This is a genomic window from Microbacterium sp. B19(2022) (assembly GCF_012030385.1).
GTDB classification, from domain to species: domain Bacteria; phylum Actinomycetota; class Actinomycetes; order Actinomycetales; family Microbacteriaceae; genus Microbacterium; species Microbacterium oxydans_B.
In genome coordinates, this window is sequence record NZ_JAAUVO010000010.1 from 1 (window position 1) to 56645 (window position 56645).

At 68.9% G+C, this 56645-nt stretch carries 54 protein-coding genes and 1 tRNA gene (1 of these 55 running past the window's edge); 16 read left to right on the forward strand and 39 right to left on the reverse strand.

Annotated features, from left to right (window positions below):
• Window positions 1-41: 41 nt before the first annotated feature.
• On the forward strand, window positions 42-725 hold the full coding sequence (locus HCX50_RS10605) for a YqaJ viral recombinase family protein (RefSeq protein ID WP_091027449.1): 684 nt from the start codon (window positions 42-44) through the stop codon (window positions 723-725).
• Window positions 726-740: 15 nt separating this feature from the next.
• Here the strand turns inward: HCX50_RS10605 and HCX50_RS10610 are convergent, their stop codons facing one another.
• The 5 genes from HCX50_RS10610 to HCX50_RS10630 all read right to left on the reverse strand — a co-directional run bounded on the left by HCX50_RS10610 (window position 741) and on the right by HCX50_RS10630 (window position 3745).
• Window positions 741-1283 carry a hypothetical protein gene (locus HCX50_RS10610; protein WP_167634312.1) on the reverse strand — a complete coding sequence of 181 codons (543 nt, stop codon included), beginning with the start codon at window positions 1281-1283 and terminating at the stop codon, window positions 741-743.
• Window positions 1280-1927 carry an LPXTG cell wall anchor domain-containing protein gene (locus HCX50_RS10615; protein WP_167634314.1) on the reverse strand — a complete coding sequence of 216 codons (648 nt, stop codon included), beginning with the start codon at window positions 1925-1927 and terminating at the stop codon, window positions 1280-1282. The genes HCX50_RS10610 and HCX50_RS10615 overlap by 4 nt, the downstream gene beginning before the upstream one ends.
• Window positions 1924-2547 carry a signal peptidase I gene (locus tag HCX50_RS10620; RefSeq protein ID WP_167634316.1) on the reverse strand — a complete coding sequence of 208 codons (624 nt, stop codon included), beginning with the start codon at window positions 2545-2547 and terminating at the stop codon, window positions 1924-1926. The genes HCX50_RS10615 and HCX50_RS10620 overlap by 4 nt, the downstream gene beginning before the upstream one ends.
• Before the next feature lie 8 nt (window positions 2548-2555).
• Window positions 2556-3125: a SipW-dependent-type signal peptide-containing protein gene (locus HCX50_RS10625; RefSeq protein WP_337749484.1), complete on the reverse strand. Its 570-nt coding sequence runs from the start codon at window positions 3123-3125 to the stop codon at window positions 2556-2558.
• Window positions 3126-3187: 62 nt separating this feature from the next.
• A complete protein-coding gene (locus HCX50_RS10630; RefSeq protein WP_091027460.1) occupies window positions 3188-3745 on the reverse strand; it encodes a SipW-dependent-type signal peptide-containing protein in 558 nt (185 codons plus the stop codon).
• A 272-nt stretch (window positions 3746-4017) separates the two neighbouring features.
• Here HCX50_RS10630 and HCX50_RS10635 point away from each other — a divergent pair, with 272 nt between their 5' ends.
• Window positions 4018-5754, forward strand: a complete 1737-nt coding sequence (locus HCX50_RS10635) for an MDR family MFS transporter (RefSeq protein ID WP_167634319.1) — start codon at window positions 4018-4020, stop codon at window positions 5752-5754.
• A complete protein-coding gene (locus tag HCX50_RS10640; RefSeq protein WP_167634321.1) occupies window positions 5741-6229 on the forward strand; it encodes a MarR family winged helix-turn-helix transcriptional regulator in 489 nt (162 codons plus the stop codon). The genes HCX50_RS10635 and HCX50_RS10640 overlap by 14 nt, the downstream gene beginning before the upstream one ends.
• Here HCX50_RS10640 and HCX50_RS10645 read toward each other — a convergent pair.
• A complete protein-coding gene (locus HCX50_RS10645; protein ID WP_337749486.1) occupies window positions 6168-7112 on the reverse strand; it encodes a LysR family transcriptional regulator ArgP in 945 nt (314 codons plus the stop codon). The genes HCX50_RS10640 and HCX50_RS10645 overlap by 62 nt on opposite strands.
• A 70-nt stretch (window positions 7113-7182) precedes the next feature.
• On the opposite strand from HCX50_RS10645, the gene HCX50_RS10650 reads away from it, so the two are divergent.
• The gene (locus tag HCX50_RS10650; protein ID WP_167634325.1) at window positions 7183-7845 is read left to right on the forward strand and encodes a LysE/ArgO family amino acid transporter; all 663 of its coding nucleotides are present in this window, start codon (window positions 7183-7185) and stop codon (window positions 7843-7845) included.
• A 4-nt stretch (window positions 7846-7849) separates the two neighbouring features.
• On the opposite strand, the gene HCX50_RS10655 is transcribed toward HCX50_RS10650, so the two are convergent.
• The 6 genes from HCX50_RS10655 to HCX50_RS10680 form a co-directional block, all read right to left on the reverse strand.
• Window positions 7850-8206 carry an iron chaperone gene (locus tag HCX50_RS10655; protein ID WP_091027466.1) on the reverse strand — a complete coding sequence of 119 codons (357 nt, stop codon included), beginning with the start codon at window positions 8204-8206 and terminating at the stop codon, window positions 7850-7852.
• A gap of 86 nt (window positions 8207-8292) precedes the next feature.
• Window positions 8293-8982, reverse strand: a complete 690-nt coding sequence (rplA, locus tag HCX50_RS10660) for a 50S ribosomal protein L1 (protein ID WP_017829144.1) — start codon at window positions 8980-8982, stop codon at window positions 8293-8295.
• Between the two features lie 11 nt (window positions 8983-8993).
• Window positions 8994-9425, reverse strand: a complete 432-nt coding sequence (rplK, locus tag HCX50_RS10665; RefSeq protein WP_091027467.1) for a 50S ribosomal protein L11 — start codon at window positions 9423-9425, stop codon at window positions 8994-8996.
• A 282-nt stretch (window positions 9426-9707) separates the two neighbouring features.
• Window positions 9708-10748, reverse strand: coding sequence for a transcription termination/antitermination protein NusG (nusG, locus tag HCX50_RS10670; protein ID WP_167634326.1), 1041 nt, complete (start codon window positions 10746-10748; stop codon window positions 9708-9710).
• 42 nt (window positions 10749-10790) lie between these two features.
• Complete coding sequence (gene secE / locus HCX50_RS10675) at window positions 10791-11063, reverse strand: preprotein translocase subunit SecE (protein ID WP_029260992.1); 273 nt, start codon at window positions 11061-11063, stop codon at window positions 10791-10793.
• A gap of 40 nt (window positions 11064-11103) precedes the next feature.
• Window positions 11104-11176: transfer RNA gene (locus HCX50_RS10680), tRNA-Trp, on the reverse strand.
• 195 nt (window positions 11177-11371) lie between these two features.
• On the opposite strand from HCX50_RS10680, the gene HCX50_RS10685 reads away from it, so the two are divergent.
• Both HCX50_RS10685 and HCX50_RS10690 read left to right on the forward strand, forming a co-directional pair.
• Window positions 11372-13195 (forward strand): HSP90 family protein, encoded by a 1824-nt coding sequence (locus HCX50_RS10685; protein WP_167634328.1) that lies wholly within the window; start codon window positions 11372-11374, stop codon window positions 13193-13195.
• A gap of 24 nt (window positions 13196-13219) precedes the next feature.
• Complete coding sequence (locus HCX50_RS10690) at window positions 13220-16018, forward strand: tetratricopeptide repeat protein (RefSeq protein WP_167634330.1); 2799 nt, start codon at window positions 13220-13222, stop codon at window positions 16016-16018.
• Window positions 16019-16026: 8 nt separating this feature from the next.
• Here HCX50_RS10690 and poxB read toward each other — a convergent pair whose 3' ends face one another.
• The 8 genes from poxB to gabT all read right to left on the reverse strand — a co-directional run bounded on the left by poxB (window position 16027) and on the right by gabT (window position 27059).
• Window positions 16027-17751 carry a ubiquinone-dependent pyruvate dehydrogenase gene (gene poxB / locus HCX50_RS10695; RefSeq protein WP_167634332.1) on the reverse strand — a complete coding sequence of 575 codons (1725 nt, stop codon included), beginning with the start codon at window positions 17749-17751 and terminating at the stop codon, window positions 16027-16029.
• A 111-nt stretch (window positions 17752-17862) separates the two neighbouring features.
• Window positions 17863-18738 (reverse strand): endonuclease domain-containing protein, encoded by an 876-nt coding sequence (locus HCX50_RS10700; RefSeq protein ID WP_167381500.1) that lies wholly within the window; start codon window positions 18736-18738, stop codon window positions 17863-17865.
• A gap of 187 nt (window positions 18739-18925) precedes the next feature.
• Window positions 18926-20290, reverse strand: coding sequence for an NAD-dependent succinate-semialdehyde dehydrogenase (locus HCX50_RS10705; RefSeq protein WP_167634334.1), 1365 nt, complete (start codon window positions 20288-20290; stop codon window positions 18926-18928).
• 25 nt (window positions 20291-20315) lie between these two features.
• Window positions 20316-21782 (reverse strand): NAD-dependent succinate-semialdehyde dehydrogenase, encoded by a 1467-nt coding sequence (locus HCX50_RS10710; protein WP_091027477.1) that lies wholly within the window; start codon window positions 21780-21782, stop codon window positions 20316-20318.
• Window positions 21783-21804: 22 nt separating this feature from the next.
• On the reverse strand, window positions 21805-23352 hold the full coding sequence (locus HCX50_RS10715) for an APC family permease (protein WP_091027478.1): 1548 nt from the start codon (window positions 23350-23352) through the stop codon (window positions 21805-21807).
• Window positions 23352-24236, reverse strand: a complete 885-nt coding sequence (locus HCX50_RS10720) for a universal stress protein (RefSeq protein ID WP_167634336.1) — start codon at window positions 24234-24236, stop codon at window positions 23352-23354. Before HCX50_RS10720 ends, HCX50_RS10715 begins: the two co-directional genes overlap by 1 nt.
• On the reverse strand, window positions 24236-25618 hold the full coding sequence (locus HCX50_RS10725; RefSeq protein ID WP_167634338.1) for a flavin monoamine oxidase family protein: 1383 nt from the start codon (window positions 25616-25618) through the stop codon (window positions 24236-24238). Before HCX50_RS10725 ends, HCX50_RS10720 begins: the two co-directional genes overlap by 1 nt.
• 79 nt (window positions 25619-25697) lie before the next feature.
• Window positions 25698-27059, reverse strand: a complete 1362-nt coding sequence (gene gabT, locus HCX50_RS10730) for a 4-aminobutyrate--2-oxoglutarate transaminase (protein WP_091027486.1) — start codon at window positions 27057-27059, stop codon at window positions 25698-25700.
• A 97-nt stretch (window positions 27060-27156) separates the two neighbouring features.
• Between gabT and HCX50_RS10735 the strand changes: the two genes are divergently transcribed.
• On the forward strand, window positions 27157-28671 hold the full coding sequence (locus HCX50_RS10735) for a PucR family transcriptional regulator (protein ID WP_167634340.1): 1515 nt from the start codon (window positions 27157-27159) through the stop codon (window positions 28669-28671).
• Window positions 28672-29151: 480 nt separating this feature from the next.
• Here the strand turns inward: HCX50_RS10735 and HCX50_RS10740 are convergent, their stop codons facing one another.
• Window positions 29152-29796 (reverse strand): response regulator, encoded by a 645-nt coding sequence (locus HCX50_RS10740; protein WP_167634342.1) that lies wholly within the window; start codon window positions 29794-29796, stop codon window positions 29152-29154.
• Between the two features lie 209 nt (window positions 29797-30005).
• On the opposite strand from HCX50_RS10740, the gene HCX50_RS10745 reads away from it, so the two are divergent.
• On the forward strand, window positions 30006-31790 hold the full coding sequence (locus HCX50_RS10745; protein WP_167634344.1) for a sensor histidine kinase: 1785 nt from the start codon (window positions 30006-30008) through the stop codon (window positions 31788-31790).
• 27 nt (window positions 31791-31817) lie between these two features.
• Here HCX50_RS10745 and HCX50_RS10750 read toward each other — a convergent pair whose 3' ends face one another.
• The 3 genes from HCX50_RS10750 to HCX50_RS10760 all read right to left on the reverse strand — a co-directional run bounded on the left by HCX50_RS10750 (window position 31818) and on the right by HCX50_RS10760 (window position 33296).
• Entirely contained in the window at window positions 31818-32291 is a 474-nt protein-coding gene (locus tag HCX50_RS10750) for a hypothetical protein (RefSeq protein ID WP_091029685.1), read from the reverse strand.
• Between the two features lie 88 nt (window positions 32292-32379).
• Window positions 32380-32790: a riboflavin kinase gene (locus HCX50_RS10755; protein WP_091029681.1), complete on the reverse strand. Its 411-nt coding sequence runs from the start codon at window positions 32788-32790 to the stop codon at window positions 32380-32382.
• Entirely contained in the window at window positions 32787-33296 is a 510-nt protein-coding gene (locus HCX50_RS10760) for a flavin reductase family protein (protein WP_091029677.1), read from the reverse strand. The genes HCX50_RS10755 and HCX50_RS10760 overlap by 4 nt, the downstream gene beginning before the upstream one ends.
• A gap of 103 nt (window positions 33297-33399) precedes the next feature.
• On the opposite strand from HCX50_RS10760, the gene HCX50_RS10765 reads away from it, so the two are divergent.
• Window positions 33400-33999 (forward strand): PadR family transcriptional regulator, encoded by a 600-nt coding sequence (locus tag HCX50_RS10765; RefSeq protein WP_091029674.1) that lies wholly within the window; start codon window positions 33400-33402, stop codon window positions 33997-33999.
• Between the two features lie 4 nt (window positions 34000-34003).
• Here HCX50_RS10765 and HCX50_RS10770 read toward each other — a convergent pair whose 3' ends face one another.
• From HCX50_RS10770 to HCX50_RS10795, 6 genes are all read right to left on the reverse strand, one after another.
• Window positions 34004-34888 (reverse strand): PfkB family carbohydrate kinase, encoded by an 885-nt coding sequence (locus HCX50_RS10770; protein ID WP_167634346.1) that lies wholly within the window; start codon window positions 34886-34888, stop codon window positions 34004-34006.
• Window positions 34881-36260: an NtaA/DmoA family FMN-dependent monooxygenase gene (locus HCX50_RS10775; protein ID WP_029260974.1), complete on the reverse strand. Its 1380-nt coding sequence runs from the start codon at window positions 36258-36260 to the stop codon at window positions 34881-34883. Before HCX50_RS10775 ends, HCX50_RS10770 begins: the two co-directional genes overlap by 8 nt.
• Before the next feature lie 109 nt (window positions 36261-36369).
• Window positions 36370-37218, reverse strand: a complete 849-nt coding sequence (locus HCX50_RS10780; protein WP_167634348.1) for an ABC transporter permease — start codon at window positions 37216-37218, stop codon at window positions 36370-36372.
• Complete coding sequence (locus tag HCX50_RS10785; RefSeq protein WP_167634350.1) at window positions 37211-38008, reverse strand: ABC transporter ATP-binding protein; 798 nt, start codon at window positions 38006-38008, stop codon at window positions 37211-37213. Before HCX50_RS10785 ends, HCX50_RS10780 begins: the two co-directional genes overlap by 8 nt.
• On the reverse strand, window positions 38008-39111 hold the full coding sequence (locus HCX50_RS10790) for an ABC transporter substrate-binding protein (RefSeq protein ID WP_237682449.1): 1104 nt from the start codon (window positions 39109-39111) through the stop codon (window positions 38008-38010). Before HCX50_RS10790 ends, HCX50_RS10785 begins: the two co-directional genes overlap by 1 nt.
• Window positions 39112-39243: 132 nt before the next feature.
• Window positions 39244-40695 carry a helix-turn-helix domain-containing protein gene (locus tag HCX50_RS10795; protein WP_091029647.1) on the reverse strand — a complete coding sequence of 484 codons (1452 nt, stop codon included), beginning with the start codon at window positions 40693-40695 and terminating at the stop codon, window positions 39244-39246.
• A 133-nt stretch (window positions 40696-40828) separates the two neighbouring features.
• Here HCX50_RS10795 and aceA point away from each other — a divergent pair, with 133 nt between their 5' ends.
• The 3 genes from aceA to HCX50_RS10810 all read left to right on the forward strand — a co-directional run bounded on the left by aceA (window position 40829) and on the right by HCX50_RS10810 (window position 44392).
• Complete coding sequence (gene aceA / locus HCX50_RS10800) at window positions 40829-42154, forward strand: isocitrate lyase (RefSeq protein ID WP_167634354.1); 1326 nt, start codon at window positions 40829-40831, stop codon at window positions 42152-42154.
• Window positions 42155-42208: 54 nt separating this feature from the next.
• Window positions 42209-43864, forward strand: a complete 1656-nt coding sequence (gene aceB, locus HCX50_RS10805; RefSeq protein WP_167634356.1) for a malate synthase A — start codon at window positions 42209-42211, stop codon at window positions 43862-43864.
• A gap of 96 nt (window positions 43865-43960) precedes the next feature.
• Window positions 43961-44392 carry a hypothetical protein gene (locus HCX50_RS10810; protein WP_167634358.1) on the forward strand — a complete coding sequence of 144 codons (432 nt, stop codon included), beginning with the start codon at window positions 43961-43963 and terminating at the stop codon, window positions 44390-44392.
• A 13-nt stretch (window positions 44393-44405) separates the two neighbouring features.
• On the opposite strand, the gene HCX50_RS10815 is transcribed toward HCX50_RS10810, so the two are convergent.
• Entirely contained in the window at window positions 44406-44924 is a 519-nt protein-coding gene (locus tag HCX50_RS10815; RefSeq protein ID WP_029260964.1) for an Lrp/AsnC family transcriptional regulator, read from the reverse strand.
• A 102-nt stretch (window positions 44925-45026) separates the two neighbouring features.
• Between HCX50_RS10815 and ald the strand changes: the two genes are divergently transcribed.
• A complete protein-coding gene (gene ald / locus HCX50_RS10820; protein ID WP_167634360.1) occupies window positions 45027-46121 on the forward strand; it encodes an alanine dehydrogenase in 1095 nt (364 codons plus the stop codon).
• Window positions 46122-46202: 81 nt separating this feature from the next.
• Entirely contained in the window at window positions 46203-47402 is a 1200-nt protein-coding gene (locus tag HCX50_RS10825; RefSeq protein ID WP_167634362.1) for an aminotransferase class I/II-fold pyridoxal phosphate-dependent enzyme, read from the forward strand.
• Window positions 47403-47464: 62 nt separating this feature from the next.
• Here HCX50_RS10825 and HCX50_RS10830 read toward each other — a convergent pair whose 3' ends face one another.
• From HCX50_RS10830 to HCX50_RS10865, 8 genes are read right to left on the reverse strand one after another with little or no spacing between them, the layout of a single operon-like run.
• Entirely contained in the window at window positions 47465-47866 is a 402-nt protein-coding gene (locus HCX50_RS10830; RefSeq protein ID WP_167634364.1) for a VOC family protein, read from the reverse strand.
• 45 nt (window positions 47867-47911) lie between these two features.
• On the reverse strand, window positions 47912-49045 hold the full coding sequence (locus HCX50_RS10835; RefSeq protein ID WP_091029625.1) for a UDP-N-acetylmuramate dehydrogenase: 1134 nt from the start codon (window positions 49043-49045) through the stop codon (window positions 47912-47914).
• Window positions 49046-49058: 13 nt separating this feature from the next.
• Complete coding sequence (locus HCX50_RS10840) at window positions 49059-49457, reverse strand: MaoC/PaaZ C-terminal domain-containing protein (RefSeq protein WP_091029622.1); 399 nt, start codon at window positions 49455-49457, stop codon at window positions 49059-49061.
• Complete coding sequence (locus tag HCX50_RS10845) at window positions 49457-49924, reverse strand: FAS1-like dehydratase domain-containing protein (protein ID WP_029260958.1); 468 nt, start codon at window positions 49922-49924, stop codon at window positions 49457-49459. Before HCX50_RS10845 ends, HCX50_RS10840 begins: the two co-directional genes overlap by 1 nt.
• Before the next feature lie 30 nt (window positions 49925-49954).
• Window positions 49955-50752, reverse strand: coding sequence for a TSUP family transporter (locus HCX50_RS10850; RefSeq protein ID WP_167634366.1), 798 nt, complete (start codon window positions 50750-50752; stop codon window positions 49955-49957).
• Window positions 50753-50803: 51 nt separating this feature from the next.
• Window positions 50804-52351: a tripartite tricarboxylate transporter permease gene (locus HCX50_RS10855; RefSeq protein WP_167634367.1), complete on the reverse strand. Its 1548-nt coding sequence runs from the start codon at window positions 52349-52351 to the stop codon at window positions 50804-50806.
• Window positions 52351-52920, reverse strand: a complete 570-nt coding sequence (locus HCX50_RS10860; RefSeq protein ID WP_205829021.1) for a tripartite tricarboxylate transporter TctB family protein — start codon at window positions 52918-52920, stop codon at window positions 52351-52353. The genes HCX50_RS10855 and HCX50_RS10860 overlap by 1 nt, the downstream gene beginning before the upstream one ends.
• 1 nt (window position 52921) lies before the next feature.
• Complete coding sequence (locus HCX50_RS10865) at window positions 52922-53941, reverse strand: Bug family tripartite tricarboxylate transporter substrate binding protein (protein ID WP_167634369.1); 1020 nt, start codon at window positions 53939-53941, stop codon at window positions 52922-52924.
• 164 nt (window positions 53942-54105) lie between these two features.
• Between HCX50_RS10865 and HCX50_RS10870 the strand changes: the two genes are divergently transcribed.
• Both HCX50_RS10870 and HCX50_RS10875 read left to right on the forward strand, forming a co-directional pair.
• On the forward strand, window positions 54106-55326 hold the full coding sequence (locus HCX50_RS10870) for a PAS domain-containing protein (protein WP_167634371.1): 1221 nt from the start codon (window positions 54106-54108) through the stop codon (window positions 55324-55326).
• A 92-nt stretch (window positions 55327-55418) separates the two neighbouring features.
• Window positions 55419-56645, forward strand: the 5' portion of a protein-coding gene (locus HCX50_RS10875) for an AMP-binding protein (protein WP_167634373.1). It continues 348 nt past the right edge of the window; only the first 1227 of its 1575 coding nucleotides appear in the window; the start codon lies at window positions 55419-55421; its stop codon lies off the right edge, out of view.

Sequence of the window (56645 nt, forward strand, 5' to 3'; positions counted from 1 at the left end):
GTGTGAGAGGGAGGGTCGGCGAGCCGGGTTAGGGTCGAAGGGTGACCCCGGAACTCGCTGCACGCATCGTCGCGGACTCTCGCGACCGCGTGGCGTGGATGCGAGCACGTTCCCGCGGCATCACCGCCACCGACGTCGCCGGGCTCACTTCCGAGAAGTCGATCGCTCGCGCGGCGGACTCCAAGCTCGGCGGAGGCCCCCGCTTCGGCGGCAACGCCTACACCGATCACGGCCGGCGGCGCGAGCCCGAGATCGCCGCCTGGGTCGCCGCGACCCACGGCATCCTCCCCTCGTCCGCCCTGTTCCGCGCCGAGGTCGAGCATCGCCACCTGGCCACGCCCGACGGCATCGCGGTCGACGCCGACGGGCGCGTGAAGCTCGCCGAGATCAAGACGACCAACAAGGCGTTCCGCGGCATCCCGCGCACCTACCTCCGCCAGATCTGGTGGCAGCAGCACGTTCTCGGCGCCGAGCGGACGCTGTTCGTCTGGGAGGAGCACGTCGACTTCTCCCCGATCCACGACGAACCGCGCTGCGTGTGGATCGACCGCGACGACCGCGAGATCGCCAAGCTGGTCGGCCTCGCCACCAACCTCATCGACGAGCTCTACCGGCGCACCACCGGCCGGCAGGTCCCGAGCAGCACGCCGGACGATGCCGCAGCCAGCCGCCGCGAGCAGCTCCGCGAACGCGATGCGTTCCGCGCACTGGCACTCGCCGACTGAGCCTTCGGATTCCGCCTAGTAGCTGGCGGTGGTGCCCATCGTGCACTGCGGGTTCGCTCCGAGCAGCCCCATCGTGGCATTCGCCACGAGCCAGTCCGACTTCCACCCGCCCGGCCCGGTGAAGCGGATACCGAAAGTCTTCGTCGCCCCGAGAAGTCCCGTGAGCAGGCCGCCGTCGATGACGGTGACATAAGCGGCCGCACTCCCCGTCGTCTTGACGTTCCCGAGGAGGTCGCTCAGGATCGGCTCGAGGAGCCCCTGATTGACGATCTGCCCGAACTCCGCCTTCGTCAAGTCGTATCCCGTCGCGGCGGCGGGCGCCCGCCACGAGATGGTCACCTTCGGATTGGCGCCCAGCAGCCCGCTGCTCGCCACACAGCCCGGAGAACCCGTGGCGATGGGCTCCGGAACGTTGATCGAAGTCCCGGTCGCGGTCGCCCGCTCGGCATCGAGCCACGCCGCCTCGGTCGACGGGACGGTCGGGACGAGGCCGACACCGATGAGCACCGAGATTCCGAGCACGGCACCCGCCGACCGCAGACGCTTCGCGGGACTCACCGGTCACCGCCGGGTTCCCACGGCTCGACGCCGATCGCCACGGCACGACGCCGCCGAGCCGCGAGCAACAGACCGACGACGACCAGCGCCGCCCCTCCGGCGAGCGCCCAGGGCGGCAGCGGAGAAGGACCGGTCGCTGCCAGGCCGCCACCGGGACCGACGATCACGTCCTCGCCGACGCCGCTGGCATGGAGCCGGAGACTCGTCGAGCCTGCCGCCGCCTCCTCACCGAGCCCGATGGAGAGCCGCACGTGCGCGACGTCGGTGTCGGCGACCTCGCCGAGTTGCACCTCACCGCCGTCGCGCGGAACCTGCCAAGCCGAGCGCACGATCACGGCGCCACCGGGGCATGCGCTCCCCTGCCAGGCGCGCAGGCAGATCGACACGTCGAGGACCAGCGGCGCTTCACCGGTGGCGCTCAGCGCGATCGTCACGATCCCCGGATCCGGGGCCTCTGCGCTGACGGCGACATCCCATCGCACCTGCTGCCCGGGGAGCAGGGATCCCGCGGCTTCCCAGTCCGCAACCGAGACGAGCCGCAGGATGCGTCCCTGGATGACCTCCGTGGTCGGCGACGCCCATGCGGGGGCCGCCGAGCCGAGCAGCACGAAGAGCACGATGACTCCGGCGCCCAGGCGTCTCATGAGCGCCGATCCCTCCGCCGCTCCCCCGCCACGACCAGCGCTTCCGGAGCCGCGGGCTCTTCGGCAGCCGCGAGCCCCCCGACGTCTCCTGAGGGTTCCTCCGCCGCCGCACGCTCTCGCCGCGGCCAGAACGCCCACACCACCAGCAGCGATGCACCGAGCGTGACCCCACCGAGCACCCACGGGCTGCCGAACCAGACGATCACGTTCGCAAGGGCGGGCACCGAGCCACGGACGATGCGGACGTCGGACACGGTGTACGGCGCCGGATCCTCGACGTCGTTCGCGTCACCCTTCATCGTGATGACCCGCTGTTCGCCCTGATCCGCCTGCTCGACGCCGGTGACGCGGTGCGTGATCGGCAGGGCCGCATCCCGATCCACCGTCACGACGTCACCGACCGCGATGTCGGCGGCGGGAATCTTCTGCACGAGCGCGACGGATCCTGCCGGGATGGTCGGCGTCATCGACCCGGTCTTGAACATGATGAGCGAATAGCCACCGGTGAAGGCCAAGATCACGAGCAGTATGCAGATCACGCCGCCGACGGCTGCCAGGGTGAGCAGCACCTCCCGCAGTCCCCGTGCCACGGCGCGGGCGCCGCGTGTGATGGTGGCCATGTCGTCGCTCAGCTCGTGCTTCCGGTGAAGGTCCAGGTCGGTTTCACGGTGCCGCCCTGTGCTGTTCCGGTCGTGTCTGCCGGCAGCTCGAGCACGACGCAGTAGGTGATCGTGTTGAGCGGGCTCACGGTCAGGGTCTGCGCGGGGAGCGCGGGAACCGCGGTCAGCGCGGCCGTCGCGGTCGCACTCGTCGTGCAGTTGGCGGGAGCCGCGACCACGGCGATGTTCACCCTGATCGCGTTCTGCAGCGCGAGGTCCGCTCCGGTCGGCGCCGTGCCCGCATTGTTCGTCACGGCCACGGCGGTGAGGTTGACGGTGCCGCCCAGGGTGCCCGACGCCTGCACCTGCACATACGCCGCCTTCTTCACCCCGGGATAGAGGCCCGACGCGTCGAGAGGTACGGTGAGCACGGTCTCGGTCGGTCCGTGCGACGCGAATGCCCCCTGATCGGACCGTGACGCGATCGAGAAGCTCCCCGCACTGACTGTGCTCGTCGCAAGCTCCTGGTCGGTCCACGCCGCGATCGTCATCGTCGCGCCGACGCCGAGAACCAGCCCACCGGCGAGCAGCGCCCGCACGCGCCGAAACGTGCGCGAGGGCCGCCGCGGGAGAGTTGCACGCAACGAGCGGCGAGTGGGCGCTACGGCTGCACCGAGGTCGCGTTCCACTGCCATGTGACGGTTCCCGTGTCGCCCTGCTCGATCCCGCCCGCACCGGAGGCGGCTGTGACCTGGATGCACAGGTTGACGTCGGTACCCGGCGTCATCGTCGCGGGTACCGCGGTTCCCGCGGCGAACGCGGTCTCGTCGCAACCGAACGTCGCCCCCGTCGACACGACGTCGTAGGTCAGCTTGCTGCCGGTGGCGAAGTCGCCTGCGCCGACGGGAGCGACGGCATCGAGCGTGGCGTCATAGGTGCCGCCGAGCCGCAGGGCGTAGGGCGCGTACACCACGTCGCCCGGGCTGAGGTTCGTCGGGTTGAGCTCGAAGGTCAGCGAGGCTGCCGCGTCGTCGGTCGCGTGCTCGCTGAACGTCGTTCCGTCAGTGGAGCCCGTGAACGTGAAGGAGCCGGCGGTGAAGGTCCCGTTCGCGAACTCGGAGTCGTTCCAGGCGGCGAGTGTGACCGCCACCCCCACCCCGAGAACGAGCCCGCCCGCCAGAACGGCGAGAACCTTGCGCTGCGTGTCTTTGGTTGCCATCGGAGTCCCCCTCAGGAATCAGGCGATCGCGTGGATGCCTGAGAACGACCGCCTCGCAGAGGCCCACATCCCCGCCGTGCCCTCATCCTCACCGACCCCTTCCCGCAGAACAAGGCGATTTCGCGCACGTCCGAGGCACATCGCGCGCACCGCGCGTCGCCTCGCAATGGTTGACGTAGATCAACGATTCACATATAGTTGACGCAGTTCAACCATCTTGTGCGCGCCAGAGCTGTCGCAGCATCCGTCCTTCCGACCGCGAAAGGTCTCGCATGACCACGGACTCCCCCGTCAAGATGACGCATCGCCAGGTTCTCGAAGCCCTCACCGGGCTCCTCCTCGGCATGTTCGTCTCGATGATCGCCACCACGGTGGTCTCCACCTCGATGCCCGTCATCGTGCACGACCTCGGCGGCGACCAGGCCGCGTACACCTGGGTCATCACCGCGACCCTCCTGACGACCGCGATCTCCACCCCGATCTGGGGCAAACTCGCCGACCTCTTCAACCGCAAGCTCCTGATCCAGATCGCGATCGTCATCTTCGTCGGAGCGACCGCCGCGGCCGGCTTCGCCCAGGACACGAACACCCTCATCGCCTTCCGCGCCATCCAGGGGATCGGCGGCGGCGGGCTCGCCGCCCTCAGCCAGGTCATCATGGCCGACATCATCAGCCCTCGCGAGCGCGGCCGGTACATGGGGCTGTTCGGCGCCGTGATGGCCGTCGCCACCGTCGGCGGCCCGCTCCTCGGCGGTTGGATCACCGATGTCGCGAACTGGCGCTGGAACTTCTTCGTCGCGCTCCCCTTCGCCGTGGCCGCGCTGATCATCCTGCAGAAGACGCTGCACATCAGCACCGAGCGCACCCGCAAGGTGTCGATCGACTACGTCGGCATCGTGCTGCTCTCGGCCGCCGTGTCGCTGATCCTCATCTGGATCACGAACGCCGGCTCGACGTTCGACTGGTGGAGCACCGAGACCGTGCTCATGGTCGGCGGCGCCGTCGCCTCGGCCATCGCCTTCATCATCGTCGAGCTCAAGGTGCGCGAGCCCCTCATCCCTCTCACGCTGTTCCGCGGTCGCACGTTCACCCTGTCGGTGCTGGCGTCGATCTCGATCGGTGTCGCGATGTTCGGCACCTCGGTGTACCTCGCGCAGTACATGCAGCTCTCCCGTGGCGCAACGCCCACCGAGGCCGGGCTCATGACTCTGCCGATGATGGCGGGGCTCCTGATCTCGTCGATGGTCATCGGCCAACTCGTGACCCGCTTCGGCAAGTGGAAGGGCTACCTGATCCTCGGATCCGTGCTGCTGATCGCCGGTTCCGTGATGCTGTCGACGCTGCACTACGACACGAACTTCATCCTCGTCTCGATCTACATGTTCGTGATGGGCGCCGGCGTCGGCATGACCATGCAGAACCTCGTCCTCATCGTGCAGAACGTCGCGAAGCCGAGCGAGATGGGCGTCGCGAGCTCGGGCGTGACGTTCTTCCGCAGCCTCGGCGGCACGGTCGGCGTCTCGGTCATGGGCGCCGTACTGGCGAACAGCCTCACCAGTCTGTTCAGCGACGGCAAGGAGCGCATCGGCGCGGCGATCGCGCAGCTCGGCGACAAGGGCGCCGACGTCGCCGCACAGCTCTCCAGCGGGACGCTGCCCGAGGTCCGGCTGCTTCCGGAGCCGGTGCGTTCGATCATCGAGGACTTCTACGCGCAGGCCATCTCGCATGCGTTCCTGATCGGCATCCCGCTCGCGGTGATCAGCCTCATCGCGATCCTGTTCCTGCCGAACCGTCCGCTCACCACGATGACGACGAGCGAGCGGGCGCAGGCGGATGCGGCGAAGGCGGACTCGGCCGCAGACGACGATGCCACCCCGGTCGACGACGCGGCAGAAGTCGCGATCGCCGATGCCACGGCGCTCTCCGGTGCACCGACGACCGGAACCGTCACCGTGGTCGGCCGCACACGCGACACCCACGGTGATGCGGCCTCCGATGCCGGACGCTGATCCCCTCTCCGACACCCCCGAGGCGCGGGCCGCTGCGGTCCGCGCCCTCGAGGCGGAGTTCGGCGAGCTGATCACGCATTTCCGTCGGGTGATCTCGGAGAACGCGAACCGCGTGAGCCCCGGCCTGCTGCCGGGCGCCTACAAGATCTTCACCACGATCGCCCGCTGCGAGACCGTCACGGTGTCATCGCTGTCCGAGCGGATGCTGCTGGACAAGGGGCAAGTCAGCCGGATGGTGCGCGAGCTCGAGGAGCTCGATCTCGTCGAGCGTTCGGCCGATCCCGCCGATGGGCGCTCCTTCCTGCTGCAGCTCACACCCCTGGGTGAAGAGCGCCTCGCGGTCGCGCGGCTCCCTCAGGAAGGCCGGCTGCTCCGCACGCTCGAAGACTGGAGCCTCGCCGATATCGGGAGCCTCACCCGCCTGCTGCACGCGCTGGCTTCAGGCGCGAGCCCGGACGCGATCGCGTCTGAGTGACGGGCGTCGCACCGAGCACCCGCCGCGCCTCGACGGCGATCTCGGCAGCAATGTTGTCGAGCAGGTCGGAGCGCAGGTTCCACTGCTGCCAGTAGAGCGGGACGCGAAGGGTCGGGCCGCCCAGCGGGACGAGTCCGGATGACTCCTGCAGGAGCGGGACCATCCCCCACCCCAGCCCGAGCCCGACAGCGAGCGCATAGTCGTGAGATGCCGGAACGTAGTGTCGTGGCACGCCTGCCTCGCTGACGCCCATCGCTCGGAGCCACTCATGCTGCAGCGTGTCCCGCCGGTCGAAGTCGACGAACGGTGCGGCCGTCAGGGTATCCGCCGTGACCCCGTCAGCGAACCAGCGCGATGCGAACCCCGGTTCCGCCATCGCCCGATATTCGAGCACGCCGAGCGGCGACACCGAGCATCCGGCGACCGGCGCGGCCTCGCTCGTGACCGCGGCCATGACGGTGCCGGATTCCAGGAGCCGCGCGGTGAAGTTCTGGTCGTCGCGATGCAGGTCGAAGTCGATGTCGTGGCCGGCCGCGAGTCGGGAGAGGGGCGCGAGGAACCACGTCGCCATCGAATCGGCGTTCACCGCGAGCGGGATGCTGATCCGCCGGCTCTCCGCGTCCTCATCGATGCCCACCCCGATGAGCGCATCGTGTTCGAGCAGCGCGATCTGGCGCGCCAAGCGGACGACGGCCTCACCCGCCTCGGTCAGCTTCGCGGGCTTCGTCCGCACGACCAGGATCCGACCGAGTTGCTGTTCCAGGGTCTTCAGCCGCTGACTCACCGCCGACGGGGTGATCTGCAGTCGCCTGGACGCGGCGTCGAGGGTGCCCTCGTCGACGATCGCGGCGAGAGTGGCGGCCAGTTCCGGGTCGATCCTCACATAAGTGATGCTAATGGTTCGGTAGGAATCTTCGCTTCTCTTCATGGGTCGTGATTCCTAGGCTGGACCCATGCTCACCGTTCTCGCCGGCCTCGGACTCGGCCTCTCCCTCATCGTCGCCATCGGCGCGCAGAACGTCTTCGTGCTGCGCCAGGGAATCCGCCACGAGCACGTGTGGGCTGTCGTGATCATCTGCGCCCTGTCGGATGCCGCACTCATCGCTGCCGGCGTCGCGGGACTCGGATTCGTGCTGTCGGCCGCTCCGTGGCTCGTCGTCGTGGCCCGCTGGGCGGGGGCGCTGTTCCTGCTGAGCTACGGCATCCTGGCTGCTCGTCGGGCCTGGCGCGGCGGCGAAGAGCTGCGGGTGGACGGAGCGGATGCCGCCGGCTCGGGGGCGACGACTCCGAGCGGCCCCACGGCGACCCTCACCCGCACACGGCTGGCACCCGTGATCCTGACCACGCTCGCCCTCACGTGGCTCAACCCGCACGTCTACCTCGACACGGTACTGATGCTCGGCTCGATCGCGGCCACGCACGGCCACGAACGCTGGCTGTTCGCCGGCGGCGCCATGGCCGCCAGCATCCTGTGGTTCACGGCGCTGGGATTCGGTGCGCGGTATCTGGGACGCTGGCTGCGCACGCCGCGCTCCTGGCGCATCCTGGATGCGGTGATCGCCGTGGTCATGATCGCCATCGCGATCAGCCTGGTGCTGCCGGTGCTGGCCGGCTGACGGATCAGCTGCCGTCGATCTGCGACAGTCGGGCCCGGACCAGGTGCTCCAGCACCTCGTCGGGGATCGGATGCTCGGGCTGGAACCGGATGGTGCCCTTGTCGACGCTGACGCTCGGATGCCCCTCCAGCGCTCCCGCCACCGTCGCGACGGCATCGGGGCTGAACGGATAGATGCCGATGTGCTTTTTGGCGCGCATCACCGACAGGAGGGGTTTGCCTCCATACACGAGCGCCGGCATGCCGTAGCCCTTCCCCTGCTCGGCCTCGGGCGCCTCCCGACGTGCGACCGCGTAGACCCGGTCGATCGCGTCACGATCCGTGGGGGTGAGTTCTTCGAGGTAGTCATCGACGGTGCCCATCACGGCATCCTGCCACCCCCGCCCCTCCGCGACAACGCAGAAACGCCCCCGGGCGGACCCGGGGGCGTTTCAGAAGAAAGTCAGACTCAGATGGAGTTGACGTCCAGCGGGATGCCGGGGCCGAACGTGGTCGACACCGCACCCTTCTGGATGTAACGGCCCTTCGAGCTCGACGGCTTGAGGCGGACGATCTCCTCGAGCGCTGCGCCGATGTTCTCGTTCAGCTGCTCTGCGGTGAAGGACGCCTTGCCGACGACGAAGTGCACGTTGGCGTGCTTGTCGACGCGGAACTCGATCTTTCCGCCCTTGATCTCCTCGACGGCCTTGGCCGGGTTCGGGGTCACGGTGCCGGTCTTCGGGTTCGGCATCAGACCACGCGGTCCGAGCACCTTTCCGAGACGACCGACCTGGCCCATGAGCTCCGGCGTGGAGACCGCGGCGTCGAAGTTGGTCCAGCCATCGGCGACCTTCTGGATGAGCTCGGCGCCGCCGACCTCATCCGCACCTGCGGCGATCGCTGCCTCGGCCGCGGGGCCGGTGGCGAAGACGATGACGCGGGCGGTCTTACCGGTGCCGTGGGGCAGGATGACGGTGCCGCGCACCATCTGGTCTGCCTTGCGGGGGTCGACGGCGAGCTTCAGCGCGACCTCGACGGTCGAGTCGAACTTCGACGAGCCGGTCTCCTTCGCGAGGGCGACTGCCTCGGTCGGAGTGTAGAAACGGTCTGCCTCGATCTTCTCGGCGGCAGCCTTGTAAGCCTTGGACTTGGTAGCCATGATTATTCTCCTCAGCCCTCGACCGTGATGCCCATGGAACGGGCGGTGCCGGCGATGATCTTCGAGGCGGCCTCGATGTCGTTCGCGTTCAGGTCGGCCTGCTTGGTCTCGGCGATCTGACGGACCTGGTCCTTGGTGATCTTCGCGACCTTGACGGTGTGCGGGGTCGCGGAGCCCTTGGGGACGCCCGCGGCCTTCTTGATGAGCTCCGCCGCCGGCGGGGTCTTCAGGACGAAGGTGAAGCTGCGGTCCTCGTAGACGGTGATCTCGACGGGGATGACGTTGCCGCGCTGCGACTCGGTCGCGGCGTTGTACGCCTTGCAGAACTCCATGATGTTGACGCCATGCTGACCGAGCGCGGGGCCGATCGGCGGCGCCGGGTTGGCTGCACCGGCGTTGATCTGAAGCTTGATCAGGCCGGTCACCTTCTTCTTCGGTGCCATTCTCTTTCCTTTCATCGAATCGGATGCCGGAGCATCCGCTTCTCCCACAGATCCGGCGTTTCCGGATCGTGGTCGTCTCTGCGCACGCCGAAGCGGCACACAAACCACACAAGTCTACCTGATCCTGCCGCACAGCACGAACGCCGCATCGCCCCGAGCTGAGGAGCCAAGACACGCCACAATCGCCCGACGTGCTGCGGCGTGTTCTGACCCCTCGAGAGAAGGGAGCGAACGCGAGAACGGCCGCCCCGAAAGGGACGGCCGCTCTCTTGAGGACTGGTGTCAGACCATCTTGGTGACCTGGTCGAACGAAAGCTCGACCGGGGTCTCGCGCTCGAAGAGCGAGACGAGGACCGTGAGCTTGCCGCTCTCGGGCTTGATCTCGCTGATCGAACCGGGAAGACCCGCGAACGAGCCCTCCTTGATCGTGATGGTCTCGCCGACCTCGAAGTCGACCTCGGCCGGCAGCGGACGAGCGACCGCGAGGCCGCCCTTCGACGCGATGTTCTTGGCCGTGGGGGCATCCTTGACCTCGACGAGCGACTTCAGCATGTTGAAGGCCTCTTCGAAGCGCAGCGGGGTCGGGTTGTGGGCGTTGCCCACGAAGCCGGTGACACCCGGGGTGTGACGCACGACCGACCAGGTGTCTTCCGTGAGCTCCATGCGCACCAGCACGTAGCCGGGGATGCGCACGCGGGTGACCATCTTGCGCTGGCCGTTCTTGATCTCGACCACGTCTTCCATCGGGACCTCGATCTGGTAGATCTCGTCCTCGACCTCGAGCGTCGACTTGCGCTGCTCGATGTTGGCCTTCACCTTGCGCTCGAAACCGGCGTAGGAGTGGATGACGTACCACTTGCCCGGGAGCATGCGGAGGTCCATGCGGAAGGCCTCGTACGGGTCTTCCTCGGCGTCCTCGTCGTCTTCGTCGGAGGATTCCTCGTCGCTCTGCTCTTCATCAGCGCCGAGGTCGGGGCCGTCGTACGGGGTGACCTCGTCGGCCGCAGCCGCGTCGAGGTCGGCGGCCTCTTCGGCCACAGATTCGTTGAGGACCTCAGCGGCAGCCTCAGACTCAGCCGCTTCGTCCAGGTTCAGAGCGTCGTTCACGATCGCGTCCGCCTCCGGGTCGTCGATGTCGATGTCGATGTCAGCCGTGTCATCCTCTTCGCCGTCCTCGTCTTCGACGTGGACCGCGACGTGCTCGGCCGAAGTGACTGAGAGCTCTTCCTCAGCGAGGACGTTGCCCTCCTGGGCTTCGTCTTCCTCGCTGGACTGCTCTGCGGCGGTCGCCCAGTCGGCGTCGTCGGAATATCGTTCAGACACGTTGTTTCTTCTCCATAGCTGCGGCGCGAGCCGCGGGGGTCATCAGCCAGGGATTCCGAACACCCAGTGCGTCAAGAACGCGAACAGCGTGTCCAAGCCGTAGACGATGCCCATGACGATCAGAACGAAGACGAGCACCACCAGGGTGAACTTGAACAGCTCCTTGCGAGTCGGCGTGACGACCTTGCGGAGCTCGGCGATGACCTGGCGGATGAACAGGGCGATACCCCCGAAGAACCGTGAGAAGGGGTTGCCCTTCTTCTCGCGGGTGGCGCCGGCCGCGACGACCTCGCCGCGCGGTTCGTCCTGATCCATCCTGAATGTACCTTTCGTGTGTCAGCGTTGCGCTGACGCGCAGGGCGGACAGGAATCGAACCTGCAACCTGCGGTTTTGGAGACCGCTGCTCTGCCAATTGAGCTACCGCCCTAGAGACCGGGAGGTCTCGGGGTTCTCTCTCCACTCTGCCACCGTGACTGCGATCGGGAGACCCCAGGCATGGCGAAAGAATGCAGAGAACAACTGCCCCACAAGCATACGGCATCGATCCGGTGGCGCCGAACCGGGATCGCGAGGGCGTGTTCTTGTTAGGCTCAGCGAGCGTATGCAGGAGGAGGGAGCGCCGGTGAGCGCTGAGGTGCAGCAGTTCCAGGTGGATCTGCGCGGTGTGGTCGATCTGCTCAGCAGACACATCTACTCCAGTCCACGGGTGTACCTGCGGGAACTCCTGCAGAACGCCCGCGACGCGATCACCGCACGTCGCGAGGTCGACGGCGGCGGCGGCCGCATCCGGATCACTCCGCTCACCGCGGAGAACGGCGAGTTCGTCCTGCGCGACGACGGCGTGGGGCTCACCGCGACGGAGGTGGCGGATCTGCTGGCCACCGTCGGGCGCAGCTCCAAGCGCGACATCTTCGACCTTCCGCGCAGCGACTACCTCGGGCAGTTCGGCATCGGTCTGCTCAGCTGCTTCATGGTGGCGGACACCATCGTCATCCGCTCCCGCAGTGCCCGCGGCGGCGCGTCCGTGGAGTGGACGGGAAGCTCCGACGGCACGTTCCAGGTGGCCGAGATCGACGAGGAGCTCCCCATCGGCACCAGCGTGCACCTGGTGCCGCGCTTCGACGCCGACGAGCTGCTGCGCCCCGCCACCGTGCACGAGCTCGCGACGACATTCGGCGAATTCCTGCCCGTGCGGGTCACGATCGACGGCCCCGGCGGCGACATCGGCATCACCAGGGACGCGCCGTTCCTCGACGCCGCCCACGATCCCGATGCCGCCGTGCAGTACGGACGCGACCTGCTCGGCGCGAGTCCCCTCGACGTGATCGAGCTGAGCGAGCCCGCCACCGGCACCCGCGGCCTCGCCTACGTGCTGCCGTTCGCCCCGCCGCCGGGTGCACGTCAGGCGACGCGCATGTACCTGGGACGGATGCTGCTCTCCGAGCGCGTCGACGACGTGCTTCCCGAGTGGGCGTTCTTCGTCCGCGCCGTGATCGACTCCACCGGGCTCGCTCCGACCGCGAGCAGGGAGTCGCTCGTCGACGACGCGGCGCTCGAGCGCGTCCGGGAACAGCTCGGCGCCGGCATCCGCCGCTGGGTGCTGGAACTGGGACTGAGCGAGCCTCATCGCCTCGCGCAGTTCGTCGCCGTGCACGAGGTCGGACTCAAATCCCTCGTGCGTCACGACGAGGAACTGGCCCATTTCATCTCCCGCTGGCTGACCGTCGAGACCACGCACGGCACGGTGCGGATCGGCGACCTCGTCGAGCGCTACCCGCACGTGAGGTACGCGCAGAGCGTCGACGAGTTCCGCCAGGTGGCCGGCATCTCACCTGCCGACGAGGTGCTCGTCAACGGCGGATACCTCTACGACGCCGACCTGATCCGGATGCTGCCCGAGCTCTACCCGCACGTCACCGTCGAGCAGGTCGACGTCACCGGAGAGCTCGACCGCCTCGATCCTCCCCCACTCGACGACCGCGACGCCGCCGTGGCCCTGGAGACGCGCGCGGGTGCCGTGCTCGCCGCATCCGACTGCTCGGTGGTCGTGCGCTCGATCGACCGGCCCGACCTCGCCGGGCTCTACGTCGCCGACCCGGAGGTGCTGCGCGCGATCGACCGCGGCCGCACCAAGGGTGTCACCGGCGCACTGTGGGGCGGCGTGCTGGACCGCATCGACAAGACCCTGTCTGCGGCCCGCGAAGACGACCTCCGCGCCCGCCTGTGCCTGAACTGGTCGAACCGGGTGGTCCGCGCCCTGGTGCGCGTGCAGGACGACGCCGTCTTCGCCCGCACCGTGCAGCTCCTGTACATCCAGGCGCTGCTCGCCGGGCACCATCCGCTCGCCGACGCCGACCGTGCGCTGATGACCAGCGCGCTCGCCGACCTCGTCTCCCTCTCGGCCGGCATCGAAGGGGATCAGATCCCCTTCGGCGACGTCCGCTGACACATCCCACCGAAGGGTTCCCCCATGGCACGTCCGAAGAAGCGCTTCCAGCAGCTGATCGAGGAGATCGACCGCACCCCCTGGGGCCCTGCCGAGCAGGCCCTGGTCTCGGAAGCGGTGGCGCTGGCCGTCGAGCTCGGGGATGAGCGGCTCGAGTACGAGGCCCGGATGCGGCAGACCGCCTCGGCGAACATGGGCGGCGCGACCGATGTGATGCTGAACTCGTTCGCCTGGTGCCTCGCGCACCATGAGGCCGACCCGCAGCGGTTCCCCGCCGACCTCGACAACGGCGGCGCCGACCTGATGTGGCAGTTCAAGTGGATGGCGGCGTCTCTGCGCTCCTCGCCGGCGTTCTCCCAGGAGCAGATCGCCGCCGTGCTCGACGACATGGAGAAGCACTACCGCGCCGGCGGCCTCGGCGTGAGCGGAGTGCTCACCGCCCGCTTCGAAGACGCGTGGGATGCCGGACGCATGGACGAGGCCGAGACGCTGCGCGTGCAGTTGGAAGCCACGCCACGCGACGACCACAGCCACTGCGATGCCTGCGGCCGGAGCCAGATCGCCGGCTTCTTCGCGGACACCGACCGCGACGCGGAGGCCATCGTCCTCGTGGAGGAGATGATCGAGGGCGGATTCTCCTGCGGAGAAGAGCCCGAGCATGCCCTCTCGCGCGTGCTCCTCCCCTACCTCCGCGCCGGGCGCTTCGACGAGGCGAAGACCGCGCACCTGCGCAGCTACCGGTTGGCCAAGGACAACCCCGACAATCTGCGCATCGTCGCCAACAACATCGTGTTCGCCGCACTCACCGGTAACGAGGCCCGTGCGCTCGCACTGGTCGAGAAGCACATCGGCTGGCTCGCCCACGACGGCCTGAACGTGGATGCGCACTTCGCCGCCCTCGCCGCCCTTGCCGTCGCGCTCGACCGGGTCGCCGCAGTCGGCCACGGCGACACCCCGGTACGCGGAGCGGAGTCGCCCGCTCTCGTGCCGTTCTTCGGAGAGCACGAGGGCCGCTGGAGCGCCGCCGAACTCGCGGCGTCCGCCTGGTCGGCCGCAGACCGCATCGCCGCCGCGTTCGACGAGCGCGACGGCACCGACGGCCACGCGCGCAGCCTGGCACGCATGCGCGCCCTCGCCTCCGAGCAGTACGACGTGCCGATCCGCTCGGACGCGTTCGTGGCCCCGGCCTCCTCGACCTCCCCGGTGGATGCTGACGGGTGGTTCGAGCGCGCCATGCAGCTCGCCCAGTTCGGAGCGGAGCACGAGACCCTCGACGCCCTCCCTCGTGCCCTCGAGGTCGAAGACCCCGACAAGCGCGCCCAGCTGCTCTCGATGCGTCTCGGGATCCTCATCGCCCTCGAACGCGCCGATGAGGCGCTGGAGCTGCTTCCCCAGCGCATCGCCGCGCTCCGCGCCGCCGGTCGCGACGAGCAGGCCGACCTGGAGGAACGCCTGGGACTTGCGACCTTCGGGATCGACACGCCCGAGGCGATGGCCGACCTGGAAGACGCGATCGCCGATGCGGCGTCGCTGCCCGCCTGGTCGCGCGGCGACCTCGCCATCAGCCGGGCCGCACTGCACCTGCGGGCAGGCGAAGCGGATGCCGCCCTCGACCTCGCCGAACTCGCCGCGCGCTCCTTCGTGGAGGCGGATGACACGCGCCTCGCCAACACCACGACCCTCATGGCGATCTCCGCCGTGCTGAGCAAGGGCGACATGGAGGCGGCGACCGCACTGCTGGACCGTTTCCTCGCGCAGGACGACCTCAGCACGGGGCATCGTGCGCAGGCGCTCCAGACCAGGGCTCGGGTGCGCGGTGGCGGCAACAGCTATGCAGAAGGCGCGGTCGACGCCGACGAGGTGTGCCGGCTGCTCGCCGAGCTGGGCGCGACCCGTGCTCTCGGCGACGCGCACCTGCTCGCCGGGGCACTCTGGGAAGACGCGGACGAGCCGGAGAAGGCCGTCTCCCGCTACCGCCTCGCCGCGCGCCTTGCGGGCGAGGGCGAAGGCGACTCGACCGGCGTGGACTTCCGACTCGCCAGGGCCATGCTGCGCGTCGGCGACGCCGAAGAGGCGGCAGAGCTGTTCGGCGACGTCCTTCAGCGCGAGGAGGAGGCCGAAGTCGCCGCCGGCTCGCGCGCGATGACCGCCTCGATGCTGGCACGGTCGCTGAGCGCGGCCGGAGAGTTCGGCCAGGCCGTCGGCGCCCACAGCTATGCTTCCGAGCTCTTCGGACAAGCCGAGGAGCACGCCGACCAGGCGATGTCGATGACCGAGCAGGCCAAGATCCTCGCCCGCTTCGACGAGCACGACGACGCGATCGACCTGCTCGAATCCGCCGCCGAGACCGTACGCCGGGCCCCGGACGCCGTGGGTGCGCTGACCGAAGTGCTGCACAGCCTCGGACAGGCATACGGCGGACGCGGAGACGAGCGCGCGTTCGCGCTCTTCGACGAGGTCGCCGCCCTCGCACAGCAGCACGAAGCCGAGTGGCTCCTCGCCGACGTCACCGATTCGCGCGGACGCGCGTTCGCCGAGCTCGGCCGGATCGACGAAGCGGTCGCCGCCGCCCTCACCGCGGCCGACGGGTTCGCCGCGCTCGGCGACCTCGGCTCGGCCGGCGGCTCCGAACTCTTCGCCGCCCGCGTGCTGGCAGGGAACGACCGCTCAGCCGATGCGGTTCCCCTCTACCGCAGCGCCATCGACCATGCGGCCGATCACCCTCCGCTGCTCCAGGTCGCAGCTCTCGAGCTCGGCAACGTCCTCGAGTCGCTCGGGCGGCACGGTGAGGCGGCCGAGGTGCGGGGCCTCGTGCAGAGCTGACCGGCAGGTCAGAACAGCTGGCGCCAATTGGCCTTGGCGAGGTCGAGGAGCTCATCGCCGCGGCCGGACATCACCGTGCGGATCGCATAGAGCGCGAAGCCCTTGACCTGCGCGGCCTCGATCGCCGGCGGCATGGACAGCTCCTGCCGCTCGGTGACGACGTCGAGCAGGGCCGGGCCGTCGTGCGCGAGCACCTCGCGGACAGCATCCGGGAGGTCTTCGCTGCGCTCGACCCGACGCGCGAAGATCCCCATGGCTTCGGCGATCGCCGCGAAGCTCGGGTTCTCCAGCCCCGTGCCGTACGTGACGAAGCCGGCGGCCTTCATCTCGAGCTCGACGAAGTTCAGCGAGGAGTTGTTGACCACGATCGTCTTCACCGGCAGCTTGTTCTGCGTGAGCGTGAGGAGCTCGCCGAGCATCATCGCGAGCCCGCCGTCGCCGGCCAGCGCGACCACCTGACGGTCGGGATGCGCGACCTGCGCGCCGATGCCGTGCATCAGGGCGTTCGCCATCGAGCCGTGCGTGAAGGAGCCGATCAGGCCACGCTGCTCCGTCATCGAGAGGTAGCGCGCCGCCCACACCGTGGGCGACCCCACGTCGGCGGTGAAGATCGCGTCGTCGGCCGCGTGCTCGTCCAGGAGCCGAGCCAGGTACTGGGGATGGATGGGCCGGTTGCCCTTGGCGGGGACGGCGAGCTCGTCGAGCTTCTTCCTCGTCTTGCGGTAGTGCGCGATCGCGTCGTCGAGATGGCTGCGGTCGTCTTTCCTCGCCACTCGCGGCAGCAGCGCATCGGCCGTCGCACGCACATCGCCGACCAGCCCCAGATCGAGCGGATGCCGCTTGCCGAGCTGCGCGCCGCGGATGTCGACCTGGATGGTCTTGGCGTGATCCGGGTAGAACTGCTCGTACGGGAAGTCGCTGCCCAGCACCAGCAGGGCGTCGGCGGCCTCCATGGCGCGGAAGCCGGAGGCGAAGCCCAGCAGGCCCGTCATCCCGACATCGAAGGGGTTGTCGTACTCGATGAACTCCTTGCCGCGGAGCGCGTGCACGATGGGAGCGCCCAACTTGTCGGCGAGGGCGATGACCTCGTCGTGCGCACCCTCGACACCGGCACCGGCGAGGATCGTCACGTTCTTCGCGGCGTTCAGCAGAGTCGCCGCCTTCTCGAGCTCCGCCGGGTTGGGCAGCACCACGGGCTGCGCGCGCTCGATCACGACGGCACGGTCGTCGGCGATGTCGGCGAGGGCGACGTCGCCCGGGATCACGAGTACCGCGACGCCCCGCTCCTCGATGGCCGCGCGCATGGCGATCTCGAGCAGTCGCGGCATCTGCTTGGGGTCCGCGACGTACTCGACGTAGACGCTGCACTCGCGGAACAGCTCCTGCGGATGTGTCTCCTGGAAGTATCCGGTGCCGATCTCGGTGGTGGGGATCTGCGCGGCGATCGCGAGAACGGGCACGCGCGAGCGGTTGGCGTCGTAGAGGCCGTTGATCAGGTGCAGGTTGCCCGGACCGCACGAGCCGGCGACGACCGCGAGCTCCCCCGTGGTGGCCGCATCCGCGGCTGCGGCGAAGGCGGCGGATTCCTCATGCCGCACATGCACCCAGCGGATCGTGCCGTCTTTGCGCAGCGCGTCCGTGAAGCCGTTCAGCGAGTCGCCCGGGATGCCGTAAACGCGGTCGATCCCGTTGGCGTGCAGAGTTTTGACGATGTTCTCAGCGACGTTGGCCATGCTTCGACCCTACGCCCGGTGTGCTCGTGCGGGGCGGGGCTACTCCCACGCTGAGAGGTCAAGAAACGTCGCTCGCACACCGCGGCATCCGACTTCTTTTGGCTCCTCACCTCAACGTGCCGCTCTGAGCAGACGACGGATCCGGCGCACGAGCGCATCGGGATCGTCGAAGTCTCGGCGGGTGACCACGATCATGCGGTAGCCGAGCGATTCGAGCTCGGCGCGGCGGATCTGATCCCGACTCCACTGATCAGGGTCTCGGTGGTGATCCCCGTCGTACTCGATGATGAGCCGTTCGTCGGCATAAAGCATGTCGACTCGCGCCACGAATCGGCGACTGTGCCAGATCTCGACGTTGCACTCCGGACGCGGGAGCCCCGCCTCGATCAGAATCAGCCGCACCATGGATTCGCGCGGGGACTCGGCACGACCATCTGCCAGTTCGAGCGCGCGCTGCCGCACCCTCGCCCCGCGCCCACCCGCGAATCGTTCGTGATGACATGCGAGTTCCTCTGCCGAGACGAGCGGATGCCGGGTGCTGAGGAGCGCATCCGTGAGGGCGAGGAACCGCGGCAGACGCATGACGCGAGACACGTCCACCCACATCCGCGCAGGCGACAGCACGGCAAGACCTCGGCGGAGGACCACGTCGCCACTTTCCAACGCGAGCCGATGACCGAGAACACCCGTCCTGCGAATTCGGGTCTCCTCCGGGGGCACGCCGATCCGCGGTCGCGCCCAGGCCTCCGCTTCCTGCTGCGCAGCCAGTGGCACACCCCACAGGCAAGCGGCCGTCGTGCCGCACACGAACGCGTGCGGCGGAAGCGCTGCCAACAGCAGGGATACGGTCTCCGCACCGACGAGCCGTCTGCGAGCGCGCGTGCCGTGGAAGGGGCTCGCGAGATCCTTCGCTCGCAGACGACGCGGGGTGATTCCCCGTGCGAGCGCATCGGGGACGGTGAAGCCGATCGGAGTTCCGGAGGGCAATGGCGATGGATGCATCCGCCGATCTTGACCTCTGCGCACGCCTGGGGCGTGCGTCAGCCCCACGTGCTGTGCACACCCTCCCCACGCGTGCTGCCGTGCAGAGGACATAAGCAGCAGGTGAGGAGCCAAAGAACGCCGCCTCCTGAGACCGGGAGGCGGCGTTCTTTGACTCTTCAGGGCGAGAGCGTCAGCCGATGCGGATCAGCTTCTTGTTCACGAACTCGTCGGCGGCCAGGTGGCCCAGCTCGCGGGCGGTGCCACTGCGCTTGACGCCACCGAAAGGCAGCTCGGGGCTGTCGGCCAGTACGAGGTTGACGTAGACCATGCCCGCCTCGATCTTGTCGGCGACGCGCTCGGCCTGCTCGGCATCCGTCGTGAAGACATAGGAGCCGAGGCCGAACGTGGTGTCGTTCGCGAGTTCGACCGCCGCATCCTCGTCGGCCACACGGTAGACGACGGCCGCCGGGCCGAAGAGCTCCTCGTGATAGACGTTCATCTCGGGCGTGACATCGGTCAGCACGGTCGGGGCGAAGAATGCTCCGTCACGGGTGCCACCGGTGAGCAGCGTCGCACCCTGCTCGACGGCCTGGTCGATCTGCTTCTGCAGGTTCTCGGCCGCCGTCTCGGAGGCGACCGGTCCGAGGACCGTGTCGTCGAGCGTCGGATCCGTCGCCTCGACGGCGGCCATCTTCTCGGTGAACTTCTCGACGAACGCGTCGTACAGCCCGTCGACGACGATGAAGCGCTTGGCGCCGTTGCACGCCTGACCGTTGTTGTCGAGGCGCGCATCGACGCCGGCCTGTACCGTCGCGTCGAGGTCGTCTGTCGACAACACGATGAACGGGTCGGACCCACCCAGCTCGAGCGCGACCTTCTTGAGGTTGCGACCGGCGATCTCGGCGACGGCGGCTCCCGCACGTTCAGAGCCCGTGAGCGAGACGCCCTGCACGCGCGGATCGGCGATCATCGTCGCGATCTGCTCGTTCGTGGCGAGCACGTTCTGGTAGGCACCCTTCGGGAAGCCGGCATCGTGATAGATCGCCTCGATCGCGGACGAGGACTCCGGGCACTGCGGCGCGGGCTTGAGCAGGATCGTGTTGCCCACGATCAGGTTCGGAGCCGCGAAGCGCACGATCTGGTACGCCGGGAAGTTCCACGGCATGATGCCGACGAGCGGCCCGAGCGAGGAGCGGCGGATGATGGCCGACCCCTCTCCCAGGATCGCGATCGGCTGGTCGGCCATGATCGACTCCGCCTGGTCGGCGTAGTACTCGGCGATGTCGGCGGCGAAGTCGACCTCGCCCAGGGCGGCCTCCCGGGGCTTGCCCATCTCGCGGACGAAGATGTCGGCGAGCTCCTCCCGACGCTCGCGGTGCAGCTCGGCCGCACGGCGGACGAGGGCTGCACGATCAGCGACGGTCGACGAGCGGGACCACTCGCGGTGGGCCTCGTCGGCGGCGGTGACCGCCTCATCGATCTGGGCGTCCGTGAAGGTGTCGAAGGACGCCAGCGTCTCTCCGGTGGCGGGGTTGATGACGGCGTAGTCGGTCATGTTCTCTCCTCCTCTGGCTGCTCGGTCAGGAGACCGGGATCAGCGTGTACTTGGTGGACAGGTACTCGTGGATGCCCTCGAACCCGCCCTCGCGTCCGACGCCGGACTGCTTCACTCCGCCGAAGGGTGCGGCGGCGTTGGAGACGACTCCCACGTTGAGACCCATCATGCCCGTCTCGAGCTTGTCGATCATCCGCTGGCCGCGCTGCAGGTTCTCGGTGAACACGTACGAGACGAGCCCGTACTCGGTGTCGTTCGCCAGGTGCACGGCCTCGTCCTCGGTCTCGAAGGTCGCGATCGCGAGCACCGGGCCGAAGATCTCCTCGCGGAGGATCGCGCTACCCGCGACGACGTCCGTGAGCACGGTGGGCTCGTAGAACGTCCCGGTGCCCTCCACAGCCTTGCCACCGGCGAGCAGAGTCGCACCGCGACCGACTGCCTCGTCGACGAGCTCGCCCGCCTTGGCGACGGCATCCGCGTCGATGAGCGGTCCGATCGCCACACCGTCCTCGGTGCCGCGGCCGATCTTCATGTCGTTGACCCGCTCGGTGACGCGCTTGGCGAACTCACCCGCGACGTCCTTGTGCACGATGAAGCGGTTGGCTGCGGTGCAGGCCTGGCCGATGTTGCGGAACTTCGCAGCGAGCGCGCCCTCCACGGCCTTGTCCAGGTCGGCGTCGTCGAACACCACGAACGGCGCGTTGCCGCCGAGCTCCATCGACACGCGCAGCACACCCTCGGCTGCCTGGGCGATGAGCTTGCGCCCCACCTCGGTCGATCCGGTGAAGGAGAGCTTGCGCAGCCGCGGGTCGGCGATGATCGGTGCCGACAGCGCGCTGGACTTCGACGTCTGCACGACGTTGACGACGCCGGCCGGAAGGCCCGCCTTCTCGAGCAGCGAGACGAAGAAGATCGTCGTCAGCGGGGTCAGTGCCGGGGGCTTGATGACGACCGTGCAACCGGCCGCCAGGGCCGGAGCGATCTTGCGGGTGGCCATCGCGAACGGGAAGTTCCACGGCGTCACGAAGAACGACGGCCCGACCGGGCGCTGCGAGACCACCATGTGGCCAGTGCCCTCGGGGTTGATGCCGTAGCGGCCGCTGATGCGCACGGCCTCCTCGCTGAACCAGCGCAGGAACTCGCCGCCGTAGACGACCTCGCCACGTGCCTCGGCGAGCGGCTTGCCCATCTCGAGCGTCATGAGCAGAGCCAGGTCCTCCTTGTGCTCCTGCACGAGGTCGAACGCCGTGCGGAGGATCTCGCTGCGGACGCGCGGGGCGGTGGCCGCCCACTCGTCCTGAGCGGCGACCGCGGCGTCGAGGGCCCGGATGCCGTCGCCCGGCGTCGCGTCGGCGATGGTCCGGATCACGGTGCCGGTCGCCGGGTCCTGCACGTCGAAGGTGCCGCCGATCTCGCCGTCGATCCACTGACCGCCGATGAAGAGGCCGGTGGGGATGCTGTCGAGGAGCGCCTGTTCGGTCTGAGTGCTCATGATTCTCTTTCTGTGAGGAGGGCTATGCGCGCTTGCGTCGGCTGGGCGGTGCGTCGATGCCCAATGTCTCGCCGCGGAAGAAGGCAGGCCGACGGACCGCGTTCCAGATCATGACCGCGATGCCGACGACGATGATCAGCATCCCGAGGATGAAGACGATGCCGACCCCGCCGATCTGCGATCCGGAACCGTACTCCGGGTCCATCGAGTCGATCAGTGTGGTGAAGAACAGCACCGCGAGGATCGCGCCGCCGATGAGGGGGAAGAGGAACGTGAAGAAGACGTTCCGCGTCGAGTCGAACCACTGCTTGCGGAAGTACCACACGCACGCGAACGCGGTGATCCCGTAGTAGAAGCAGATCATCATGCCGAGCGTGAGGATCGTGTCCCACAGGGTGTCTTCACTGACGACGCGCATCACGGCGTAGAACGCGGAGGCCACGATCGCCGAGATGATGGTCGCGTACCCCGGGGTGAAGAAGCGCGGGCTGACCTTCGCGAACGACTTCGGCAGGGCGCCGTAGTGCCCCATCGCCAGCAGCGTGCGTGCCGGGCCCACGAACGTGGACTGCAGCGACGACGCCGAGCTGGTCAGCACCGCCAGCGACACCAGGAACGCGAGCGGTCCCAGGATCGGGCCGGAGAGGTGGAAGAACACGTTCTCCTGGATGTCCGCGTTGCCGAGCCCCAGGTCTCCGGTACCGACGCCGGCGAACATGATCATCGCGACCGCGAGCAGCAGGTACAGCGACACGATCGTGAGCACCGTGAGGGTGGCCGCGCGTCCCGGTGTCTTCTCCGGATCCTTGGTCTCCTCGTTCATGGTGAGGGTGACATCCCAGCCCCAGAAGATGAAGATCGAGAGCGAGAGACCGGCGGCGACCGCGCTGAAGGAGGAGATCGCGAACGGGTTGAACCAGTTCAGGTCGAACGGCTGGTAGTCGAAGCCGTTGCCGTTCACCGCCTGCACGATGGCCGCGACGGCGAAGAACACCAGCACGAGGATCTGGAAGCTGACGAGCCAGTACTGCAGCTTCTGCGTCGTCTGCATGTCGCGATACGAGATCCACGTCGCGCCGAGCATGAACAGCAGGCAGACGCCGATGTTGATCCAGGTGACACCGGCGAGGTCGCCGATCGCCGGGTTCCCGGTGATCTGCGACAGCAGCAGGAAGAGGAAGTCGACCGCGACGCCGGCGAGGTTCGACAGCACCAGGATCGTCGCGACGACCAGCCCCCAGCCGGCCATCCAGCCGACCCAGGGCCCGAACGCTCGGGCCGCCCAGGTGAACGAGGTGCCGGAGTCGGGCATCCGGTTGTTGAGTTCGCGATACCCGAAGGCGACCAGGAGCATCGGAATGAAGCCGACGAGGATGATGGCCGGGATCTGCGCGCCGACCTCGGATGCCGTGGGGCCGACGGCGGCGGTGAACGTGTACGCGGGGGCGATGCACGAGATGCCGATCACGACCGCGCCGATGAGGCCGACCGTTCCGGCGCTCAGGCCTTTGGTGGAGATGCCGGTCGTGACACCGGATTCGGGCTCCGTCGCCCGGTTCGTGCTGCTCATCAGCGGTCTCCTGCTTCGTTGCGGGTACGCGGGACGACGATCATGGGAACGGGCAGTTCGTGCAGCATCTTCGCTGCCGTGGAGCCCAGGAACAGACGACGCGGTTGCGCCAGCCGGCTGGAGCCGACCAGGACGACCTCGCCCGAGAGCCAGGAGAGATGGGCGACGGCGTCTTCGACGGAGTCTCCCGGCGCCTTCTCTACCGCGGCGGTGCGGCCGTCCGGCAGCAGTTCCGAGGCCACGGCGAGCACCTCCTGTCCGTGGGTGTCACCGACCGTGCGGATCGCTCCGGTGTCGAGTCCGGGGGGAACGTCGAACGGCACGAGGGACACGAGCCGGAGGTCGACGCCGCTGTCCCCAGCGAGCGCGACGGCCTCGTCGAGGAGGGCGTCGGCACCGGGCCGGGACCCGACGGCGACCGTGACACGCGGGATCACGTGATCGTCCTGCTGTGCGGCGCCGACGGGCGCGAGCGCCACCGGGATGGTCGACGAGTGCAGCAGCTCAGAGGCGACGCTGCCGAGGCGGTGACGGCCGAAGATGCCGCCGCCCGCGGCGCCGATCACGATGATCCTGGCGCCGAACTCCTCGCCCGCGGAGATCAGACCCTCCGCGAACGATTCGGAGAAGCGCACGTGACCGCTGCGGGTCAGCTCCTGCGGGAGCCGGACGACGGCGTCCTTGAGCCACTGCCGCGCCTGCGCCCTGATGTGCTCCTCATACGCGCGCTCCGGCGGGACGGCGGCACTGCGCGTGCCCTCGTTCGGCAGCACGATCACGAGGTGCAGCGTCGCACCGAGGCTGCGGGCGAGCCGGGCACCGAGCGCTGCGGCATCCGCTCCCGCATCCGTCGCCGTGTATCCGACGACGACCGAGCCGGTCATCAGCTGCCGCTCTCGGCAGCGCCGGCGTCGCGGCTCGCGTCGACGATGTTCGACGCGACGAGGTGACCCATGCGGATCGCGCCGTCGACGTGCTGGTACCCGGCGCCGGCCATGTCGCTGCAGGCGAAGTGGATCGGCCCGACGGCCGTGCGGAGGTCCGCGCCGTAGCGGTGCAGGCCACCCATGTCGAAGCTCGCGGCGTACGCGCCGCGCGTCCACTCCTCGCTGCCCCAGTCGCTCTCGTAGTAGACGACCGGCTTCTTGGCTTCCGGACCGTAATAGTGCGACAGCGATTCGAGGATGCGCTCCTTGCGCTCCTCAGCCGAGAGTTCGAACACGCCGTCGGCGTTGGCGTCGGAGACGAAGCCGACCAGGGTGCCGCGCTCGTCGCCGTGGTTGGTGTTGTCGTAGGCCTCGTGCGAGAGCTCGTACGGGCTGAACGCGGTGCCGCTGAGGCCCTGCTCACGCCAGAACGGCCGGTCGTACACGGCGTGCACCTTGATGACGAAGCCCATCGACAGATGCTGGTGCAACTGGTGCTGTCGGCGTGGCAGCGGAGGATCGAACGCGATGCGGCTGTAGAGCACCGGCGCATGCGCGAGGATCGCGTGGCGGGCGCGCACGGTGTGCTCGTCGGTGGTGGCGATGACGCCGGTGTCTGACCATTCCAGGCCGCGCACGGGCTGGTTCAGCAGCACGTCGTCACCCAGGCGCTCAGCGAGCCGCAGCGGAACCTGCTGCAGACCGCCGACCACTCGCTTGTCGAGGATGAAGTCGGCATCGACGAGGTTCGAGTAAGAACCGGCGGACGCGGCCATCAACAGCGACTGCAGCAGGGAGAAGGAGTGTGTGGGCTTGGTGAGCATCGCCGAACCGGTGGCGAAGGCCAGGTTGCGCACGGCCTCGTCGTCGTCGGTCTGCGAGCGCAGCCAGGCGTCCCAGGTGATCGTGTCCCAGGCCTCGGCGCTGGGGTGGGCCCAGGGACGGTCCGGGTCGATCTCGGCGACGAGTGCGTCGAGGATCTCGGTGACCCGGGCGATCTCGGCCTCGGTCTCCGGCGCCACCGGGAACATCTCGCCCGTGAAGCGGTGTGCCTTCCCGTCGGGGCCGACATAGACGCTGTCGCCTTCGCGGTAGCGGCTGTAGGTCTCGAGCCCCAGCTCTTCGATCGTGTCCTTGAGCGCGTCCTGGTCGGGCGACACCCACTGGCCGCCGATCTCGAGCATGGCGCCCTCGATCACGTCGGTCCACAGGCGCCCGCCGACGCGGTCACGGGCCTCCAGCACGGCGACCGACAGGCCGGCCTTGCGGAGGTCGTTCGCCGCCGTGAGCCCTGCGGCTCCGGCACCGATGATCAGTACGTCGCGAGTGATCTCAGCCATCTGCAACTCCTTCGTTGGGTGAAACAGTGCCGGTCGCGACCCGAAATCCCCCGATCGGGGTCGCGACCGGACAGGGGTGTCAGGCCGCGGCGAGCGCCGCGGCGACGATGTCGAGTCCCTCGTTCAGCAGATCGTCGCCGATCGAGAGCGGGGGAAGGAAGCGGATGACGTTCCCGTAGGTTCCGCAGGTGAGGACGACGACGCCCTGGGCGATGCAGGCCTTGGCGACCGCGGCCGTGAGAGCGGCATCCGGAGCCTGGGTCTCGGGATCGACGAACTCGGCGGCGATCATCGCACCGTGGCCGCGGACGTCGCCGACGCGCGGGTCGTTCTGCTGGATCGAGGTGAGACGCTGCGTGAGGATCGCGCCGATCTCACGGGCGCGCTCGATCACGCCGTCGTTCTCGAACACGTCGATCGAGGCGAGGGCGGCGGCGCAGGCGATCGGGTTGCCGCCGTAGGTGCCGCCGAGGCCACCGGAGTGCGAGGCGTCCATGATCTCGGCGCGGCCGGTGACGGCCGCGAGCGGGAGTCCGCCGGCGATGCCCTTGGCCGTGGTGATCAGGTCGGGCTCGATGCCGAAGATCTCGCTCGCGAACATGTGACCCGTGCGGGCGAAGCCGGTCTGCACCTCATCGGCGATGAAGACGACGCCGTTCGCGCGGCACCAATCGACGATCGCCGGCAGGAAGCCGTCGGCCGGGACGATGAAGCCACCCTCGCCCTGGATGGGCTCGATGATGACAGCGGCCAGGTTGTCGGCGCCGATCTGCTTCTCGAGCTGGAGGATGACGCGGGCCGCCGCCTCGTTGCCGTCGAGCCCGTCACGGAACGGGTACGACATGGGAGCGCGGTAGACCTCGGGGGCGAAGGGCCCGAAGCCGCTCTTGTACGGCATCGACTTGGCGGTGAGCGCCATGGTGAGGTTCGTGCGGCCGTGGTAGCCGTGGTCGAAGGCGACGACCGCCTGACGGCCGGTGTGCTTGCGGGCGATCTTGATCGCGTTCTCGACGGCTTCTGCCCCGGAGTTGAACAGGGCGCTCTTCTTCGCGAAGTCACCGGGGGTGATGCGGTTGAGCGCCTCGGCGACGCCGACATACGACTCGTACGGCGAGATCATGAAGCAGGTGTGCGTGAACTGCGCGGCCTGGGCGGCCACGGCTGCGGCGACCTTGGGGTGCGCGTTGCCGACCGTGGTCACGGCGATGCCGGAGCCCAGGTCGATGAGCGAGTTGCCGTCCGCGTCGACGATCACTCCGCCACCGGCGGCCACGGCCGCGATCGGGACGGTGTGCCCCACACCGGCCGCGACGGCATCCGCCTTGCGTGCGAGGATCTCGGCCGAGCGAGGGCCGGGAAGGTCCGTGACCAGGCGACGCTCCTGCGGGAGGTCGGGTCCGCCGAGAGGGACTGCGGGTGCTGCGGTGTCGAGGAGTGCCATGTTCGCGAGCGTACGGCGGCAGCGGAGCCCGTCGCACTAGCCACCTTGTACAATCTAGGCGAAGTGTTCGCCAGACTGTACAGCCGAGAGGTTCATCATGGCCACCACCGAACCCGACCAGCCGACGCTGCGGGCGCTGCTCCGCCGTCGGGACCTCGGGCTCGCACTCGTACCCCTCGAAGAAGACCTGCCGGAGGGGGCTCTCGACCGCCCGCTGCGCTGGGTGCACAGTTCCGACCTGGCCGACCCGACCCCCTTCCTCTCCGAGGACCTCGCATTGCTGACCACGGGCACGCAGTTCGACGAGGCCGTCGACATCGACACCTACGTGGGACGCCTCGCCGAACGGGGGGTCCTCGGGCTCGGCTTCGGCACGGAGGTGCATCGGTCCGGCATTCCGGAGGAGCTCGTCGCCTCGTGCGCCGCGCACGGGATGCCGCTGTTCGCGGTGCCGTACCGCACGCCGTTCATCGCGGTCGCCCGCGCGCACTCCGAGGCGATCGCCGCCCAGGCGTACGCCCGACGGTCCTGGGCGCTCGACACCCAGCGTGCCCTCGCCCTGGCGGCTCTCCGGCCCAGCGGGCTCGAGGCGACCATCGCGGAACTCGGACGACGACTCGACGTCTGGGCCGGAATGTTCGATGCGGCGGGGGCGGTCGTCGCCGCCCACCCGCGCGACCGCCTCCATGCCGAGCTACTCGACGCCCTGAGCGAGCGGGTGATGGAGATCCTCACGCGCGGGCTGGAAGCGAGTCAGTCGCTCACTCTCGGAGATCACGCATTCATGCTGTTCACCGTGGGCCGCGGCGGGCACCTGCGGGGGGTGATCGCTCTGGCGCTCGACGCGCTCGACCCGGAGGCGCGGTCGGTCGTGACGTCGGTGATCGCCATGGCGGGGCTCGCGATGGAGCAGAGCGAACAGCTCGCACGGAGCCGGCGGCGCCTGCACGCCCAGCTCCTCGGCTCCCTGCTCGCCGACGATCCCACGCTGGCGAGAAGAGTGCTCGGCGGCCTGCCCCCTGCTCCGGTGATCGTGGCCGTCGCCGCGGATGCCCCTGCCGGCCCGCTCGGCGAATGGTGGGAGCGGCATCGCTCCGAGCACGGCACTCCCGTCTTCCTCGCCGAGTCCGAGGACGGCGTGACCATGTGCGTCTCCGCCGGCGAGGAAGGCCTCTTCGACGAGGTCGCCACGCGCTTCGGCATCCGCATCGGCGTCTCCGATCCCGACGGCTACGACTCGTTCGCCCGCGCGCACGCGCAGGCTCTGACTGCTCTTCGCCAACAGGGAACGCACGGGGTCGCCCGATACTCCGAGACGGTGGGCTCCAGCATCCTCACCGCGCTGGCGACCGATGAAGCGCGTCTCGTCGCGGAGTCGCGTCTCGCGCCACTGCGCGAGCACGATGCCCGCACCGGGGCCGAGCTGGAGCGCTCGCTGCGCACCTGGTTGGAGCACGATGCGAGGGCCGAACCCGCCGCATCAGCCCTCGGGGTGCATCGGCACACCCTGCGGTCCCGCATCGCTCAGGCCGGGGGCCTGCTCGACATCGACCTCTCGGCATTCCCGGCACGCGCCGAGCTGTGGACCCTCCTGCAGACAGCCCGGGACTGAGCCGCGGGTGACCAGCGAGGGGCGGGCGGCCCACCCGCCCCTCGCCGCCCGAACAGCCCCCACGGCCATCCGTTCATCCCCGGACGGCTCCCACAACCGTCCGCATCCCCAGAACGGCTCCCCCGCCGTCCGCAACCCCGGACAGCCATCCGCGCAGCTCCCACAGCCACGCGCACAGCCCCGCGACCGCTCGGATGGCTCCCCCACAAGCCACCCACGCAGTCCCCATCACCGGACGAACGCCCCATCGTCGTTCGCACCGCGCTCCGCCCAGACGTTCCGCAGCCTCACGGAGTCGCTGTGCATCGCCCTACTCACCGTCTCGTCCCTTCTCCCTGCTCCGGATCGTCCTCTGCCACCCTCACTCAGAAGAAGGCAGCACCGTAGGGCCATTCGTCCCTCGACCTCCCGCCGGGAGGGCTTTGGTCCGCGCACGCCACCGCGCCGGCACTCGAAGGCCGGGGCAGGGCCATCAGCTCGTCAGCCTTCGTCGTGCATCCGCGAGAGTTCGAAGACCGCCGCCTGCGTCCGGTGCGTGAAACCCAGCTTCCCGAGCATCGAGGTGACGTAGTTCTTGATCGTCTTCTCGGCGAGGCCGAGGCGGTCCGCGATCTGCCGGTTCGTCAGGGCGTCGGCGATGAGAGCGAGGATCTGCCGTTCGCGCATGCTCAAGGACGCGAATCGCGGATCAGCGGAATCCGTGGATCCCGAGGCGACCTGGCCCGTCGCCCGACGCACCGTGGCGGGATCGAGCAGCCGACGGCCCTCAGCGACGGCGCGCACGGCTTCCGGAAGGTCCGCAGCGCGCACCGTCTTGAGCAGGTGCCCGTCCGCCCCCGCCATCACGGCCGCGATCACCGCGTCGTCGTCGTCGTAGGCCGTGAGGATCAGGCACCGCATGCCCGGGTGCCGCTGCCGGATGGCCCGGCACAGGTCGATCCCGCTGCCGTCCGGCAGGTGTACATCGAGGACCACGACATCGGGAAGCGTGGCCGCGATCCGCCTCGTCGCCTCCCGACAGCCCCCCGCCTCGCCGACGACCTCGAGATCCGGAGTGGCCTGGATCACGCCCGCAACGCCCCGGCGCACCATCTCATGATCGTCGACCAGGAACACTGCGATCATGCCCGACACTCTCCTGTACCCGCTCGCGCATCCGGTCTGCCGGGGCACGTCTCTGGCACCGTAACGGGCGTTTCGCGGCCACGACCGGGACCATGGTCCCGGCTCGATCGGGTGTGCGGGCCTCCCGTATCGGGATCCCCGCCGGCGACGCGCCTGCCATATACCGGCTGAGCGTTGCAGACCGGTCGGTCTCCGGGGAAGGTGGAGGGATGCAGGACAGATGCCGACAGACGCATATTACGCCCGGCCCCCAGCAGGATGACGGGGACGACGCTCCCGCGACACGCGCACCTCGACTTCTCGCCACCCGCCGTCAGCTCCGCGGTCTGGTCGACTTCTCTCCGGACACGGCGGGCCAGCTCGACGCCGACCGGGTTCTCACCCGCATCGTCCGGGCCGCCGCCGACCTCATCGAAGCCCGCTACGGCGCCCTGATCGTGATCGATGCGGCCGGCACCGTCGAGCGTTTCATCCACGTGGGCATCGATCAGCGGACTGCGGTCGCGATCGCCGATCCGCCGGAACCTGGCACGCTGTTCCGCGCGGTGGTCGACAGCGGCCGCACGATCCGTCTGAACCAGATGAGCGATGACCCTCGATCCGCAGGGTTCCCTCCGCATCACCCTGTCATGGAGGGCTTCCTCGGCGTTCCGGTCCGAAGCCACGGCGAGGTGTGTGGCGTCCTCGTGCTGTCGAACCGCCGCACCGGTGTCTTCACGCTCGAGGATGAGGAGCTCATCGAGTCGATGGCCGTGACCGCGGGAATCACCGTCCACAACGCGCGCGAGGCCGAGGAGGCTCGTCGCCAGCAGCGCCTGAATCGAGCGCTCTCGGATGTGAGCGCCGTGCTCCTGACCCCTCAGCGCGAGGACATCCTCGACGTCATGGCGGAACGCGTCACCCACGTGGTCGCCTGCGACCTCGTGACGATCGTCGTCCACGTGGACGCCGACCACCTTCGCATCGACGCTGCTCGAGGTCCGCTGTCCGCCGCGTACGAACACGGCGTCCTCCCGGCGGCGAGCTCGGTCGCCGCGCACGCCATCGCCAGTGGAGGCGTGGTGAGCGGGAGCCTCACGGACGAGGCCACCCACACCAGCCTGGCAGGAGACCAGGATGCCGCGGGACCCACGGTGGCCGTCCCCCTGGTGGCCGCCGGGCATGCGATCGGAGCCCTGTGCGTCACGCGAGCGGCATCCGGCAGCGACTTCTCTCCGAACGAGATCGACGCGATCTCCGATTTCGTCGCCCAGGCGGGTCTCGCGACCTCGCTCGCCTGGGCTCGAGAGGATCGGCAGCACCTCGACATCATCGAAGAGCGCAACCGCATCGCCCGCGACCTGCATGACAACGTCATCCAGCGGCTGTTCGCGACGGGGATGAGCCTGCAGGCGTTCGCCGCCACCGACCCCGCTCACGCCGAAGAACTCGAGCAGCACGTCGCGGAGATCGATGCAGCCATCACCGACATCCGTTCGGGGATATTCTCGCTCCGGACGCGCCGGGTGAAGAGCAAGGATCGTCCCGTCCGCCGGCGGGCGCTCGATGTGATCACCGAGCTCACTCCGGCGCTGCCGTCCGCGCCGACGGTCACCTTCGTGGGGCCGGTCGATCCGGTCGTCACCGGGAAGCTCGCCGATGATGTGGTCGCCGTCATCCGCGAGGCGCTCGCCAACGTCGCCCACCATGCGCAGGCCAGCAACTGCGCCGTCAGCGTCGCCGTCTCGGAGAAGGAGGTGGTCGTCTCGGTGCAGGACGACGGTGACGGGATCGCCGGGTCCCTCGGTGATCCCGGCGGGACCGAGAACCTCGCGGAGCGTGCCGCGCTGCATGGCGGCACGTTCACGCTGGATCAGCGGACGGACCGCGGGACCACGGCACGCTGGAGCGTCCCCCGACCCGTATGCCCCGACAAGGCGGCGCCGCCACCGGGGCGTCGCCGCAGCGAGGACGGCGCCCGACACGAACTGCCCCGCGGTCGCTCGACGGAGTGAGCGTCCGCTGCGGTCGGAGCCGACTGGTCACACGGTGCACGAGGGCCGGCAGTGCGACATCACATAGGCCATGAAGTCCGTCATGAATCCGGAGATGCCCTGGTCTCTCACAGCCGGGTCGGTGCTCCTGATCGCGGGCGCCCTGGTCGCAGAGAATGCGGGGGACGCGGCGAGGAACTGCGCGGCGATGGCGGCCATCCCGTCTGCCTCGGTCTGCGTGGACACGGTGATGCCGAGCTCGGCGATCAGTTCGGGGTGCGCATCGGCGAGGACTCCGCGCCCCGTCATGATGAGCAGCAGCAGCTCCAGGTCGGTCGACGACGCGAGGCGAGGATCGAGAGCGGCCTCGTCCCCCGCAGCCTGCACGCCGACGCTCGCCGCGGCCGCGACATCGGATGTGGCGTAGCCGGTGGCGCCGTACGCCGAGGACACCCCTGTCAGCGACAGGGTGAGGGCCACGACAGTGGATGTGAGGAGAGCGGTCTTCTTGCGGGCGAGCATGGATGTTCCTCCGGATCGTCGGTGATGCGGAGAAAGTACCACAGCAGTGAAATGTAAAACAGTACTCGATCTGCGGCGACCGTCGCTCTCAGGCAACCCCAGCCGGTCCACGACCGGCCAGGAGCCGTCGACAGCGGCGGACATCGTCCGCGCTCTGCGAGACCAGCGCATCGACCCCCTCGAAGTGCAGCGTGGGCCGCAGGCGGGCGACGAGCGTCACCGCCAGCGTCCGGCCGTACAGATCGAGGTTCACATCATGCAGATACACCTCGACCCGCCTCTCCCGGTCGCCGGCGAAGGTCGGATTCGTCCCGACGCTGACGCTCGCGGGCCAGGCCTCCGGTTCGTCGTCGATACGCGTCCACGCCGCGTAGATCCCATCGGCGGGCAGGTCACTGCCGTCCAGCGCCAGGTTCGCCGTCGGGAAGCCGAGCTCGCGCCCCCGCCCGTCACCGGGCACGACCACGCCGACGACGATCGTGGACGGCGAAGTGCTCACGCGCTCTCGGACCCGGCGATCGACCGATAGCGGCTCTGATGGAAGACCAGCGGCTCCACATCGTCGAACAGCGTGACGTCGGCAATCTCATACAGGGCGATCTCGTGGTCCCCGCCGTCGAAGGTGCTGTGCAGGCGGCAGGTGAGCCAGAGCGCGGCATCCGAGATCAGCACGGCGCCACCCTCGGTGCGCTGCCAGTCATGCCCGCCGAAGCGATCGCCCTCACGCGCCGAGAGCGAGCGACTGAGCGGCTCGTGATGCGCGGCCAGCACGCTCATGCCGAGCTCGGGCACCTCGCGGAGCAGCGGCCAGGTCTTCGAGGTCCGCGCTGCGCTGATGGCGACGAGGGCGGGCTCGAGCGAGATCGACGTGAAGGAGTTGACCGCCATCCCGACGGCACGGTCGTCGAGGTGCGCGGCGAGGGCGACGACACCGGTCGGGTACACCGAGAACGCCCGGCGGAGGGCCAGGTCGCGGGGCAGGGCGTCGGTCACGGCAGACGTCATTTCGGCTTCCTTTCGTTAGTCAACTTTGACTAGTTTTGATTGTAGGCAACTTTGATCATGCAAACAACCGAAATCTGAGATCGCAGCCGTTAGCATGAGGGGCATGTCGACCACCCGCCTCGTCGTCCTCGGCGCCGTGAAGCAGTTCCAGCCCGTGCACGGGTACTTCCTCCGCCGCGAGCTCATGACATGGCACGTCGATGAATGGGCGCACATCCAGCCCGGATCCATCTACAACGCGCTGCGCGCCCTGGAGGTCGACGGCTACATCGCCGAGAGCGGCACCGAGGCGGAAGGCAAGCGCCCGGCACGCACGACCTACCGGATCACGCCGTCCGGCGAGGTCGAGTTGCAGCGGATGCTGCGCGAGAACCTCTGGAACGTGGCGGCCTTCGACACCCAGGCGATCATGACGGTGGCCTCGTTCATGTTCGTGCTGAGTCGGCAGGAGGTCATCGCCGGTCTCGAGCACCGCCTCATCAAGAGCGACGCCATCATCACGCAGAACGGCTTCGACGTGCAGGACACGCTGCGCTCCGAGACCACCCCGAAGTACGTGCGGGAGATCTTCGACCTGTCCACGGCGCGGCTCACGGCCGAGAAGCAGTGGCTGCTCGACCTTCTGGAGCGTCTGCGCGGCGGGGAGTACACGTTCGCCGGCGAGACGGAAGAGGCCGCACCCGCCGCGGCCCCCACGCAGTAGCGACTCAGCGCGACGCGACGAGTGTCGCGATCGATCCGGGCGTCAGCGCCGGCGTGGTCGCTCCGCGGTGCTGAGCCACGACGGCTCCGGCGGCGCAGGCGCGGACCAGAGCATCCTCGATCCCCTCTCCCTGGGAGAGCGCAGCGGCGAGCGCACCGCAGAAGGCATCGCCTGCCCCCGTCGTGTCCACCGGGTCGATCCGGAAGGCGGCGACGTGCACGTGACCTGTTCCCGAGCGGTGAAGCGTCACTCCCCCGGCACCCTGTGTGAGGACGACCGTCTGCGCGCCGGCCTCGTGAAGTCGGTCGATGCCGCCGAGCTCGACGCACTCGGTCTCGTTCACGACCAGGACATCGACATCGCCGAGCATCCTGATCGTCGCGGCATGCGCGGGGGCGGCGTTGAGGATCGTCAGTGCGCCGGCAGCTCGAGCCGCGCGCAGTGCGGCAGCGACGCTCTCTACGGGCACCTCGAGCTGCGCGAGCACGACCGCAGCTCCCGCGATCCCGGTGACCGTGTCTTCCGGTGTGAGGTCGCCGTTGGCGCCGGCCGCGACGATGATGCTGTTGTCCCCGCCATCGAGGGCGAGCACGTGGGCCACCCCGGTCGGAGCGGTATCGCTGCGGCGGAGAGCCGCCACCACTCCGGCCTCCGTCAGCGTCTGCTGCAGCAGGTCGGCTGCCTCATCCGCTCCCACTACGGCGCAGAACCGCGTGGGCACCCCGCTACGGGCGGATGCCACGGCCTGATTCAGGCCCTTGCCGCCGGAGAAGCGTCCGCCGGCTCGCCCGAGGAGGGTCTCGCCGACGCGTGGGGGGCGCGGAACCTCGACCACGAGGTCGAGGTTCGCGCTCCCCACGACGGCGACACCGGCGAGGGTGTCAGACACGCGACATCGTCCGCCGGTACTGCGATCCGGTGTGCGAATCGGCGAGTGCCGGGGTCGGCGTGCCGATCAGACGCTCGCGCAGCGACTGCGGCTCCGACGAGGGTTCGACGATCGCGCCGCGCTCCTTGAGGATCGGCAGCACATGCTCGATGAAGTCGACGGTCGATGCCGGCGGGATGACGGGGGCGAAGAGGAACCCGTCGAGGTCGGCCCCGTCGGCGAGCTCGATCATCCGGTCAGCCACCTGCTCGGGGGTGCCCACGATCGGGCGGGCGCCGACACCGTGCGCGTGCCAGTCGCCGAGCACGTCGCCGACGGTCTTGTCGGCGAAGCGGGCGACCTGCGTCTGCGAGAGCTCGGTGCTCAGCTCGGACATCGGCGTGTTGGGTGCGTACGCCGACAGGTCGAGGCCGGTGAACCAGGCGTACGAGGCGACCGTGACATCCGGGTTCTGCGCGTCGGCGACCTCGGCGTACTTGCGCTGCGCCTCTTCCTCCGTGCTGCCGACGATCGCGGCGAACGCCGACATGATCTTGACCTCGTCGGCTCCGCGTCCGTTCTTCACGGCCTCCTCGCGGATCGCCGAGGAGTGTGCGCGGAGCTGCTCGACGGAGCCGCTGCCGACGAAGATCGCCTCGCCGTGCTTGCCGCCGAACTCACGGCCGGCGGGCGACGCCCCCGCCTGGAACAGCACCGGGGTGCCCTGCGGCGAGCGCGACGTGTTGCCGTAACCGTGCGAACGGAAGTAGGGGCCGTCGTGCGCGATCCGGTGCACCTTGGACGGGTCGGCGAAGCGGCCGGACTTGTCGCGCTCCAGCGCTCCCTCCTCCCACGCCTGCTCCCACAGCTTGTAGACGACCTGCATGAAGTCGTCGGCCATCAGGTAGCGCTCGTCATGACCGACCATCGGCACGCCGAAGCCCTGCACCGCGGTGTCGGCCGTGCCGGTGGTGACGACGTTCCAGCCGATGCGGCCGCCGGAGAGGATGTCGAGCGTCGCCATCCGGCGCGCGAACGAGTAGGGCGGCTCGAGGAGGGTCGAGCCGGTGGCCACGAGGCCCAGACGCGTGGTCTCGGGAATGAGGGCGGCGAGGATGATCGCCGGGTCGAGCCGCGGCAGGTCGAGCCCTTCGGTCGAGCAGATGTCGGGACGCTCGCCGGCGACATCGGCCCAGCCCCAGGCATCCGCGAGGAACAGGAAGTCGAACCCGGCGTCTTCGACCATGCGTGCGGTGTCGCGCCAGTACTCGAGCTTGTCGAACAGGTAGCGCCCGTTGTCGGGGTGACGCCAGGTGGCGGTGCCGGAGTCGTTCGCCTGGGCGTTCTCGAAGAGGCCGAGGCGCAGCTGCTTGACGGTGTTCTGATCGGTCATGTGCGGGTGCCTTCCTTGTGGGTGGTTCTGGTCGTTCTCGAGTGGTTCCGGGCACGCCGGAGGAACCCCGGGGCGGGTGGAGCGCCCGCCCCGGGATCCGGATGCCGCGTCAGCCCTTGGCCGTGACCTCGCCGTCGCTCCACCAGAGCACGCGCTTGCGCACCAGGGCGAGGACGATGATCAGGAGCACACCGAGCAGACAGAGCAGGGCGATGCTCGCCCAGGTGACGGGCAGGTTCGCCTGTGCAGCGGAGGTGGTGACGAGCGAACCGAGACCGGCCTGCTGTCCCGCCGCGACGAACTCGGCGACTGCGGCGCCGACCACCGCGAGCGGCAGGGCGATGCGGAGCCCTGCGAACACATAGGGCATGCCGCCGGGGAATCGCAGTTCCCGGAAGATCTCCCACCGCGAGGCGTGCAACGTCTTGAAGACATCCATCGCCTTCTGATCGACATCGCGGAGACCGGCCAGCGAGTTCACGAGCATCGGGAAGAAGACCACGAGCCCCGTCACGATGAACTTCGGCACCATGCCGAACCCGAAGGCCACGACCAGCGCCGGGGCGATCGCCACGATCGGGGTCACCATCACGATGATCACGAGCGGCATCACGGCCCGCTCGATGATCTGGAACTCGGCCATGACCACCGCTAGCACGAAACCGGCGAGGATACCGGCGGAGGCGCCGACCACCACTTCGAGCAGCGTGACGAGGAAGTTCGACCAGTACATGCCGGCGTCGTCGACGAGGCTGCCGCCGATCGCCTCCAGCGTCGGGAGCACATACGGGTTGGTCCAGGCCACGACCTGCCAGAGCAGCGCGGCGATCACGAACGTGATCAGAGTCGGACCCCACGATCCCCAGCGCAGCCAGGCGGGGATGCCCCGATGCGGCTGGGCCTTCAAGCGGGCGGTCGCGAGGGTCGCGGTCGTGTCTCTCATCGTCAGCTCAGACATGGGCCTTCTCCGTCTGCGCGCGCAGCGCATCGCGCACGACTGCTTCCATCTCGCGGAACTCCTCCGTGGCATACGACTGCTCGTCGCGTGGTCGCGGCAGGTTCACGTCGATCACCTGGGCGATGCGCCCCGGGTGGGCGGCCATCACCACGATGCGGTCGGAGAGCATGATCGCCTCCGGCACCGAGTGCGTGACGAACATGACGGCCTTGCGGTTCGACTGCCAGAACTCCAGCAGCGCGATCCGCTGCAAGTCCCGGTTCATCTCGTCGAGGGCAGAGAACGGCTCGTCCATCAGCATGATGGCCGGGTCGAACACGAACGCCCTGGCGATCGCGGCGCGCTGCTGCATGCCGCCCGAGAGCTGACCGGGATACTTCTTCATCGCCTGTCCGAGCCCGAACGTCGACAGCAGCTCCTCGGGGTCGCGCAGCGCTCGCCCGGAGTTCGCCTTGGCGTTGATGCGCACCGGCAGCTCGACGTTCTCGCGCACCGTCTTCCACGGCAGCAGTGCGGGCGACTGCGGCACGAGGCCGATCTTCTTGTCGCGCGAGGCCGCCGTGACGCTCTCGCCGTCGATCGTGACGGTGCCGGAGTCGGCGTCGAGGAGGCCGGCGACCACCTTGAGCAGCGTGGATTTGCCGCAGCCGCTCGGACCGATCACCGACACGAACTCGCCCATGCCGATCGTCAGGCTCACATCGTCGAGCACCGTGACCTGAGCGCCGTCGACGCCGAAGGACTTGGTGACGTTTCTGACCTCGACGCCTGCTCCCCGCGCGACCGACATCACTTCGCCGGCCAAGTCAGGGTGTCGCCGTCGTAGAGGTCGGCGACCAGGTCGGCGTCCATCATGTCGGCGATCGCGGGCAGGTCCTTGGCGTCGCCGTACTTCTCGACGAGCGCGTACTCCGGCTCCCACATCGACTCGTTCTGCACGCCGGGGTTTCCGCCGGCGCTCTCACGCACCCACGCGGACTCGACCTCCCACGTGCGGGCCAGCTGGTCGCGCGGGAACGCGGCGCCCTGGTTGTTGTCCTCGGCCAGCTTCGCGAGCTTGTCGATGCAGGCGTCCGACTCGTCGAGGCAGTACTGGAGCGCCTTGAGGCTCGCCCGCATGAAGTCGGCGGCGACCTCACGGTGCTCGTCGAGGAAGCGGGAGTTGACCTCCATCACGTTGTACGTGCCCTCGACGCCGAGGTCGGAGGGGAGGAATTCGCTGAACGGCAGGTCCTGCGCCTTGAGGGACTGCGGCTGGTTGGAGGCGTAGCCGACGATCGCGTCGACCTGCTCGCGCACCACGACGGTCGGGTCGTAGTTGGTCATCTTGACCATCTCGACCTTCGAGACGTCGACACCGGCCTCGTCGAGCATGGCAGAGGCGATCGGGGTCAGGTTGATGAAGTACCCGAGCGATCCGCCCTCGAGATCCTTGAGGCTGTCGAGCTTCTCGTTGCCGAAGATGGAGAACGGCGGGGTGGTGCCGTAGGTGGCGACGGCCGTGAGGTTCTTGCTGTTCGCCGCGGCCAGCATCACATCGGATGCGGAGCCGAGCGCCGTGAACTGCGCCTGACCGGATGCGACGAGCTGCTGCCCGTTCGCGCCGGAGGCGTTGATCTCGACATCGAGGCAGAGGTCGTCGAAGTAGCCCAGCTCCTCGGCGAGGAACACGTCGAGCTGACCGGCGCTGGCGGAGTAGCCGTAGCCGGAGATGTAGGTGATGGTGCCGGCATCCTGATTGCGCTTGCAGGCGTCGGTGTCGCTCGCACTCGTGGGGGCGGAATCGCCGCCTGGCGTCTGCGCGGAGCATGCTCCGAGCGTCAGCGTGGCGGCGAGAACGCACGTCAGGGTGGCAGTGATGCGGAATCGGGTTTCCGCAGAGGAAGTAGCCATGAGGGTCCCTTCTCGGCCGTTCGTCATTGATGGCTCGTTGAAAGTAACATAGTCAAGATTGACTAAGCAAGATCAAACTAGTTTTTGACGAACGCCGGAGCACGCACCCGGCAGCAGGAAGGTCGCCCGCGGTCAGCGCGGGGCGTGCGCCTCGAGGAACTCGTAGACGTCGGTGGTGTCGACCCCGGGGAACGCCCCGGTCGGCAGCGTCGCGAGCAGGGTGCGCGGCGTCTTCACGTTCGGCCAGGAGTTCTCCCGCCAGCGGTCCTCCAGTTCGGCGGGAGCCCGACGGCAGCACACTTCCACCGAGTGCTTCGAGACGCCCCGGTGCGAGGTGTCCCTCCCCACGAACCACTTGGTGTCGTCGAAGCGCACGCCCACGCTCACCGAGTGCAGCCCCTCGCTCGACGACTCGACCCTGGCAGTGCACCAGTAGGTGCCGTTGCCGGTGTCGGTGTACTGGTAATAGGGATTGAAGCGGTCGTCCTCATCGAACACGACGCGCGAGGTCCACCGGCGGCAACACATCTGTCCCTCGATAGCCCCGAGCCGATCTGTCGGGAAGTTCACGTCGTCGTTCTCGTACGCCTTGGTGATCGTGCCCGACTCGTGCACCTTCAGGAAGTGCACCGGAATGTCGAGGTGCCGCGTGGCGAGGTTCGTGAAGCGGTGCGCCGCGGTCTCGTACGACACCGAGTACGCGTCGCGCAGGTCTTCGATCGAGATCGCCCGTCGCTGCTTCGCATCCTTCAGCGCAGGGACGACATGCGACTCGGGGATGAGAAGCGCGCCCGTCAGGTAGTTGGTCTCGACGCGCTGCCGCAGGAACTCGGCATAGCTGCGTGGCTCGGAGTGCCCGAGGATGCGGCTCGACAGCGCCTGCAGCACCGCGGTGCGGGCATCGCCCTTCGCGGGCACGCTGCTCGACAGGTAGAGCCGCCCGTTCGCGAGGTCGGCGACGCTACGGGTGGTCTGCGGAAGGTCGGGCGCGTAGTGCAGGGTGAAGCCGAGGTAGGCAGCGATCTCGGATGCGGTGCGCTGCGTCAGAGGGCCACCAGGGTGGCCGACCGCGGCGAGGATCTCTGCGGCCTTGGCCTCGAGGTCGGCGAAGTGATTGTCCTGCCGGCGCATCAGGTGCCGCAGCTCGACGTTCGCCCGCCTGGCCTCCTCCGGCGTCGCGGCCCGCTCGTCCCTGAGCCGGTCGATCTCCCCGTGCAGCGCGAGCAGGGCCTTCAGCGCATCGGTCGGCAGACTCTTCGCGATGCGGAACGGCTCGATGCCCAGGGCCTGGAACGTCTGCCCCTTCATCGCGCGCTCCAGGGCGATCTCGACGGCACTGCGCTCGTCGAGCGGCTCGCCCTCCAGCAGGGCGTCGATCGTCACACCCAGGGCGCGGGCGATCGCCTGCAGTTGCGTGAGCTTGGGTTCGCGCTTGCCGGTCTCGATCATCGACATCTGACTCGGCGCCCGATCGACGGCGGAGGCGAGGTCGTCGAGCGTCATGCCCTTCGCCGTGCGGAGCCGGCGGATGCGGCGACCGATCGTGAGGGCGTCGGTCTCTTCTGCAGCGTCGATGGTGCTCATGCGGCAGATTCTGTCACAGAAACAGAATTTCGATCGATCTTCTCTTCGAAACAGGCGGTTCGATGTCCCGATCTTCACGCACAGTGGAACCACGCCACACCGGCACAGCCGCCGGATCCACCGAGGAGACACCATGACGAACACCGCCCACACCCCGACGCCCCGCCCCGCCGGTCTGCGAGCCGGCGACCAGGTTCAGACGGCCGCCGAGCTCCAGGAGATCTGGGATACCGATCCCCGCTGGGACGGCGTCGAGCGCACCTACTCGGCAGAAGACGTCATCCGCATCCGTGGCTCGGTCCGCGAAGAGTCGACCCTCGCCCACCGCGGCGCCGAGAACCTCTGGAACCTCCTGCACACCGAGGACTACGTCCGGGCGCTCGGCGCCTACACCGGAGGTCAGGCCGTGCAGCAGGTGCGGGCAGGACTGAAAGCCATCTACCTCTCGGGGTGGCAGGTCGCTGCCGACGGCAACCTCGCCGGCCAGACCTACCCCGACCAGTCGCTGTACCCCGCGAACTCGGTGCCGGCGGTGGTTCGCCGCATCAACAACGCCCTCATCCGCCAGGACCAGCTCGAGCATGCCGAAGGCGAGATCACGCAGGACTGGCTCGCACCGATCGTCGCCGACGCCGAGGCCGGCTTCGGCGGACCGCTGAACGCGTACGAGCTCGCACAGTCGCTCATCCAGTCCGGCGCCGCCGGCATCCACTGGGAGGACCAGCTGGCCAGCGAGAAGAAGTGCGGCCACCTCGGAGGCAAGGTGCTCGTGCCGACCCAGCAGCACATCCGCACCCTGAACGCGGCCAGGCTCGCGGCGGACGTCGCGGGCGTGCCGACCGTCATCATCGCCCGCACGGATGCCCTCGCCGCCGACCTGCTCACCAGCGACGTCGACGAACGCGACCAGCAGTTCACCACCGGCGAGCGCACGACGGAGGGTTTCTACCGGATCGAGCCGGGACTCGAATCGGTCATCAGCCGTGGTCTGGCGTTCGCCCCCTACGCCGACCTGCTGTGGGTGGAGACGGGCGAGCCGGACATCGAGCTCGCGCGCAACTTCGCAGCCGCGATCCACGCGCAGTTCCCCGGTAAGCTCCTGGCCTACAACTGCTCTCCGAGTTTCAACTGGAAGAAGCACCTGTCCGACGCCGAGATCGCGACGTTCCAGCAGGAGTTGGCTGACCTGGGCTACAAGTTCCAGTTCATCACGCTCGCCGGCTTCCACGCCCTGAACCACTCGATGTTCGACCTCGCCCGCGGCTACGCCGATCGCGCCATGAGCGCCTATGTCGAGCTGCAGGAAGCCGAGTTCGCCGCCGAAGCCGACGGCTACACCGCCACCAAGCACCAGCGCGAGGCGGGCACCGGATACTTCGACGTCATCTCCACCGCGCTCAACCCCGACAGCGCGACGCTCGCCCTCGCCGGCTCCACCGAAGCCGCGCAGTTCCACTGATCCCCGCCGCCTTCTTCGCATCGCGACGCAACGCAACGCAAAGGACACACGATCATGACCACTCCCACCGCTCCCCCGATCACGGCTCCGATCCAGACGACCCAGCAGGGTCCGGCGATCGAGGTCACCGGCCCCATCCGCGACCGCTACGAGAAGATCCTCACCCCCGAGGCGATCGCCTTCCTCACCGAGCTGCACCACCGGTTCGCCTCCCGCCGTCACGACCGGCTCGCCGACCGGATGCGCCGCCGTTTCGAGATCGGCAACGGGCACGACCCCCGCTTCCGCGACGACACCGCGCACATCCGTGAGGACCGCGACTGGCGGGTCGCCGGCGCCGGTCCCGGGCTCGAGGACCGTCGCGTCGAGATCACCGGCCCGACCGACCCGAAGATGACGATCAACGCTCTGAACTCCGGCGCGCGAGTGTGGCTCGCCGACCAGGAGGATGCCACGAGCCCAACCTGGAAGAACGTCATAGAAGGGCAGCTGTCCCTTCGGGACGCGATCCGCGGCGAGCTGTCGTTCACCTCGCCGGAAGGCAAGGAGTACCGCGTCACGGCGGAGCGCACGCCCACGATCGTGATGCGTCCGCGCGGGTGGCACCTGCCGGAGAAGCACATCGCGTTCATCGATCGCGCCGGTCGTCGCACCTCGGCATCCGGCTCCCTCGTCGACTTCGGCCTCTACTTCCTGCACAACGCCCAGGCGCTGATCGACGGCGGGCGCGGGCCCTACTTCTACATCGCCAAGATCGAGTCGAGCGAGGAGGCGAAGCTCTGGGATGACGTGTTCTCGTTCAGCGAGGAGTACATCGGCATCCCGCACGGCACGATCCGCGCGACGGTGCTGATCGAGACCCTCCCGGCCGCGTTCGAGATGGACGAGATCCTCTACGAGCTGCGCGACCACTGCGCCGGACTGAACGCCGGGCGGTGGGACTACATCTTCTCGATCATCAAGAACTACCGCGGCCGCGGTGCACGCTTCGTGCTCCCCGACCGCAGCGAGGTCACGATGACCGTGCCGTTCATGCGGGCGTACACCGACCTGCTCGTGCAGACCTGCCACAAGCGGGGAGCCTTCGCGATCGGCGGCATGAGCGCGTTCATCCCGAACCGCCGCGACCCCGAGGTGACGGCACGCGCGATCGAGAAGGTCACGGCCGACAAGAAGCGCGAGGCCGGCGACGGCTTCGACGGTACGTGGGTCGCGCACCCCGACCTGATCCCCACGGCTCAGGCGGAGTTCGACGCCGTGCTGGGCGACCGCCCCAACCAGGTCGACCGCCAGCGCGACGACGTGCACGTCGAGGCACGCGACCTGCTCGACCTGCACATCGGTCGGCCGATCACGGCGCAGGGCGTGAGGGACAACGTCTCGGTCGCCATCCGCTACCTGGAGGCCTGGCTGCGCGGACTCGGCGCCGTGGCGATCGACAACCTGATGGAGGATGCCGCGACCGCCGAGATCAGCCGCTCGCAGGTGTGGCAGTGGATCCATCAGGACCGATCGACGCAGGACGGCACCCCGATCACGGCCGAGTACATCGAGGGACTGATCACCCAGGTGCTCGCACAGGCGACCCGCAGCCACGGCGACCGCTACGACGACGCGGCGGAGATCTTCCGCGAGGTCGCCCTGCAGGAGGAGTTCCCGACCTTCCTCACCCTCGGCGCCTACAGCCGGTTCCTGATCGACGAGGACTGAACGCGCGGAAGAGCCCCCGGGCTGCGGCGGATACCGCGGCCCGGGGGCTCTTCCGTTTCCGGGGCCGGCGCAACGGGCGAGGCGTAGCCTGGAGACATGACCGACGTCTGGGCGGACATCGCCACCGAGTTCCTGCACTTCTACCCTCGCGGCCGTCGGCTGCTCGCGGTCGCCGGGGCGGATGCCGAGCGCTCGCGACGGGCGGCCGACGACCTCGCAGCGGCGCTGACCAAGGCGGGGCAGCAGGTCGTCCGCGAGCACTCGGCCGAGGGCGATGAATCCGGTGTGCGTGCGGTGGTCACCACGTTCCGCGAAGACCCCACCAACGACGGAATCCTGCTCGTCTCGGGGCCGGCCGGTCTGCTCGGCGAGCGCCCGAGGGGCATGTGGAACTACGCGGTGTGGCAACTGGCCGGCGACGAGCCGCCGCACACGGTCGCCGGGTCGATCGTCGACGTGAGCGACCCCGCGCAGCCGGTGCGACGGTTCGCCGACTACTGCTCGCTCCCCGCCTCGTACGGAGCCTGAAGCCCGAGCGGACTCAGCGGAACGACGCCGCCACCGAGTTGCGGTGATAGTCGAACACGATGCTCGTGCGAGTGGAGGCGACGCTGCTCTGTGCCGAGAGATGCTCGAGCACGAACTCGCGCATCTCGGACGAGTCAGCGACCGCGATGTGAAGCAGGAAGTCATCGTCGCCGCCGAGGAAGAAGACCTGGATCACCTGCGGCAGCACCCGCACGCGGTCCGCGAACTCGACGATGCTCTCGCGCCGTCCGCTCGGGCGCAGCGTGACGCCGATCACGGCCTGGAGCCCGGCACCCAGCATCCGCTCGTCCACACTCGCGTGGAACCCCGTGATCACGCCGCGGTCGACGAGAGCCCGCAGCCGGGTGTGCGCGGTCGAGGGGGCGACGCCGAGTCGACCGGCGAGCTCGGCGTTCGTCATGCGCCCGTCGGCGGTCATCAACTGCACGATCCGCGCATCGATCGCATCGAGGGCGGGTGCCCGAACACTGTTCGGCTCCGAGGCTCCTGAAGTCGTCTCCATACGAAGCATTATTCACGATGGCGCGTCTTCACGAATCATCTTCAGTGATTCTGTTGTTCCATCGATGTTTCTGCGATCCTGGTGCCGCACCGCATCAACCCAGGAGGATCAATGAAGATCGGCGTCCCCACCGAGGTCAAGAACAACGAGAACCGCGTGTCCCTCACGCCCGCCGGCGCCGACCGACTGGTGCACGAGGGCCATCGGGTGCTCGTGCAGTCCGGCGCGGGCCTCGGCTCGCGCATCACGGACGATGACTACCGCGCAGCCGGCGCCGAGATCGTGGCGACCGCCGCCGACGCCTGGGGCGACGCCGACCTCGTCATCAAGGTCAAGGAACCGATCGCGCAAGAGTACGGGTTCCTGCGAGAGGACCTCACCCTCTTCACCTACCTGCACCTCGCCGCCGACCGCGCGCTGACCACGGCGCTCGTGGAGGCCGGAACCACCGCCGTCGCCTACGAGACCGTGCAGCTGCCCGACCGCAGCCTGCCGCTGCTCGTGCCGATGAGCGAGATCGCCGGGCGGCTCTCGGTCGTCATGGGCTCGTACTCGCTGCTGCGCTCCCAGGGCGGACGCGGCATGCTGCTCGGCGGCATCGCCGGCACTCCGCGCGCCAAGACCGTCGTGATCGGAGGCGGCGTCGCCGGAGAGCACGCCGCCGCGAACGCGCTCGGCCTCGGATCGAAGGTGACGGTGGTCGACGTCTCGCTGCCGCGTCTGCGCGAACTCGAGCACCGCTACGGCGGAGCGCTGGAGACCCGCGCCTCGAGTCGCTACGACATCGCCGAAGAGCTCAAGACAGCCGACCTCGTGATCGGCTCCGTGCTGATCCCGGGAGCCGCGGCCCCCAAGCTGGTGACCGACGACATGGTCGCCGCGATGAAGCCGGGCTCCGTGCTCGTCGACATCGCGATCGACCAGGGCGGATGCTTCGAGGGCTCGCGGCCGACCACGCACGACGACCCCACGTTCGCCGTGCACGACTCGATCTACTACTGCGTCGCGAACATGCCGGGGGCTGTTCCCGAGACCGCGACCCGTGCACTGACGAACGCGACCCTCCCTTACGTCTCGGCGATCGCCGGCAAGGGCTGGGAGCGCGCGGCCTCCGAAGACGCGGCGCTGGCTGCGGGCCTGAACGTGCAGGGCGGACGCATCACGCTCCCGGCCGTCGCGCAGGCGCACGGACTCGTCGCCGGCTGACCTGCCGAACCCGAAAGAACCTCGGATCTTGGCGATATCCCACACCGCTCCGCCCCCATCGAGCCGAGTACGCTCGTAGTCGTGACCGAACGCGCTCCTCTCTCCCGCAAGCTGTCCGCCATCGCCGAGTCCGCGACTCTCAAGGTCGACGCCAAGGCCAAGGCCCTCAAGGCCGAAGGCAAGGACGTCATCTCGTACGCCGCCGGCGAGCCCGACTTCGCGACGCCGCAGTTCATCGTGGATGCCGCAGCCGTTGCTCTGGCCGACCCGGCGAGCTACCGGTACACGCCGGCTCCGGGCCTTCCGGCGCTGCGCGAGGCGATCGCCGCGAAGACGCTGCGCGACTCCGGCCTCGAGGTCTCCCCCAGCCAGGTCATCGTCACCAACGGCGGCAAGCAGTCCGTCTACCAGGCCTTCCAGGCCGTGGTGAACCCGGGCGATGAGGTCCTGCTGCCCGCGCCGTACTGGACCACCTACCCCGAGGCCATCCGCCTCGCCGACGGCACGCCCGTCGAGGTGTTCGCCGGCGCCGGCCAGGAGTACAAGGTCACGGTCGAGCAGCTCGAGGCCGGTCGCACCGCACGCACCACCGCGCTCGTGTTCGTGTCGCCGTCGAACCCCACCGGCTCGGTCTACACCGCCGACGAGACCCGCGCCATCGGCGAGTGGGCACTCGAGCACGGCATCTGGATCATCAGCGACGAGATCTACCAGAACCTCACCTACGAGGGCGTCAAGGCCACGTCCATCGTCGAGGCCGTGCCCGAGGTCGCCGGCCAGACCATCCTCGTCAACGGCGTCGCCAAGACCTACGCCATGACCGGCTGGCGCGTGGGCTGGATGGTCGGCCCGGCCGACGCCATCAAGGTCGCCGGCAACCTGCAGTCGCACCTGTCGAGCAACGTGAACAACGTCGCACAGAAGGCCGCGATCGCTGCCCTCAACGGACCGCAGGACGAGGCCGAGCAGTTCCGTCAGGCCTTCGATCGCCGCCGCCAGCTCATCGTCTCGGAGCTGTCGAAGATCGACGGCCTCGTCGTGCCGAACCCGCTCGGCGCGTTCTACGTGTACCCCGACGTGCAGGGTCTGCTCGGTCGCACGTGGGGCGGCGTGACGCCGACCACCTCCCTCGAGCTCGCCGACCTCATCCTCGACCAGGCCGAGGTCGCGGTCGTCCCCGGCGAGGCCTTCGGCCCTTCGGGCTACATCCGCATGTCGTACGCCCTGGGCGACGACCAGCTGCTCGAGGGCGTGCAGCGCCTGCAGCGACTGTTCGCCTGACCCCAGCCGCCCCGAAGGCCCCCCCTGTCACCAGGAGGGGGCCTTCGGCGTTCATACCGCGATCAGTCCTCGGGGTGGAAGCCGATCAGCCAGCGGATGCCGTAGCGGTCGACGAGCGTGCCGTCGAAGTCTCCCCACGGGCGCTTCTGCAGCGGATCGATCACGCGGCCGTCGGCGGCGAGCTTGTCGTACCACGCGGTGAGGGTCAGCGCATCCGCCGTGCCGAGGAGCGAGAGGAACATGCCGCTCATCTGCACGGCGTCGTCGTCGGCTCCGGCATCGGCCCCGGCGAGCTCGACCGGTCCGCTCAGCTGGCCGTGCGCGACGGCATCGCCGGGCCCGTCGCGCCGGCCCACCGTGGCGTAGTCGAGCAACTGCAGTTCACCGCCGAACACGGACCGGTAGTGACGCAGCGCCTCTGCGGCATTGCCGGGGAACAGCAGGTACGGGATGAGTCCGGTCATGCCGCGAGTGTAGCCGCGACCGCCGACCCCTAGAGGTCGATCGCCCTACAGGTCGACGCCGACCAGCACCGGCTCCGGCTGCAGCACGAGACCGAACTCCGCGTGCACCCGGCTCTGGATGAACCGGGCGAGCTCGGCGACCTCGCCCGCGGTCGCGCCGCCGCGGTTGGTGAGCGCCAGCGCATGCTTGGTCGAGACGGCGGCGCGCGAGCGCGGCAGCTTGAACCCCTTGCGGATGCCGGCCTGCTCGATCAGCCAGGCCGCACTGACCTTGACGTCGGAGACGGTCGTCGGCTTCGACAGCGGCACCTGCCCGTCGTAGGACGCAAGCGGGATCACGGTCACGGCATCCAGGTCGGGGGCCACCGGCCAACGCGGGCACTCCGGCGGCAGCGCACCGGCCACCGCGGCCGTCACGATCGCGTTCTGGAAGAACGAGCCGACGCCGTGGGTGTCGGGGTCGGCATCGTCGAGCAGCATGCCCTTCGACGCGCGGGTCGAGAGGATGCGCTCGCGCACCCAGCTCAGCGGAACCGGCGTGTCGTCGGTCAGCCCGAGTGCGCGACGCAACTGCTCGCCGCGAACCACACGCTCTCCGGCGATCGCCAGGTCGACGGTGACCGAGAGGATCACGGCGCGCCGCAGCGGCACACTGCCATGGTGGTGCTTGAGGACCGAGGTGCGGAAACCCAGTCCGAGCTCGGCCGCGGGAACGGTCGAGATCTCGCCGGTCGACTCGTCGATCAACTCGACCTCGACCAGTGTCTCCTGGATCTCCTGGCCGTACGCGCCGATGTTCTGCACGGGGGACGCGCCGACCGTGCCGGGGATCCCGCTCATGGCCTCGAGACCCGCGTAGCCATGGGCGACGGCGTAGGCGACCAGGTCGTCCCAGGAGTGCCCAGCCTGCGCGCGCAGCCGGATGCGACCGGGGTGCGGCGAAGGAATCTCTTCGATCCCCTCGGTGCGCACGCGGATGACGGTGCCTTCGAAGGGCTCGTCGCCGACGAAGAGGTTGGAACCGCCACCGAGGACGAACCACTCGTCACCGCGGGCCCAGGTGTCGCGCAATGCCTCGATCAGACCGGCGGTCGTCGTCGCCTCCTGCATCCGCTCGGGCGCGGCGCCCGTGCGCAGCGTGGTCAGCTCGGCCAGGCGGACCGGCTCGATCTCCCGCATCAGAGCGCCCGCATCAGACGGCGACGCGCAACTGCGCCTTGACGAGCACCGTGGTCTCGCCGAACGTGACCTTGAGGTCGATGCGCGCCACCTCTTCATCGACCGCGCCGACCGTGGCGACGACGGTGATGTCGGCACCGTCGACCGGGTCGACGACGACCGGCTTGGTGAAGCGCACCCCGTAGTCGAGGATCTTCGTGGCCGGGTCGAGGGCGGCGACGACCACCGACGAGGCGATGCCCATCGTCAGCATGCCGTGCGCGAGCACGCCGGGAAGCCCGACGGATGCGGCGACATCGTCACGGTAGTGGATGGGGTTGAAGTCTCCGGATGCTCCCGCATAGCGCACGAGCGACTCGCGGGTGAGATGCACGGTGCGCTCGGCGACCACGTCTCCGACGGTGTAGCCCATCAGGCGGCCTTCCCTTCGTCCGTGCTCTCGGCGCCCACCAGCAGCACACTCGTCGCCGTGACGACATGGTCGCCCGCGGCGTCGGTGATCGCGGCCTCGCTGGTGATCATGGCGTTGCCGCCCATCATCCGGATGCCGGTGACGCGCAGCTGCGCGGTGAGCTCGTCGCCCGCCACGATCGGGCGCGTGTAGGTGAAGCGCTGCTCGGCGTGGATCGTGCGGGCGAGCACGATGCCGGAGTCCTCCTGCGCCAGCAGCTGCTGGAGCGTGAGGTCCTGGATGACCATCGCGAAAGTCGGCGGCGCCACGACGTCGGAGAAGCCGGCCGCGCGGGCCGCCTCGACGTCGGTGTGCTGCGGAGCATCGGCGAAGACGGCGCGCGCGAACTCGCGCACCTTCTCGCGGCCGACGAGATAGGGGGCCGTCGGCGGGAACTCCCGGCCGACCAGTTCTTGGTTCACTGCCACCCCTCGATCCTACCGAGGCCCGGCCGTCGTTCAGCCGCGCTTGCGCCCTCGGACCGCCTTGATCGCCATCTGCACCGCGATCACGACGAGGTATGCCGCGAACAGCATGTTGCCCAGCGTCGGGTCGACGATCGTCGCCAACCACGCACCGAGCGCGGTCGTCGTACAGGCGGCGACTCCGATGAGAGCCGCTGCGAGCAGATCGACGTTGCGGTTGCGGAGGTTGCCGACCGTGCCGGAGATCGCCGTCGGGATCATCATCAGCAGCGAGGTGCCCTTGGCGACGAGGTCGCTCGTGCCGAAGGCCAGCATCAGCACCGGGACCACGATCACGCCGCCGCCGACACCGATCAGCCCGGCGAGGATGCCCGTGCCGACGCCCACCCCGACGAGCGCGATGCCCGTCAGCCAGGAGAGTTCGAAGGCGGCGTCCCGCGAGGGGATCACGAGGAACAGGCTGACGATCACCACGACGAGGAAGCCGACGAAGCCCCACCGCAGCGCGGTCTGCGAGATGCGCGGCAGCAGGCGGGTGCCGATCTGCGCACCCACCACGGCGCCCGCCGCCAGGATGATGGCGGGGATCCAGGCCACCGAACCGGTCGCGGCGTAAGAGATGACGCCGACGCTCGCGGTCGGCACGATCGCCGCGAGCGATGTGCCCGCCGCGAGGCGCTGGTCGAAGTGCAGCAGGAGCACCAGCAGCGGGACGATCACCGTGCCGCCGCCGACGCCGAAGAGTCCGGAGAGGAGACCGGCGAGAAGGCCGATCCCGATGAATGCTGCGTAGGCGCGAGGCCCTCGCGCGGGGGCCTGTACGTCACTCACCGGATCAGCCTACTCGCGGCCTCCTCCCCTCTCGAACCCACCGTCTCGGACTCAGACCTCCGAGTCGGCCTTGATGGGCACCGCGATCGACTCCGTCAGCGCCTGCTCGTACCGACGCTGCCGTCGACGCAGCCACAGCCCACCGACGATCAGGAATGCGAGCACCCCGTAGGCGATCGCCGCGAACGGCTGCATGACCAGCGTGCTCAGATCGCCCTGGCTCAGCTGCAGCGCCTTGCGCAGCTGCTCCTCGGCCATCGGCCCCAGGATCATCCCGACCACCAGCGGCGCCACGGGGTAGCCGTATCGCCGCATGAAGTAGCCGAGGATGCCGACGATCAACAGGATCACGATGTCGGTCGGCGAGCTGTGCAGCGCATACGCCCCGAAGACCGCGAACAGCAGGATGCCCGCGTACAGGTACGGCCGCGGTATCTGCAGCAGCTTCACCCACATGCCCACGAGCGGCAGGTTGAGCACGATCAGGATGACGTTGCCGATGTAGAGGCTCGCGATGAGCGCCCACACCAGGTTCGACTGGCTCTCGAACAGCAGCGGTCCCGGCTGGATGCCGTACGACTGGAACGCCGTGAGGATGATCGCCGCGGTGGCCGTCGTCGGCAGGCCCAGCGTGAGCAGCGGCACCAGCACACCGGCGGCGGCCGCGTTGTTCGCCGACTCGGGGCCTGCGACGCCCTCGATCGCACCGCGTCCGAACTCGTCGCGGTGCTTCGACAGCTTGCGCTCGGTCGCGTACGACAGGAACGTGGCGACATCCGCGCCGCCGGCCGGGATGGTGCCGATCGGGAAGCCGATCGCGGTTCCTCGAAGCCACGGCTTCCACGAACGGCGCCAGTCGGCCTTCGTCATCCACGACCGCCATCCGCGGGTCACGGGGATCACATCGACGCCGCCGTGCCGCAGTCGGGCGGCGATGTAGAACGTCTCCCCGACCGCGAACAGGCCGACCGCGACCAGGACGATGTCCACGCCGTCGGACAGTGCCGGGAGCCCGAGCGTGTAGCGCTGCTGCCCGGAGAGCCAGTCGGTGCCCACGAGTCCGAGGAACAGGCCGACGCCGAGCGAGAGCATGCCGCGCGAGATCGAGCTGCCGATCAGCGCGCCGACCGTGATGAACGCGATCACGATGAGTGCGACGTAGTCGGCGGGCCCGAGGTTCACCGCGAACTGCGCGAGCAGCGGCGCCAGCAGCGTCAGCCCGAGCGTCGCCAGGGTTCCCGCGATGAACGATCCGATGGCCGCGGTGGCGAGCGCCGCTGCGCCGCGCCCCATCCTGGCCATCTTGTTGCCCTCGATCGCCGTGACGATCGACGCCGACTCCCCTGGGGTGTTGAGGAGGATGCTCGTCGTCGAGCCGCCGTACATGCCGCCGTAGTAGATGCCGGCGAAGGTGATGAGCGCCGCGGCGGGATCGAGCGTGTAGGTGAGGGGAAGCAGCAGCGCCACCGTCATCGCGGGGCCGATGCCCGGGAGCACTCCGACCGCGGTGCCGACGAAGACGCCGAGGAAGGCGAACGCGAGGTACTGCGGCTGCAGCGCGGTCGCGAATCCCTCCAGGAGCAGGGTCCAGCTGTCCATCAGAACATCCTTCCGAGCCAGCCGAGAGCAGGACCCCACGGCAGCGACAGACCGAGCAGACCGCCGAAGACGATCTGGATCACGAGTGCTACGACGATGCCGATGAGGAACGCCATCCACCACCGTTTGGCGGCGAGCGACCATGCGACTCCGCCGAACAGCAGGGCGGCCGCGGGCGCCCATCCCAGCGGCTCGATCAGGAGCAGGTGCGCGACGACGAGTCCCGCCAGTTTGGCGAGGGTGACCCAGTCGGTCGGGAGGCTCTGATCGACGTCTTCCGCGTCCTCCGCCCCGCCGCGTTCCCCCCGCAGCACGCCGATCAGGACGGCGACCGCGGAGGCGAGCAGGATCACCGAGACGAAGATCGGGAAGACCGTCGGCCCGGCCTTCATGCCGACCGGGACATGGATCAGGAAGATGCCGACCACAGCGAAGACGCCGAGGGCGACCATTATGCCGGCGAACACGAGCTCGCCGATGGGGACGGAGGGAGCACGGCGTGCGAGCCGGCCGTCATGGCCGTCTCGCACGCCCCGCTCCTCGGTCCCCGACGATGCGGGGACCGTCATGTCACTGCACCAGACCGATGTTCTTCAGCGTCGCGGTGACCTCTTCGATGTCCCCGGTGAGGAACTCATCGAACTCCGCGCCGACCAGGAATGCATCCGTCCAGCCCTTGGTCTCCAGCTGCTCGGTCCAGGCCTCCGAGTCGTGCAGCTCGGTGATCACGCGCACCAGCTCGTCTTTCTCGCCGTCGGAGATCCCTCCGGGCGCGATCACCCCGCGCCAGTTGGTGAGCACCACGTCGTAGCCCTCTTCGGTGATGGTCGGCACGTCCGGGAGCTGGGAGACCGGCTCCTCGCTCGAGACCGCCAGCGCACGAAGGTCGCCGCTCTCGATGTGCTGCGCGAACTCGCCGACGCCGGAGATGCCCGCCGCGACCTTGCCGCCGATGAGCAGCGGGACCGCCTCGCCACCGCCGGAGTTCGGGGTGTAGTTCAGCTTCTCCGCGATCTCCGCACCATCGAGGCCCGCCTCCTCGAGCATCAGCCCGGCGAGGATGTGATCGGCCCCTCCCGCCGAGCCTCCCGTGATCGTGACCGACTGCCCGTTGTCGACGACGTCTTCCACCAGATCCTCGAGGGTGTCGTACTTCGAATCCGCCGGGACGACCACGACGAGCGGCTCGTCCGTGAGGCGGGCGATCGGCGTGGTGTCTTCGATCCGCACCGCCGAGGCGTTCGTCTCGACGGCGCCGACCATCACGAGCCCCATGACCATGAGGGTGTTCGGGTCCTTCTCGTTCGCGAGCTGGGCCAGGCCGACCGTTCCGCCGGCGCCGCCGACGTTGGTCACGGGAGCCGAGCTGACGATGTCTTCCTCGGTGAGCACCTGCGACACGGCACGGCCGGTCTGGTCCCAGCCTCCGCCGGGGTCTGCGGGGACGACGATCGAGACGTCGGTGACGGCGGCGGCCTCACCGCCGCCGCCACCGCCGCCGTTCGCGGCGCTGCCTCCGGCGCACGAGGTCAGTGTGAATGCCGCCACCGCCGCGAGTGCGGTCAGGGTGGCGTTGCGTGCGTTCTTCATATGCGCTCCTCCTTGAGCGTTCGTGCTGCTGTGGGGTCAACAGTGGAAGCTCGCGTGCCGCCGCTCAAGCTTCGGAAACCATTGGTCGGAGTTTCGGAACTATTGGTCGGAGACGGTGTCCTCCCCCGCTCGCGGGGTCCTCGCGCAGGCGCGACAATGATCAGGTGGCCTCGAAGATGACGCTCCGCGTGCAGCTGCTCCTGCTCCAGGCGCTGATCGTGTTCCTGGTGACCCTCGCGACCGGGATCGTGGCCGGAGCGTTCCAGGAGCAGGCTCTTCGCGAGGCCTACAAGGACCGGATGCAGGCAGTGGCCCAGTCGGTGGCGGCGCTGCCGACCGTCCTCGATGCATTCGACGATCCAGAGCCGTCGACCACCATCCAGCCGATCGCCGAGGTCATCCGCGAAGCGTCTGATCTCGCGTATGTCGTCGTGGCCGACGAAGACGGCATCCGCTACTCGCACCCGAATCCGGACCGCATCGGGGAGAAGGTCTCGACCGACCCCTCGATCCCCCTCTCGGGTGAGGTCTACGTGGGCACGCAGACCGGCACGCTCGGCACGTCCTGGCGGGTCAAGGTCCCGATCCGCGACGACGATGGCACCGTCATCGGCACCGCGTCGGTCGGGATCCTCGAGTCGGAGCTCAATGAGGAGTTCACCGCGAACCTCGCCTGGCTGATCTCGGCGATGCTCGCCGCCGCCGTGTTCGGGGTGTTCGGATCGGCGTGGGTGACCTCGATCATCCGTCGTCGGATCTACGGGCTCGAGCCCCATCAGATCGCCGCGCTCGTGAAGAACCAGGAGACCACGCTGCACGGCCTCAGCGAAGGCGTGGTCACGGTCGACGGAACAGGACGGATCACGCTGGTCAACGACGCCGCGGCCCGCTTCCTCGGCCGGGATGCCGCAGACCTCGACGGGGCGCCGGCCGCGGAGGTGCTGGGCGAGGAGTTGACGACCGTGCTCCGCGAGGGCGAGGCAGCCGGGCGGCCCGTGATCGTCGGCTCGCATGTGCTCGTCGCCCGGAGCACCGGCAGCGATGCCGACGGCGGCGGCATCGGGGCGACTCTGCTGCTGCGGGATCACACCGAGCTGCACGACGTCGTCCGCCGGGTCGAGGCCGCCGACGCGATCATCGCCTTCCGTCAGCGGTTCGGCGTTCCGAAGGGGCTCAGTGCGGAGACGCTCGATCGCGTGGTCGCGGCACTCGCGGCACGCCCGGATGCCTCGGCGACCGAGATCGGCGAGGACCTCGACATCTCCCGGGTCAGCGCGCGACGCTACCTCGAGCACCTCGCGAGCGCCGGTCGAGCGATCCGCACGCTCGACTACACGACGAAGGGTCGACCGAGCACGCGGTACCGGCTGAACGGCGCCGTCTGACCTCTCCCGAACTCTGGGACCCGGTGCCGTTGTGTGCGACACTGGATCGCATTCGACGACGACGTCGACACCCCCGGATCGAAGGAGATCTCATGGTTCGCAGCGCCTATCCCGATGTGGAGATCCCCGAGGTCTCCATCCACGAGTTCCTCTTCGGCGGGCTCGACGAGACCGAGCTCGACTCGATCGCACTGATCGACGGGGTGAGCGGAGCGACCACCAGCTACCGGCAGCTCGTCGGGCAGATCGACCTCTTCGCGGGAGCCCTCGCCGCCCGCGGGGTGGGTGTGGGGACCACGGTCGGCGTGCTGTGCCCGAACATCCCCGCGTTCGCGACGGTGTTCCACGGCATCCTCCGCGCGGGGGCGACCGCGACGACCATCAACTCCCTCTACACCGCAGATGAGATCGCGAATCAGCTCACCGATGCGGGGGCGACGTGGCTCGTGACCGTCTCACCGCTGCTCCCCGGAGCTCTGGCGGCTGCGGAGAAGCTCGGCTTCGCGGCCGATCACGTGATCGTCCTCGACGGAGTGGAGGGCCATCCGTCGCTGCCGGCGCTGCTGGGCGAGGGGCATCCCGCACCCGAGGTGTCGTTCGATCCCGCGACGCACCTGGCCGTCCTGCCCTACTCCTCCGGCACGACCGGACGACCGAAGGGCGTGATGCTCACGCATCGGAACCTCGTGGCGAACGTGTCGCAGTGCCGACCCGTTCTCGGCGTCGGCGCGAACGACCGCCTCCTCGCGGTGCTTCCCTTCTTCCACATCTACGGGATGACCGTGCTGCTGAACTTCGCGCTCCGCCAGCGCGCGGGACTCGTCACGATGCCGAAGTTCGATCTGCCCGAGTTCCTCCGCATCATCGCCGAGCATCGGACGACCTGGGTGTTCGTCGCGCCCCCGATCGCGGTCGCACTGGCGAAGCATCCGATCGTCGACCAGTACGACCTCTCGGCGGTGAAGGTCATCTTCTCCGGAGCCGCTCCCCTCGACGGGGCGCTGGCGTCTGCGGTGGCGAGCCGGCTCGACTGCATCGTCACCCAGGGGTACGGCATGACCGAGACCAGCCCGGCCGTGAACCTCACCTCCGAGACCCGCGACGACATCGACCGCTCGGCCATCGGCCCGCTCGTGCCGAACACCGAGGCACGACTGGTCGACCCGGAATCGGGCGAAGACGTGGCCGTGCCCGCCGAGGGTGCCAGCGAGCCGGGCGAGCTGTGGGTGCGCGGGCCGCAGGTCATGGTCGGGTATCTCAACCGTCCGGATGCCACAGCCGAGATGCTCGACGCCGACGGCTGGCTGCACACCGGTGAT

Excerpts from the sequence above, each read along its gene's own strand:
- HCX50_RS10855 (WP_167634367.1), bottom strand. The coding sequence starts at position 52,351 with ATGGACAGCTGGACCCTGCTCCTGGAGGGATTCGCGACCGCGCTGCAG.
- HCX50_RS10815 (WP_029260964.1), bottom strand. The coding sequence starts at position 44,924 with ATGCTTCGTATGGAGACGACTTCAGGAGCCTCGGAGCCGAACAGTGTT.
- secE (WP_029260992.1), bottom strand. The coding sequence starts at position 11,063 with ATGGATCAGGACGAACCGCGCGGCGAGGTCGTCGCGGCCGGCGCCACC.
- HCX50_RS10750 (WP_091029685.1), bottom strand. The coding sequence starts at position 32,291 with ATGCTCGCCCGCAAGAAGACCGCTCTCCTCACATCCACTGTCGTGGCC.
- HCX50_RS10620 (WP_167634316.1), bottom strand. The coding sequence starts at position 2,547 with ATGGCCACCATCACACGCGGCGCCCGCGCCGTGGCACGGGGACTGCGG.
- HCX50_RS10720 (WP_167634336.1), bottom strand. The coding sequence starts at position 24,236 with ATGACCGGCTCGGTCGTCGTCGGATACACGGCGACGGATGCGGGAGCG.
- HCX50_RS10705 (WP_167634334.1), bottom strand. The coding sequence starts at position 20,290 with ATGACCGACTACGCCGTCATCAACCCCGCCACCGGAGAGACGCTGGCG.
- HCX50_RS10765 (WP_091029674.1), top strand. The coding sequence starts at position 33,400 with ATGTCGACCACCCGCCTCGTCGTCCTCGGCGCCGTGAAGCAGTTCCAG.
- HCX50_RS10630 (WP_091027460.1), bottom strand. The coding sequence starts at position 3,745 with ATGGCAACCAAAGACACGCAGCGCAAGGTTCTCGCCGTTCTGGCGGGC.
- HCX50_RS10775 (WP_029260974.1), bottom strand. The coding sequence starts at position 36,260 with ATGACCGATCAGAACACCGTCAAGCAGCTGCGCCTCGGCCTCTTCGAG.
- HCX50_RS10615 (WP_167634314.1), bottom strand. The coding sequence starts at position 1,927 with ATGAGACGCCTGGGCGCCGGAGTCATCGTGCTCTTCGTGCTGCTCGGC.
- HCX50_RS10785 (WP_167634350.1), bottom strand. The coding sequence starts at position 38,008 with ATGTCGGTCGCGCGGGGAGCAGGCGTCGAGGTCAGAAACGTCACCAAG.
- HCX50_RS10740 (WP_167634342.1), bottom strand. The coding sequence starts at position 29,796 with ATGATCGCAGTGTTCCTGGTCGACGATCATGAGATGGTGCGCCGGGGC.
- HCX50_RS10830 (WP_167634364.1), bottom strand. The coding sequence starts at position 47,866 with ATGACCGGACTCATCCCGTACCTGCTGTTCCCCGGCAATGCCGCAGAG.
- HCX50_RS10810 (WP_167634358.1), top strand. The coding sequence starts at position 43,961 with ATGACCGACGTCTGGGCGGACATCGCCACCGAGTTCCTGCACTTCTAC.
- HCX50_RS10865 (WP_167634369.1), bottom strand. The coding sequence starts at position 53,941 with ATGAAGAACGCACGCAACGCCACCCTGACCGCACTCGCGGCGGTGGCG.
- aceA (WP_167634354.1), top strand. The coding sequence starts at position 40,829 with ATGACGAACACCGCCCACACCCCGACGCCCCGCCCCGCCGGTCTGCGA.
- HCX50_RS10790 (WP_237682449.1), bottom strand. The coding sequence starts at position 39,111 with ATGGCTACTTCCTCTGCGGAAACCCGATTCCGCATCACTGCCACCCTG.
- HCX50_RS10650 (WP_167634325.1), top strand. The coding sequence starts at position 7,183 with ATGCTCACCGTTCTCGCCGGCCTCGGACTCGGCCTCTCCCTCATCGTC.
- HCX50_RS10760 (WP_091029677.1), bottom strand. The coding sequence starts at position 33,296 with ATGACGTCTGCCGTGACCGACGCCCTGCCCCGCGACCTGGCCCTCCGC.
- HCX50_RS10690 (WP_167634330.1), top strand. The coding sequence starts at position 13,220 with ATGGCACGTCCGAAGAAGCGCTTCCAGCAGCTGATCGAGGAGATCGAC.
- HCX50_RS10840 (WP_091029622.1), bottom strand. The coding sequence starts at position 49,457 with ATGGGCTACACCGTCGGAGACGTGGTCGCCGAGCGCACCGTGCATCTC.
- rplA (WP_017829144.1), bottom strand. The coding sequence starts at position 8,982 with ATGGCTACCAAGTCCAAGGCTTACAAGGCTGCCGCCGAGAAGATCGAG.
- HCX50_RS10655 (WP_091027466.1), bottom strand. The coding sequence starts at position 8,206 with ATGGGCACCGTCGATGACTACCTCGAAGAACTCACCCCCACGGATCGT.
- HCX50_RS10715 (WP_091027478.1), bottom strand. The coding sequence starts at position 23,352 with ATGAGCAGCACGAACCGGGCGACGGAGCCCGAATCCGGTGTCACGACC.
- aceB (WP_167634356.1), top strand. The coding sequence starts at position 42,209 with ATGACCACTCCCACCGCTCCCCCGATCACGGCTCCGATCCAGACGACC.
- HCX50_RS10735 (WP_167634340.1), top strand. The coding sequence starts at position 27,157 with ATGGCCACCACCGAACCCGACCAGCCGACGCTGCGGGCGCTGCTCCGC.
- HCX50_RS10745 (WP_167634344.1), top strand. The coding sequence starts at position 30,006 with ATGCAGGACAGATGCCGACAGACGCATATTACGCCCGGCCCCCAGCAG.
- HCX50_RS10635 (WP_167634319.1), top strand. The coding sequence starts at position 4,018 with ATGACCACGGACTCCCCCGTCAAGATGACGCATCGCCAGGTTCTCGAA.
- HCX50_RS10710 (WP_091027477.1), bottom strand. The coding sequence starts at position 21,782 with ATGAGCACTCAGACCGAACAGGCGCTCCTCGACAGCATCCCCACCGGC.
- rplK (WP_091027467.1), bottom strand. The coding sequence starts at position 9,425 with ATGGCACCGAAGAAGAAGGTGACCGGCCTGATCAAGCTTCAGATCAAC.
- HCX50_RS10725 (WP_167634338.1), bottom strand. The coding sequence starts at position 25,618 with ATGGCTGAGATCACTCGCGACGTACTGATCATCGGTGCCGGAGCCGCA.
- HCX50_RS10835 (WP_091029625.1), bottom strand. The coding sequence starts at position 49,045 with ATGCGGGAGATCGAGCCGGTCCGCCTGGCCGAGCTGACCACGCTGCGC.
- HCX50_RS10640 (WP_167634321.1), top strand. The coding sequence starts at position 5,741 with ATGCCGGACGCTGATCCCCTCTCCGACACCCCCGAGGCGCGGGCCGCT.
- HCX50_RS10780 (WP_167634348.1), bottom strand. The coding sequence starts at position 37,218 with ATGTCTGAGCTGACGATGAGAGACACGACCGCGACCCTCGCGACCGCC.
- ald (WP_167634360.1), top strand. The coding sequence starts at position 45,027 with ATGAAGATCGGCGTCCCCACCGAGGTCAAGAACAACGAGAACCGCGTG.
- HCX50_RS10860 (WP_205829021.1), bottom strand. The coding sequence starts at position 52,920 with ATGACGGTCCCCGCATCGTCGGGGACCGAGGAGCGGGGCGTGCGAGAC.
- poxB (WP_167634332.1), bottom strand. The coding sequence starts at position 17,751 with ATGGCCAACGTCGCTGAGAACATCGTCAAAACTCTGCACGCCAACGGG.
- HCX50_RS10795 (WP_091029647.1), bottom strand. The coding sequence starts at position 40,695 with ATGAGCACCATCGACGCTGCAGAAGAGACCGACGCCCTCACGATCGGT.
- gabT (WP_091027486.1), bottom strand. The coding sequence starts at position 27,059 with ATGGCACTCCTCGACACCGCAGCACCCGCAGTCCCTCTCGGCGGACCC.